Annotated in this window: 44 protein-coding genes and 1 pseudogene; 20 read left to right on the top strand and 25 right to left on the bottom strand. The window is 45.9% G+C overall.

The features are described 5' to 3' along the window. Together ACEW9O_RS08965 and ACEW9O_RS08960 are read left to right on the top strand one after the other, a co-directional pair. On the top strand, positions 1-1,036 hold a 1,036-nt coding region (locus tag ACEW9O_RS08965), incomplete at its 5' end, for a M16 family metallopeptidase (RefSeq protein ID WP_373549812.1). A gap of 32 nt (positions 1,037-1,068) precedes the next feature. Continuing rightward, entirely contained in the window at positions 1,069-1,440 is a 372-nt protein-coding gene (locus ACEW9O_RS08960) for a hypothetical protein (protein WP_373549811.1), read from the top strand. Between the two features lie 25 nt (positions 1,441-1,465). Here ACEW9O_RS08960 and ACEW9O_RS08955 read toward each other — a convergent pair whose 3' ends face one another. The 7 genes from ACEW9O_RS08955 to ACEW9O_RS08925 form a co-directional block, all read right to left on the bottom strand. Then, entirely contained in the window at positions 1,466-2,446 is a 981-nt protein-coding gene (locus tag ACEW9O_RS08955; protein ID WP_373549810.1) for a nucleoside hydrolase, read from the bottom strand. A 188-nt stretch (positions 2,447-2,634) separates the two neighbouring features. Further along, the gene (locus tag ACEW9O_RS08950) at positions 2,635-3,618 is read right to left on the bottom strand and encodes a phosphotransferase (protein ID WP_373549809.1); all 984 of its coding nucleotides are present in this window, start codon (positions 3,616-3,618) and stop codon (positions 2,635-2,637) included. Positions 3,619-3,756: 138 nt separating this feature from the next. Then, on the bottom strand, positions 3,757-6,753 hold the full coding sequence (locus tag ACEW9O_RS08945; protein ID WP_373549808.1) for a TonB-dependent receptor plug domain-containing protein: 2,997 nt from the start codon (positions 6,751-6,753) through the stop codon (positions 3,757-3,759). A gap of 330 nt (positions 6,754-7,083) precedes the next feature. Then, complete coding sequence (locus tag ACEW9O_RS08940; RefSeq protein WP_373549807.1) at positions 7,084-8,679, bottom strand: amidohydrolase family protein; 1,596 nt, start codon at positions 8,677-8,679, stop codon at positions 7,084-7,086. Positions 8,680-8,913: 234 nt separating this feature from the next. After that, complete coding sequence (locus tag ACEW9O_RS08935) at positions 8,914-10,218, bottom strand: amidohydrolase (protein ID WP_373549806.1); 1,305 nt, start codon at positions 10,216-10,218, stop codon at positions 8,914-8,916. Positions 10,219-10,404: 186 nt separating this feature from the next. Further along, positions 10,405-11,790, bottom strand: coding sequence for a dipeptidase (locus ACEW9O_RS08930; RefSeq protein ID WP_373549805.1), 1,386 nt, complete (start codon positions 11,788-11,790; stop codon positions 10,405-10,407). A gap of 63 nt (positions 11,791-11,853) precedes the next feature. Next, positions 11,854-12,381 carry a GNAT family N-acetyltransferase gene (locus ACEW9O_RS08925; protein ID WP_373549804.1) on the bottom strand — a complete coding sequence of 176 codons (528 nt, stop codon included), beginning with the start codon at positions 12,379-12,381 and terminating at the stop codon, positions 11,854-11,856. A 46-nt stretch (positions 12,382-12,427) separates the two neighbouring features. Here ACEW9O_RS08925 and ACEW9O_RS08920 point away from each other — a divergent pair. Next, positions 12,428-12,600 (top strand): annotated as a pseudogene (locus ACEW9O_RS08920) (tyrosine-type recombinase/integrase); the annotation flags it as partial. A gap of 240 nt (positions 12,601-12,840) precedes the next feature. Beyond that, on the top strand, positions 12,841-14,088 hold the full coding sequence (locus ACEW9O_RS08915; protein WP_373549803.1) for a dynamin family protein: 1,248 nt from the start codon (positions 12,841-12,843) through the stop codon (positions 14,086-14,088). Here the strand turns inward: ACEW9O_RS08915 and ACEW9O_RS08910 are convergent. After that, a complete protein-coding gene (locus ACEW9O_RS08910) occupies positions 14,078-15,124 on the bottom strand; it encodes an IS630 family transposase (protein WP_373549802.1) in 1,047 nt (348 codons plus the stop codon). The two genes, ACEW9O_RS08915 and ACEW9O_RS08910, sit on opposite strands and share 11 nt — an antisense overlap. Before the next feature lie 248 nt (positions 15,125-15,372). Here ACEW9O_RS08910 and ACEW9O_RS08905 point away from each other — a divergent pair, with 248 nt between their 5' ends. After that, positions 15,373-16,089 (top strand): FkbM family methyltransferase, encoded by a 717-nt coding sequence (locus ACEW9O_RS08905; protein WP_373549801.1) that lies wholly within the window; start codon positions 15,373-15,375, stop codon positions 16,087-16,089. A 63-nt stretch (positions 16,090-16,152) separates the two neighbouring features. On the opposite strand, the gene ACEW9O_RS08900 is transcribed toward ACEW9O_RS08905, so the two are convergent. The 14 genes from ACEW9O_RS08900 to ACEW9O_RS08835 form a co-directional block, all read right to left on the bottom strand. Then, a complete protein-coding gene (locus tag ACEW9O_RS08900) occupies positions 16,153-19,191 on the bottom strand; it encodes a nitrous oxide reductase family maturation protein NosD (RefSeq protein WP_373549800.1) in 3,039 nt (1,012 codons plus the stop codon). A gap of 147 nt (positions 19,192-19,338) precedes the next feature. Then, positions 19,339-20,079, bottom strand: coding sequence for a WecB/TagA/CpsF family glycosyltransferase (locus tag ACEW9O_RS08895; RefSeq protein ID WP_373549799.1), 741 nt, complete (start codon positions 20,077-20,079; stop codon positions 19,339-19,341). Continuing rightward, positions 20,076-21,284, bottom strand: coding sequence for a glycosyltransferase family 4 protein (locus ACEW9O_RS08890; RefSeq protein WP_373549798.1), 1,209 nt, complete (start codon positions 21,282-21,284; stop codon positions 20,076-20,078). The genes ACEW9O_RS08895 and ACEW9O_RS08890 overlap by 4 nt, the downstream gene beginning before the upstream one ends. A 24-nt stretch (positions 21,285-21,308) precedes the next feature. Further along, positions 21,309-22,445, bottom strand: a complete 1,137-nt coding sequence (locus ACEW9O_RS08885; protein ID WP_373549797.1) for a glycosyltransferase family 4 protein — start codon at positions 22,443-22,445, stop codon at positions 21,309-21,311. Positions 22,446-22,447: 2 nt separating this feature from the next. Then, a complete protein-coding gene (gene asnB / locus ACEW9O_RS08880; protein ID WP_373549796.1) occupies positions 22,448-24,346 on the bottom strand; it encodes an asparagine synthase (glutamine-hydrolyzing) in 1,899 nt (632 codons plus the stop codon). Position 24,347: 1 nt separating this feature from the next. Next, positions 24,348-25,268, bottom strand: a complete 921-nt coding sequence (locus ACEW9O_RS08875; protein ID WP_373549795.1) for a glycosyltransferase family 2 protein — start codon at positions 25,266-25,268, stop codon at positions 24,348-24,350. Between the two features lie 28 nt (positions 25,269-25,296). Then, positions 25,297-26,625, bottom strand: a complete 1,329-nt coding sequence (locus tag ACEW9O_RS08870; RefSeq protein ID WP_373549794.1) for a glycosyltransferase — start codon at positions 26,623-26,625, stop codon at positions 25,297-25,299. Continuing rightward, a complete protein-coding gene (locus tag ACEW9O_RS08865) occupies positions 26,622-27,917 on the bottom strand; it encodes a hypothetical protein (RefSeq protein ID WP_373549793.1) in 1,296 nt (431 codons plus the stop codon). The genes ACEW9O_RS08870 and ACEW9O_RS08865 overlap by 4 nt, the downstream gene beginning before the upstream one ends. Before the next feature lies 1 nt (position 27,918). Beyond that, positions 27,919-29,148 carry a glycosyltransferase gene (locus ACEW9O_RS08860; RefSeq protein ID WP_373549792.1) on the bottom strand — a complete coding sequence of 410 codons (1,230 nt, stop codon included), beginning with the start codon at positions 29,146-29,148 and terminating at the stop codon, positions 27,919-27,921. Positions 29,149-29,155: 7 nt separating this feature from the next. Next, positions 29,156-30,514: an MATE family efflux transporter gene (locus tag ACEW9O_RS08855; protein WP_373549791.1), complete on the bottom strand. Its 1,359-nt coding sequence runs from the start codon at positions 30,512-30,514 to the stop codon at positions 29,156-29,158. Continuing rightward, a complete protein-coding gene (locus tag ACEW9O_RS08850; protein WP_373549790.1) occupies positions 30,504-31,886 on the bottom strand; it encodes an exopolysaccharide biosynthesis polyprenyl glycosylphosphotransferase in 1,383 nt (460 codons plus the stop codon). The genes ACEW9O_RS08855 and ACEW9O_RS08850 overlap by 11 nt, the downstream gene beginning before the upstream one ends. Before the next feature lie 126 nt (positions 31,887-32,012). Next, the gene (locus ACEW9O_RS08845) at positions 32,013-34,358 is read right to left on the bottom strand and encodes a polysaccharide biosynthesis tyrosine autokinase (protein ID WP_373549789.1); all 2,346 of its coding nucleotides are present in this window, start codon (positions 34,356-34,358) and stop codon (positions 32,013-32,015) included. Between the two features lie 18 nt (positions 34,359-34,376). Further along, positions 34,377-35,126: a polysaccharide biosynthesis/export family protein gene (locus tag ACEW9O_RS08840; RefSeq protein ID WP_373549788.1), complete on the bottom strand. Its 750-nt coding sequence runs from the start codon at positions 35,124-35,126 to the stop codon at positions 34,377-34,379. A gap of 452 nt (positions 35,127-35,578) precedes the next feature. Then, a complete protein-coding gene (locus ACEW9O_RS08835; RefSeq protein WP_373549787.1) occupies positions 35,579-36,808 on the bottom strand; it encodes a CotH kinase family protein in 1,230 nt (409 codons plus the stop codon). Between the two features lie 69 nt (positions 36,809-36,877). Here ACEW9O_RS08835 and ACEW9O_RS08830 point away from each other — a divergent pair, with 69 nt between their 5' ends. From ACEW9O_RS08830 to ACEW9O_RS08785, 10 genes are all read left to right on the top strand, one after another. Next, positions 36,878-37,576: a helix-turn-helix transcriptional regulator gene (locus ACEW9O_RS08830; RefSeq protein WP_373549786.1), complete on the top strand. Its 699-nt coding sequence runs from the start codon at positions 36,878-36,880 to the stop codon at positions 37,574-37,576. Between the two features lie 72 nt (positions 37,577-37,648). Then, positions 37,649-38,071, top strand: a complete 423-nt coding sequence (locus tag ACEW9O_RS08825) for a VOC family protein (protein WP_373549785.1) — start codon at positions 37,649-37,651, stop codon at positions 38,069-38,071. Between the two features lie 262 nt (positions 38,072-38,333). Further along, positions 38,334-38,501 (top strand): SRPBCC domain-containing protein, encoded by a 168-nt coding sequence (locus ACEW9O_RS08820; RefSeq protein ID WP_373549784.1) that lies wholly within the window; start codon positions 38,334-38,336, stop codon positions 38,499-38,501. After that, complete coding sequence (locus tag ACEW9O_RS08815; RefSeq protein ID WP_373549783.1) at positions 38,498-38,764, top strand: hypothetical protein; 267 nt, start codon at positions 38,498-38,500, stop codon at positions 38,762-38,764. Before ACEW9O_RS08820 ends, ACEW9O_RS08815 begins: the two co-directional genes overlap by 4 nt. A gap of 466 nt (positions 38,765-39,230) precedes the next feature. Then, positions 39,231-39,695 carry a MarR family winged helix-turn-helix transcriptional regulator gene (locus tag ACEW9O_RS08810; RefSeq protein ID WP_373549782.1) on the top strand — a complete coding sequence of 155 codons (465 nt, stop codon included), beginning with the start codon at positions 39,231-39,233 and terminating at the stop codon, positions 39,693-39,695. A 10-nt stretch (positions 39,696-39,705) separates the two neighbouring features. Beyond that, positions 39,706-40,203 (top strand): transposase, encoded by a 498-nt coding sequence (locus ACEW9O_RS08805; RefSeq protein ID WP_373549781.1) that lies wholly within the window; start codon positions 39,706-39,708, stop codon positions 40,201-40,203. 119 nt (positions 40,204-40,322) lie between these two features. After that, positions 40,323-40,940, top strand: coding sequence for a cupin domain-containing protein (locus tag ACEW9O_RS08800; protein WP_373549780.1), 618 nt, complete (start codon positions 40,323-40,325; stop codon positions 40,938-40,940). A 251-nt stretch (positions 40,941-41,191) separates the two neighbouring features. Further along, a complete protein-coding gene (locus ACEW9O_RS08795) occupies positions 41,192-41,614 on the top strand; it encodes a RidA family protein (protein WP_373549779.1) in 423 nt (140 codons plus the stop codon). 101 nt (positions 41,615-41,715) lie between these two features. Further along, complete coding sequence (locus ACEW9O_RS08790; protein WP_373549778.1) at positions 41,716-41,901, top strand: hypothetical protein; 186 nt, start codon at positions 41,716-41,718, stop codon at positions 41,899-41,901. Between the two features lie 328 nt (positions 41,902-42,229). Beyond that, positions 42,230-43,669: a PQQ-dependent sugar dehydrogenase gene (locus tag ACEW9O_RS08785; protein WP_373549777.1), complete on the top strand. Its 1,440-nt coding sequence runs from the start codon at positions 42,230-42,232 to the stop codon at positions 43,667-43,669. Between the two features lie 362 nt (positions 43,670-44,031). Here ACEW9O_RS08785 and cdaA read toward each other — a convergent pair whose 3' ends face one another. Continuing rightward, positions 44,032-44,832: a diadenylate cyclase CdaA gene (gene cdaA / locus ACEW9O_RS08780; protein WP_373549776.1), complete on the bottom strand. Its 801-nt coding sequence runs from the start codon at positions 44,830-44,832 to the stop codon at positions 44,032-44,034. Positions 44,833-44,952: 120 nt separating this feature from the next. Here cdaA and ACEW9O_RS08775 point away from each other — a divergent pair, with 120 nt between their 5' ends. The 4 genes from ACEW9O_RS08775 (at position 44,953) to ACEW9O_RS08760 (ending at position 51,843) form a co-directional block, all read left to right on the top strand. Continuing rightward, complete coding sequence (locus tag ACEW9O_RS08775) at positions 44,953-46,104, top strand: hypothetical protein (protein WP_373549775.1); 1,152 nt, start codon at positions 44,953-44,955, stop codon at positions 46,102-46,104. 6 nt (positions 46,105-46,110) lie between these two features. Further along, a complete protein-coding gene (pncA, locus tag ACEW9O_RS08770; protein ID WP_373549774.1) occupies positions 46,111-46,725 on the top strand; it encodes a bifunctional nicotinamidase/pyrazinamidase in 615 nt (204 codons plus the stop codon). A gap of 238 nt (positions 46,726-46,963) precedes the next feature. Then, positions 46,964-50,107: a tetratricopeptide repeat protein gene (locus tag ACEW9O_RS08765; RefSeq protein WP_373549773.1), complete on the top strand. Its 3,144-nt coding sequence runs from the start codon at positions 46,964-46,966 to the stop codon at positions 50,105-50,107. 104 nt (positions 50,108-50,211) lie between these two features. Then, positions 50,212-51,843, top strand: a complete 1,632-nt coding sequence (locus ACEW9O_RS08760) for a hypothetical protein (protein WP_373549772.1) — start codon at positions 50,212-50,214, stop codon at positions 51,841-51,843. 88 nt (positions 51,844-51,931) lie between these two features. Here the strand turns inward: ACEW9O_RS08760 and ACEW9O_RS08755 are convergent, their stop codons facing one another. Beyond that, a complete protein-coding gene (locus tag ACEW9O_RS08755; protein ID WP_373549771.1) occupies positions 51,932-52,834 on the bottom strand; it encodes a DUF1684 domain-containing protein in 903 nt (300 codons plus the stop codon). A gap of 69 nt (positions 52,835-52,903) precedes the next feature. Between ACEW9O_RS08755 and ACEW9O_RS08750 the strand changes: the two genes are divergently transcribed. Beyond that, positions 52,904-54,175 carry an aminotransferase class V-fold PLP-dependent enzyme gene (locus ACEW9O_RS08750; protein WP_373549770.1) on the top strand — a complete coding sequence of 424 codons (1,272 nt, stop codon included), beginning with the start codon at positions 52,904-52,906 and terminating at the stop codon, positions 54,173-54,175. A gap of 2 nt (positions 54,176-54,177) precedes the next feature. On the opposite strand, the gene ACEW9O_RS08745 is transcribed toward ACEW9O_RS08750, so the two are convergent. Beyond that, the gene (locus tag ACEW9O_RS08745) at positions 54,178-55,566 is read right to left on the bottom strand and encodes an MATE family efflux transporter (RefSeq protein ID WP_373549769.1); all 1,389 of its coding nucleotides are present in this window, start codon (positions 55,564-55,566) and stop codon (positions 54,178-54,180) included. Positions 55,567-55,642 lie beyond the last annotated feature (76 nt).

Here is a 55,642-nt window from a genome sequence, read left to right as displayed (position 1 = left end):
CAGTCTGGTGCCTTATTTGGGTGAGTTGGAGGAAGGCTTTAGTGGTTCTTGTCGCAGCACGGAATTGGAAGACCTGTTGTCACTCGTTTATTTGTACGCCGTGCACCCACGTTTTGATACCAATAGTGTGGCCTCTTTCCGCAAGCGGCAGGAAAATGTGCTGAAGAACATGCTCAGCACGCCGTATTACCAGTTTGCCGACCTGAAACAAAGGGTGAAATATGGCACTACTCCCCGCCGAGGGCTCAACCGCCTGGAGGATTTGCCCAAACTCAGTAGCCAGAGTCTCAAACAAATTCACCAGGAGCGTTTTGGCGACCTCAGTGATTTGTTGCTGGTATTTGTCGGCGATTTTGAGCTGGATCAACTGAAAAGCCTGGCCCAACGTTACCTCGGCAACCTTCCCGCCGCAGGGCGACAAGAGAGTTGGAAAGACTTGAAACTGGATCTCAAACCCGGTCACATCGACAGCATTTCACGCGGCGGTCTGGCACCCAAAACCCTGGTCGAATACACCTGGCACGGTACTTTTGACAACACAGCCCAGGAGCGTTATCGTTTCAGTAGCATGGTCAGCGCCTTACAAATTCGCCTGCGTGAAGTGCTGCGTGAACAAGAAAGTGGCATTTACAGCCTCAGCTTCAATGGCAATGTGGAATACCACCCACGCCCAGTGTACCGGATCACCCTGGGCTTTAATACCGAACCCGAGCGCGATGAGGAATTGATGCAAAAAGCGATTGCCGCGATTGATGATTTTTGCAAAAATGGCCCGGATGAGCTACTTTTGCAAAAAATAAAAACCACCCAGCGCGAAAACCGCCAGAAAAGTGAGCAGGAAAACAGTTTTTGGCTGGCCCAACTGCACCAACGTTACAAGGAAGGCATCGCACTGGACGGCTTAAAAACGGAGAAATACCTGGAACTGGTCGAGGGCCTCAGCGCCAGCGCAATACAAACCGCAGCGCAACGTTACTTCGACAATAAAAATCGTATTAAATTGGTTTTGAAACCACAAGGGGCGATAAAAAAATAAGTACTTATTTTTGCCCCATTACCAATGTTATCATGAGAAACTTACTTCCACTTTGCTTCGTACTCGGCCTGGCTTTTGGCTACTTGCAAACGGGTTTTGCCCAACAAGCCGACACCACCACCCTCGAATTCCGTACCAACCGCTGGTCGGAACAATTGGCGAAAGACCTCAGTCTGACTGCTGACAAACTCAAGGATTTTAAAACCATCCACCTGGACTACGCCCAACAAATCCAGCAAATGCGCAAAAATGAAGCGATCAACATAGAAGAAAAGCGCAACAAGTTCCGGGGTTTGCTGCTTGCTCAACGCACCGAAATTGAGCAATTGTTGAGCGATGAGCAGTACGAGTTGTACGTGACCAAGGCGGGGAATTGGTACCGGAAGGTGAGTGTGGGGGAATAGGATGGGCTTGATTAATTGATGCCCGCTACTCCGGGCATTTCATCAATTCAATCACCAACTCCTCAAATCCCGGCAGCGTTCTATACGCATAATCCACCTTCCACTTGCTTTTGAACTTGTAATTCACCTCCATAAAAGGCTTGGTCGGCGGGATCACCCGCCCGATCGTTGCATCGTTCTTACGCGTTTCAATCCGTACTGGAATATTGCGGTAGTACTGGAAATACTCAGGATGGGTAAAATACCCCAGCGGAGTCACATCGTAAGGAATGAAGCCCTCCACACCAAAAAGCTGCTTCGCCCTTTGCTGCCAGGGCTCCAACATGGAGTACAACCAGCGATCGGCCTCATTGCCAGCCTTCAAAAATTGAACATCAGGTTTGCCAATCAGCAGATAAGCGCTGCACTCAAAACCTGAAAAAACCACTTTTACCCCCGCATCCAAAATCACTTTGAAGGACGCCACGTCTTTTTCAAAATTGTAATCGGATACCGTGCTTTTTTGCAGACCGGGTTTGAAAGCAAAGCCTTCCGTACGCCCCGCACAAAAGACAATCTCCTTCATCTGTTTGGCCAATTCGGGGTGGTTTTTGATCACCGTAGCAATATTGGTAGCTGGGCCCAAGGCCAGAATGTCAAGTTTTTCTTTGCGCAAAGCCTCAGCTAGGGCTAGGGTCGCCTCATTTTCAACTCCCAAGTCAGCTGCTTCGGGTGAGCCTTTGTAGACCGGAATGTTGCGCTTGGGCGCATACCAGTTGAGGATTTTTTTGGTGACGTCGTAGCCATAATCCACATAAGTAATGGTGCTGATGCCCACAATTTCAATGGAGGGCAGGGCCAGGGCCATGATCAGGGTTACGCCGTCGTCAACCTCGCGAGGGGCACGTTCGGGCAAGCCGATCATGATGTCGGTGTCGAACCAGATGCGGCGGGGGGTAGTTTGTGCAAAGTTGATTTGGCTAAAAAACAACAAGGCAATGGTGGTAAAAAGATAAGCTGATTTCATAACTAAAAACTTAGAATGGTTGGGTGATAATGGGTGAATGCCGACTGAGGTGTCCCTTAAGTGTCTTTGGTTTCTAAGGTGGTGAAAAAAATAAGACTTTCTTTTCACCACCTTAGAAACCTGAGGTACTATAGGGCCACCTAAGAGATACATGCGTAATGTTTGAGAATATTGAGGTTGAATTTTTTTTAGGACACCAGCTGCCGAATTGCCAATAAAGTCAGCGCTTCTTTTTCAACGATGCTCATACTCAGTGGCAGTTGCCCCACACCATAAATCCGCCGCAGGATTTCCACTGCTGCAAAATCCTGACATAAAGCCACATCAAACACACCATACTGTTCCTGCAAAATGCCTGCGGCCGCTGCCCATTCCATTCCACAAAAGCACAAATGCGCCAAGCACACACCCAAATCAAACTCGGCATCGCCCTGGAAACAAAACTCTGGATCGATGACAAAAACACCCCGCTCGGTGCGCAACCAACTCCCTGGGAAAAAATCCCCGTGCAATAAAGTATCACCATCGGCCAGGTAGCGCAGTCCCAAGGCCATGGTTTTTTCGTGCAAGCCAGCTTGCTGAAAAATGGTATGCTGCGCCAATGCCTGTAAACCCTCCTGAATGCCATCCAGATTTAACCCATTGTCCGACTGAAACGGGAAATCAAAAATGTGGAAATGGTTCAGCTCCCGCATGGCACGGTTTTGGAACTTGTCCTTGGGTGGGGTTTCTCGGCTTTGTTGGTGCAATGCCCGTAAAAACTGGAGCAAGCTGGCCAATTCTTCCGCTGGAATGGGGCCTTTCTGCTGGTAAAAAGTGGTGAAATCAGCCCCAGCTCCCAGGTCTTCGATCATTTGCAAGTGATCATCCGGGGCGAAATACAACAAACGGGGTAGCATTTCCTCTACTCCTTCCCACTGGGCCGCAGCTTTAAAAAATGCTGCTTCCATCGCTGCCCGTTCTACCGGGGCGGCAATGCTGGGGTATTTTTCCACGTATGGCCGTGCCTGCTTGAGGATGAAACTCCGCAGGTTGCTTTTGATGCGCAGGGTGTAGTTCATATTGCCTTCCCCCGCTTTTTCAGCAGACAAAATTGCTTCTTCCGGGTCTAAAAGGCTGCGCTGCTGGAGCCAGGAGTTGATGGTGTTGAGTTGGTGTTGGTCTAAGTGCATGGATCAGAAGTTAAAAGAGGTTGAGGGAGGTTGAGAAGGTTGAGGAAGGTTTAGGCTACCGCGAGCGTTTTTGACATTGCCACTGTCTAAGTCGCTCGCGGTAGCCTCAACTCCTCAACCTCCCTCAACCTTCCTCAACTAAAAAATATACCGTACCCCAAACTGGAACTGCCGCGGTGGCGAAGCCGAATACAAACGATAAGTATTCGAGGACTTAGGTCCAATCTGGCTCAGGTTGCTCACGGTGCGGGTGGTGTTGTAACCCGACCAGTTTTGTGCGTTCAAAATATTAAAAATGTCTGAACTGAACTCTATCCGATGGGTGCCGTGTAGCTGCAATTGGTAGCGAACGGACAAATCGAAGGTGGTCGCCCAGGGCAAACGGTCGTTGCTTTTGGCTTCGCCGGGCCAGCGGTCGGCGGGAAGGCCAAAACTTTCGCCATCTCCATTCAAATCGGTGGTGCCAAAGACTGTCGCATCCGCTACGCGGGTGACCGGTTGCCCACTTTGGATCAAAGCCGTGGGTGAAATCAACAAACCCTTAAGCGGTTGGTACAAAATCACCGCGCTCATCAGGTGGCGACGGTCATTCTCATCCCAGGCGTATTCGGCCTCAAAGTTGTTGGAATCCTGCGCCCGGGTATTGATGCTGCTGGTGTTGCTTTTGGTCCAGGACAAGGTGTACAAAAAGCGGTAACCAATTTTATCGTCACCAATTGATTTTTGGAGCATGAAGTTCAAGGCGGAGTAACGCGCGATCCCGGCAGTTTCGGTGACAAAGACGTTGCGGGCAATGCCGCGCAAGGTATCATTGCCAGGAGCTACAGTGTAAAACCCTGCTGCATCGCGGGAAATGGGAACGGGGCGGCTCAGGTCGGCGGCAGTAGTGGTTCGCACTTTGAAATCAGCGGGATTTTCAAACACCCAGGGTGAAGCTGCATTCAAATTGCGGATGATGTACAAGTTATTGGTGCGGGTATGCACGGCATCGATCAAAAACAAATGCTCATCAGTCAATTTCTGTTGGAAGCCCAGGGCGTATTGGTGGGAGTAGGGATTCTGAAAACCATTGGGGTTCATGATCCGCAGGTTGTTGCTGAACTGTTGCTCCCGCCGCGCCTGCAATTCATCAAAACTAGGGCCCTGCAAAAAAGCCACATTGGGTGAAGTCGCCCGGATATTGCCCGCAAAAGTGACCCGATCGAGCTCGGCATCCGCAGACAATATGCCCGCTTGTTGGAGCATGGCCAGTTGCTTTTTGAAGTCCTCAGAGTCGCTGCTGAACTGCAGGTTATCGCTGTATACTGAATATTTGATCTTGTCGTAATAAATGCCGTAACCGCCGCGGATGACGCTGCGTGGGCTGAGTTTGTAATTGAAACTGGTACGTGGACCGAGGTTGTTGAAGTCCCCTTTGGTGCCTCCTGCCTTGGATAAGTTGTCATAATCCCAACGCAGGCCCAGCGAGAGGTTCAAACGGCGATTGACCGACCACTGGTCTTCCAGATAGGCACTGTAGACCTGTTGTACCGTGCCGAAAGAAGTTGGGCGCAATTCCACATCGTAGGTACGCACGTTGACATTGGTCGGTAAGTCCTCCACATTGAGGTTGGCACCTTTACCTTTGCTGCGCAAATCGGCCAATTGTTGATCGGTCAAACGTACGGTATAGGTGCCATAAGGGTTGCCACCGCCCAACAATTGAAAGTCAGAACCGATCCATTCCACCCCAGCTTTGAACAAGTGTTTGCCATGGCGGTATACCCACTTGTTTTGAATTTGGTGGGTGTATTCAAAATCGTCAAAAATAGCTCCTGATTGCCCAACGATGGCAATGGCGGTACCTTGTGGGTTTTGCACCGTAACCGAAGGAGTTGTTTCATTCACCGGCTGGCGGTAGTTCCAGCGGAAAAAACTGTGCTGATAGTTCAACTCACCGCTGATTTTGCTGCCAACTTTGAACTGATTTTTGAGGGCAAAAAGATAGGTCTCGTTGTCCTGGGCAGAGCTGGCTGAAGGGAACAAAATCCCACCTTCCAGGCCACCACCCTGGCGCTGGTTGAAAAAACGGCCTACTTGACCCCGGAACGAAGTGCGCCAATTGGGCGACCATACGTGGTCAATTTTGGCGGAGCCGTAAGTAAAATTGTTGCGCCCTTGTACAATCTCATTGACTCCCAATTGGCTTACATTGAGCAGGTTGTCTTTGAAATCGTAAGTTTGCTCCAGGTTGAAATAAAAGAAGGTTTTGTCTTTTTTGATGGGGCCACCGATGGCGGCACCGATTTGGTGGCGTTGGAAGCCGTCCTTGACCGGGTTGCCGTACAAATCCAGGGTTGCAAAAGAAGAAGGGGCATCTACAATGGAACCCGGGCGGGTCAGGTAAAAGGCTTCGCCGGTCCAGTCGTTGGTACCCGAACGCGAGAGTACATTCACGATGCCATTGCTGGTATTGCCCCACTCGGCGGAGTAATTGTTGGTCAACACGGTGATGTTTTCCACAAAACCCACCGGCGTATTGAATTTCATGTTGCCCAAAAAGCGCTCATTGTTGTCCATGCCATCAATGAGGTAATTGGTAAAAATTCCGTTCAGGCCATTGATGCTGATGTTTGGCCCTTCGGCGTAACCCAGGACGGACACGGTGACGTTGGGCAAACGAAACAAAGAACGGGTGACATCCCGACCTTCGATGGGCAGGCGTTGCAGCTCGTCTTTTTTTATTTGACCTGAAACAGCAGCATTTTCAGTGTTCATGCGCACCAGAGAAGTGCTAGAGATCAAAATTTCTCCAATCGAGGCGGTTCTTTGATTGGGCAAGTTGAAATTAACCGTGAGTAGGCCCTCTTTGGCTTTGATGTCGCCGAGAATGGCGGCCTGGTAAATTTTATCGTCGAAGGAGTAGATGAAGTAAGTTTTGCCGACACTCAGGTTTTCGAAGAGTATCATGCCTTTGGCATCGGTTTGAGCGGAGTCGACCAATTGTTGACTTGCATCGGTGCTGAGGTAAATCCATTTTTCGGTGATGGGGATGTCTTCTAAAAGTGAACTGACTTTGACTTGAAGACTACTTTGCGCCCAAAGGCTGCTACAAAACAGACTAAAGAGGAGCAAAAAAGGTATAGGCTTTTTCATAAACGTCTCTGTGTTTTAATGGCACAATTAGGTGAAGGGCACTTGCGTAGGATTTTTATAATATTGCAAGTTGCCTAAATGGCGTACGTACTTCCTTGAGAAATTGGATTGCTGAAAGAAACAATGGTAGCGCAGGAAAGTTTGGGGATTTGGCTTATAACCGCTTGTTTCGGAGCGAAGTGATGTAGTAATTCATTCAATGGCAAAATATTATCATCGTGTTCAAAGGTAGGTATTTAAGGGGAGCAGATATTATTTTTATTTAGCTACAAAATAACAAAGCCGCTAAGAAGAAATGCTTGGCGGCTTTGTTATTTGTTGCAATTCACTCTAAGGCTTGATCTTAGTCCCTGGCTGTTCAATTTCAAAATCTTCCTTCTTTTTGGAATCAGCCACCATCTTGCGCACATCCGCCAGCAATTGTTTGGCATCGTACACAATTCCATCTTTCACCGTGTATTTCACGCCACCAACCCGTACAACCTTGTTGTCATCAGCCAGTTTGATGGCTCCCGTTCCGTACAGGACTTGCAGGTTTTGCAGGGGATTTTCTTCCAAGATCACCATATCGGCCAGTTTTCCGACCTGGATGGTGCCCACCTTATCCGCAATGCCTAGCGCCTCCGCTCCATTGAGCGTTGCACTTTTGATCACTTCCAGGGGGTGAAAACCCGCTTCGCGCAACATTTCCAATTCACGGATGAAGGCAAAACCATATAGCTGGTAAATGAAACCCGAGTCAGAACCAGCGGTTACCCGGCCACCGCGGTTCTTGTATTCGTTGACGAAGGTCATCCACAGCCGATAGTTTTCTTTCCAACTGATCTCTTGTTCGGTACCCCAGGACTGCCAGTAAGAACCATGCGAAATCCGACTCGGCATGTAAAAACGCCAAAGCGAAGGCAGGGTGTATTCCTCATGCCATTCGGCCCGACGGGCGCGCATCAGATCGCGGTTGGCGTCGTAGATGTTGAAAGTGGGATCGAGGGTGAAATCCAGCGCCAGCAATTCATCCATGACTTTTTTCCAATGCTCGGAATAGGGTGCTGCGGCCTGCTTCCACAGTTTGCCCGCCTGCTCAAAACGGTCTTGCTCGTTTTGGTAGTTGTAATCCAGGGGGTAGTTTTGCACCGTTTGGTTGGTAAACAAGGCTTCCGGCAAACCGTACCAATGCTCCATCGTAGTGAGGCCGGCGCGGGCAGAATTGAGCACGTTCCAACGGGCCACATCCATTTGTGCGTGGTGGCAGGCCGAGCGCAACCCAAGCTTTTTGTTTTCGTCCAAAGCTGCCGTCATGATTTCTGGTGGCGCGCCAAAAAACTTGATGCCATCGGAGCCTTTTTGAGCGTTTTGCCGCACCCATTCACGCGCCTGTTCGGGCGTGCTGATGGGCTCTTTGGCACCTTGTCCGAAGAAAGAAAAGGCCAGTAGGCGAGGAGCGGTGATTTCATTTTTTTCACTGCGGCGCTTGTGCTCCAATACCCAATCGAGGCCATTGCCAGCACCAGGGTCACGCACGGTGGTGATGCCGTGGCCCATCCAGAGTTTGAAAACGTACTCGGCATCGGCACCCTGGGCTTGCCCGCCGATGTGCCCGTGCATGTCGATCAGGCCGGGCAGCATGTACATGCCTTCGCAATTGTATTCTTTGCCGCCGGGCTTGAGTTGTGGGCGACTTTTGGGATCAATGGGCACCCCAGGATAACCCACGTTTTTGACCTCCTTGATGATGTTGTTTTCCACCACCACGTCGACTGGACCAGTTGGGGGTGCCCCGTTGCCGTTGATGAGGGTAACGCCGCGGATGATGAGTTGGGCGTAAGGGCCGTCACCTTCTTTGCGGTCGGGGGATTTTTTGACCTGCGCGAAGGCAGCGCTGCACAGGGTAAGGAATAGGAAAAAGAAAAAGTATCTGGTTTTATGCATGGCTTCAGGTTTTAAAATGATGTTTGCCAAAGCGACATTTTTATTATCACAAAGGGAAAAAAGAGTACACAGAGGACACAAAGTTAGACGTTGACAAGAGTAAATGGTAAACGAAAGCTCCGTCGACGTCTAACTTTGTGTCCTCTGTGCCCCTTTGTGCTTTCTTTGTGAAAAAAAATGTCGCTTTGGTTATGTCGCACATTCTGTAGTGTTGACTCAACTAGTGTTGTTCAATCATTTCAACTTGGTGGTATAGTCGACCACGAGATTACAAAACAGCCTCACCCCCAATTGCATCCCCGCTTCATCCACATAAAAATCGGGAGTGTGGTGCGGCGGTGCAGTTTTGGGATCCTGGCCTTTGGGCATGCCGCCTACGAAGTAAAACATAGAAGGCACTTCATTGGCAAAAAAAGCGAAGTCTTCGGCACCAGTCACAGCGCGGGAAATCACCACATTGTCTTCGCCACAAACCCGTTTTAAAGTTGGGCCCATTTTTGTGAACAACTCGGGGTTGTTGAAGGTGATCGGCACGTGTTTGATAATTTCCACTTCAGCAACAGCGCCCGATGCCTCGGCGATGTTGGTGGCAGTGCGGCGAATGCGTTCGTGGAGGTCAGTTTGCATGTCTACATCCAGGGTACGGATGGTGCCTTCCAGTTCTACCTCTTCGGGGATGATGTTGTTGCGCACCCCGCCGCTGATTTTGCCTACACTGATGACTACCGCTTCGCGAGTCAGCTCCATTTGGCGGCTGACGATGGTTTGTAGGCCCAGCACAATTTGAGCGGCTACCGTAACCGGGTCCACTCCCGCCCAAGGCTGCGAGCCGTGGGTTTGTTTGCCTTTCACTTTGATGACATAACGATCCGCTGCCGCCATCAGGCCACCGGGGCGGATGTTGATGTTGCCTACCTCGATGATGGAACTGATGTGTTGGCCAAAAACGATGTTCATTTTGAGGTCTTTCAGTAGGCCTTCTTCGACCATCAATTTGGCACCGCCGCTTTCACCCGGAGGTGGACCTTCTTCGGCAGGTTGGAAGATGAAGACCACTGTGCCTGCCAATTGGCTTTTAATGCCGGTCAGGATGCTGGCTGCACCCATCAGCATGGCGACGTGGGTATCATGGCCGCAGGCGTGCATCACGCCTACTTCTTCGCCCCGATAATCGCCTTTGACTTTGGAGGCGAAGGGGATTTTTACCCGCTCAACGACGGGCAAGCCGTCCATATCCGCGCGTAGGCCAACTACTGGGCCAGGTTTGCCAGTTCGCAGGATGCCGATGACTCCGGTTTTGGCTACACCCGTCCGTACTTCCAGTCCCAGACTGCGCAGATGGGTTGCTACCTTTTCGGCAGTTTTAAATTCCCGGTTGCTGAGTTCGGGATTTTGGTGAAAGTCGCGCCGCCATTCGATGACTTTGGCGTCCATGGCGACGGCTTGTTTGTCGATTTGGTCGTACACGGTTTGGGCCTGTAACACGGTTTGAGCGAACCCAAACATGAGGCACCACAATAGAAATTGTGTTTTTTTCATTCTAATCCATTTATAAGATAAAAACAGGAAATCCGAATTTTGATTGTTTTTTTAGAGTCGAATCACGGCACAGCTTTAACATATCTTCTTAGGTGTCTATGGTTTCTTAGGTGGTGAAATATCTTGCCGTAGGCTTTTTTTTACCACCTAAGAAACCATAGACACCTAAGAAACACCTAAGGGTAGCTACTTCAATTCCGCATAATACTGATAAAAATACGGAATGGTTTCAATGCCTTTGTAAAAATTGAACAAGCCATAATGCTCGTTGGGCGAGTGGATGTTGTCGCTGTCCAGCCCAAAACCCATGAGCACTGATTTTACGCCCAAAATGGACTCAAACAAAGCCACAATGGGGATACTGCCGCCGCCGCGTTGGGGGATGGGCGCTTTGCCAAAGGTCTGTTCCATCGCCTTGGCCGCAGCCTGGTATTCGGGCGTGTCGGTAGGCGTCACTACGGGCAAGCCGCCCTGGTGGGCGCGTACTTCCACTTGCACCGAAGGTGGCGCAATGGCTTTGAAATGCCGGGCGAACAAGTCGGTGATCTTGTCGGGATCCTGATTGGGCACCAGGCGCATGCTGATTTTGGCAAAAGCCTTGGAAGGCAATACCGTTTTGGCACCTTCGCCGATGTAGCCGCCCCATACACCGTTCACATCCAGGGTGGGGCGAATGGAAGTGCGCTCCAGCGTAGTGTAGCCCGCTTCCCCGTGCACCGACCCAATGCCCAAATCGGACATGTAGTGCTTTTCGTTGAAGGGCGCTTCGTTCATGGCTTTGCGCTCTTTGCTGGGCACGGTCAACACATCCTCGTAAAAGCCGGGAATGGTGATGTGGTTGTTTTCATCCTGCATGGAGGCAATCATTTTGCTCAGGATGTTGATTGGGTTGGCTACTGCGCCGCCGTAAACGCCGGAGTGCAAGTCGCGGTTGGCCCCGGTGACTTCTACTTCCACATAACTCAAGCCGCGCAAACCTACGTTGATGGAAGGGGTTTGGTTGTCGATGATGGAGGTATCCGAAATCAGGATCACATCACAGGCTAGCTTTGTGCGGTTTTGTTCCAGGAAGGCACCGAGGTGGACGGAACCAACCTCTTCTTCCCCCTCAATCATAAACTTCACATTGCAAGGCAATTCACCCGCTGCCAGCATGGCTTCAAAAGCTTTGATGTGCATGTACACCTGACCTTTGTCGTCGCAGGAGCCGCGGGCATAGATGGCACCGTCGGGATGCAAATCGGTTTTTTTAATCACCGGATCAAATGGCCCGGAAGTCCAGAGTTCGAGTGGATCGGCGGGTTGTACGTCGTAGTGGCCGTAGACCAATACGGTAGGCTTACTGGGATCGATCAGTTTTTCGCCATACACGATGGGGTGCCCGGCGGTGGGGACCACTTCGACACTATCTGCTCCGGCGGCGCGGAGTTTTTCGGCTACAAATTCGGCCGTACGCGCTACATCATCCTTGTAGGCAGGATCCGCACTGATCGAAGCGATCCGCAACATGTCCAGGAGTTCTTCGAGGAAACGATTTTGGTGTTGCTGGATGTACGTTTGTGTCTTTTGCATGTGAAAAAGATTATCTGGTCACTTCGGCTTCGCTCAGTGACCGGGTGCTCAATACTTGAGTTTTCAAAATATGTGTCCTAACAAATCCAGCTGCCCCTCGCGCCAGCCCTTATCCCCCAGCATTTTCACCATCAATCCTCCGACCTTGCGGTTCAATACGCCGAGGGTTTGGTCGCCTTGCAGGAACAGCCATTTGCAGTCATTCTCCACTGCAAGAAAATCATTTTTCAGGTAAAATTCAGGCTCGGGGGCGATTAAAAGTAGGGCCTCGATTTGGGCTTCGCGGGCGACGGTTTCCAGGAAGTTCAATAGCTTGGTACCCAATCCTTTATTTTGGTAGTCGGGGTGGATGCAGACGTCGGCCAGGCCAAAGATGCGCAGGACCTGCCCGGCGTTGTGAATCATTCGGTGCTCTACGGCGATGTGGCCGAGGAGGGTGCCTTGGGAGTCGTGGGCGAGGATGCGGAAATGGGGGATTTGGCGGAAGTGGGAGCGGGGTGGGTATTGGGGGAAGGAGATTTGGAGCAAATCGGCAATGCGGGCACGTTGAAGGGAAGGGAGGAGGTAGTCGGGGGTGTGGGTGATGGTCATGACTTTTTTTTATCTAGTCAAAGATATGATCAATCCTGATGCTTTGGTGCATAGCCTGCAGCATTCTTTCGCAACGCATCTGCTGGAAAAAGGAGTGGACTTGAGTTATATTCAGGAACTGTTGGGCAGGAGAGTAGCAAAACGACTGAAATCTACACGCACATTACCCACAAAGGCTGGAATAGAATCAAAAGCCCAATTGATGATTTGAAAATTTAATGGATGATTGTTTGTTGGGTAAATAATCGTTTGCTATATTCGTTGGTGAGACTGTTCCTCTACTGCGTAGATAAACCGCGTAGACAAAAGAAAATGAGATGCAGACTAAGCAATTATACACGCAAGTAACGACTAAGTAAAAGACGCAATGCGGGTTTTGGTTAGTCGTTACTTGTGGTAGTACTTAAGTTGTAGGCAAAAAAACTATAAATAACATTCAAAAACTTTAAATTTGTTGTGATGAAATCAAAAATTCAAGCTGTTATTTCAAATAGAGGTGCATCAATTGATGCTATCAAGCAAACTTTGGAATACATAAACAGTGCGTTAATAAATCTTAGTGATTTAAAGAGGTTTGAGGACTGGTTAATCGAACAGGAAATAGTAGATGATATTACTAAAAAGGAGTTGCAAAACAATGATATTGAGAAATTTGTGGAACGTTTGTCCTTCGAAAAAAAATATTGGGAGAATATTCAAATAAGATTTGCAAGGCAGACGCTAAATATTGGAGTAGTGGGGCGAATGGGGCAAGGGAAAAGCACTTTTTTACAAAGCATTTCTGCCTTGACAGATGAACATATCCCGGCTAAGTCTGGCCAAGCCTGTACAAGTACCCAAAGTGTAATATATCACACAGAATCAAAAGAATTTGCAAAAGTCTATTACTACAATGAAAAAGACTTTATTAATGAGGTTTTATATCCGTACTATAGTAATCTCGACAATATTAAAGGTTTAGGAAAATCCAATTTGCCATCTTCGCTAAGTGAATTCGAGAAAACATCCTTTAAACCATTAGGTGATATACAAGGCTTAAGTAGCAAAAAGGAAGGCTGGTATAATAATTTATTAAAATTGCACTCAAATATTGCAGATTATAAAAACCTAATTTCTAGTGATTTTGAAGAAATTAATATTAGTAAAATCAAAGAATTCGTTCAATATACATATAATGAGAAAAACGATGATATAGCTTCATATAGATATGTGGCAGTAAAAAAAATTGAAATATTTACTAAATTCCCTGATAACAATGTATTCCAATTAGGACTTATTGATATCCCTGGGTTAGGTGATACTAGACTTGGGGATGAAGAAAGAATGATTCGTGCATTAGGTGAAGATGTCGACATAATTTTATTCATCAGAAAGCCAGATAAAGATCGGAATCAATGGCAGGATGTTGATACGAATTTATATGACATTGCAAGCAGTGTTTTGAGGGAAAAATTATCGTTAGACACTTGGTCGTTCATGCTTATTAACAATAGACATGGCAGTATAGAGGACTGCAATTTATTAAAAAAAACGATTTCTCTAAAAGGAAGAATTAAAACTATTGACTGCTTAATTGCAAACTGTAAATCTCCCGAAGAATCTAAACAAGCACTAGAAACTATAATTACCTACTTGGTTACTTCAATTTCAGAACTAGATGCGGTATTTATAAAAAACTGTAGAAAATTACTATACCTCACGGAGTGAGGATTTGTGCAAATGACTGAAAGTTTAATGTTAAAAGAGATTTGAGCTCATCTTTACGAACCGGACAATGATTAATGTCGAACATAGCTTGGACGATAGCTTGATGAAAGATTTTAGCTGATTCAAAATAGTGATTACTGATAATTTCCTTTTTGATGTACTTCCAAAGTCGTTCAATGAGGTTGAGATTCGGGGAGTAAGCTGGCAAAAAGACGAGCTCTATGCCCAGCGCGGTAGCCCAAGTCTTGACAAAAGCGCAGTGTTGGTAGCGAGCATTATCCAAGATGATATAAATGGGGATACCTTTTTTGCACTTTGCACTCAATAATTTGAGGAGTTCTACCACCGTATCGGCGTTTACATAAGTGGTGTTGATCACGGAATACACTTGTAAAGAGATGGCATCCAGTGCCCCCAAGACATTAATCCGATCACGCCCTGGGGCAGCTTTGATAAAGATTCTAGTAACAGACCAAACCATTTGGACCAAAGGCAGCAAAGTAAAATGAGCCCCATCCATAAAGAAAAGATAACAGCGCCCATTTTGAGCTTTGTGGATGAGTTTGTTGATTTTATTTTGCACAAAAAGCTGCTGTTGCTCGGGGTCGGCTTTGGCTGGAATATGCCCGGCTTTTCTGGGTTTCATCCCCAACTTGTGCATAAAATCGCGTACTGCATCTATGCCTAAAGTCTCTCCGGTTAAGTTCTTAATAGCGGCTTTAGCTTGCTTGGCAGTACGGGGAGGATGTACATTGAAATATTCCTCCAGCGTCATTTGATGTCCGCTAAGTCGTGACTCGGGCCCTTTATACCGAAAGCTCAGTAGCTGATTCAACCCACCTTCATGATAGCGTTTGATATACGTGACTATACTATTGCGGTGAACACCGCTGATGTCACTGACTTTTGTGCGACTATTTCCCTGGCTTGTCCAGTACAATACATCCATTCGTTTGCGAACTGATGCTAGAGGATTATGAAGTCTTTCGTATTTTGCACGTTCAATGTCGGCTTTGCTGATGTTGAGGGTAAGCATCTGGTTTGATTCTTGGTCGACTCAAATCTAACTTTGCTTACCCTTTTTTTATACCTTTTTGCACAAATCCTCACTCCGTGAGGTATACACAAAATTTTGAATTTAAGCGTGTTTGTTGGGCTTCTTTGAATATTTTTCAAAAAAACCGCTAAAAAAACCTTATATTTATCATTAGGCTTTGTGGGTAAAGAGGCACTAATGGGTGCCTCGCCAAGCTTAGTAATGTTATGCTTAAATTTACAGTCCACATGAAAAAATTGATCCAAAAAATACTCAGGAAAAACGGCTTTCAAATCAGCAAATTCCCTGACGAAGATTCAACAATACGCATGAAAATGATGGAGCATTTTAATATAGATACCTTGTTTGATGTAGGCGCTAATATTGGACAATACGCTTTTAAGATGAGGACGATAGGATACCAGAAAAAAATCATCTCGTTTGAACCTGTAAAAAGTGCTTTTGAGGGTTTGAAAAAGGCTGCTTTAAATGACCACAATTGGCTGGTAAACAATTACGCTTTGGGCGACGAAGACACCACGAGCACGATCAATATTGCCAACAATTCTTATAGTAGCTCGATTTTAAATATGTTGCCCGTGCACCTCAGCAGCGCTCCAGAATCTAAATATGTAGCAACAGAGGAAATAGAAATTAAAAAAATTGACTCGATCTTCAGTACTTTTTGTGCCAAAGAAGAAAGTGTGATGATGAAAATTGATACGCAGGGATATGAAAAAAATGTATTGGAAGGTGCAACTGAATCTTTGCATAAAATTAAAATCATTCAACTGGAAATGTCCATTGCTCCACTGTATGAAAATGAAATGACCTACCTTGAAATGATTAAATACCTCGATAACAAGGGTTATCAGTTGTTCAATTTGGAGAATGGGTTTACAGATTCAACGACCGGTCAATTGCGGCAAGTGGATGGAATATTTGTCCAAAAACATATTTTATAACCTCCACATCCATAAAATTGGGGCTCTTATGACTGCAAATGCCCAATCATAAGAGCCCGAAATTTAATAGCTAGTGGTGATCACCATAAAGGGCAGAACCTTTTTTCGTTGACTGTCCGCATGAACAAGGTAATAATTTCCAGAGGCCACATCTGCTGGAAGTTCCCAATTTAGCTTATTCCAACCAGAAACGGTTTGTTCCACAATCGTTTTAATGACCCGACCCAATTGATCAACGATGGTAAAAGTGGCCGTGGGTTGATCCGTGTAAATTTTGATGGTCAGGGTGCTTTGTCCTTTGCTCAAAACCGTAGGATAAATCATCCAGGAATCATCCGAATCGCAGGCAACTCGTTCTTGAAGCACTTCGCTGTAGGTGAATTTTTTATCCAGATTTACCGTTTTTAAACGGTAGTAATTGGTCGCTACCAGTGGGCTATCGATGTACTCAAAAGTTTGGAAGCCGTAATATTCTTCCTTGTTGACAATTGCGAATAGCTCAAAGTTGGTTCCATCCTCACTTTTTTCCAATTCAAAATGGCTTAAGTTTTCATCTACAACTGAGCCCCAATTCAGCGCAATTTTGCATTCATTCACCTGGGTCCGAAAATTGCTGTTTACGGTCGATGCTCTCGATTCTACCCTCGAAAGAGACTGAGGGTCTTTTAACAAAACAATGGATTCAAAAGGCCTCAACACCAGTTGACCAGAATGCTCTCTTTTTTCAAGATCAAGATAGTTTGCCCCCAATTGTATGGTTTTATTGACCGTGGATGGATTGTATTCAAATCGGATATAATCATCCGGATTGGTCATACTGACGCTGGTTTCCAACAACTGTACATTGTCCAGCCAATAGGAAAAATTCTCACTGGCTGCTTGAAACATGATGCATGCCGCAGTTTCTGAAGCTGGAAAGGAAAAAAGCACTTCATATTCTGACCTTGTAGGGGTAATTCTGATGGTTCTGATCGTTGACAAGGTTTTCCAGGGGGAGTTAATTTGTCGCAAAGAGACCTCGATATGGGTTTCTACTTGTCCGATTGCGCTGAAGCGGAGGAGGTACTGTTTGGTTTTTGTAATTGCACCGAATTCAAGTGAGAGCAGGCCTGAACTTGCGCCAGAAATTTTCATTGCTTTTTGATCCAGCGCGCTGGTGGAAGTCCAGTCAGTACGGCATGCCCCATCAGCAGACCAACAGTATACATTGGTCGGGCTAGATTCAAAGTTACCATTGGGGTATTTATTTAAACTTTCGTCCAATGATAGCACGGTGAAAGGGTTTATTTTTAGCGGACTCCCGCCCGCTTCCTGGTTTTGGCCCGTTACCATTTGTGGGCTTTTTACGTCGTAGAATTTTTTCTTCCGGTTGCCTTGGTAGTTGTCATATTCGGAAATGATGGTCAAATCATCATCAAACGGACGAGCATAATAATTTCCTGAAAAATTGCCAAGGTTCGCGAAGTCATTGTCCAAAGACTTATAAGAAGCAGCGACTTGTTCCTGTTTTTTGGAAAAAAACTGGTTGTCGGTAACCGTTAAATCCGAAACTGGGCCAGCCAAATGGTCGTGAACGGACAAAAGCTGAATGCCATTGTTGAATAGCAAATTGTTTTGAATTTGGATGCTTCTGGAATTGTGAATGAATATTCCATTGTTCTTACAATTGGCAACCGTGTTGTCAAAAATTTCTACATTGGTCGTATTGTCATCCAGGTAGATCCCTTCGGCTGGAAAAAAGTTGAGCTCGTTGGTACCTTCTGGGGCAGCTAAACCATTGATAACGATATTGCCGACAATGCTTCGTTTGAAAAAAGGAATGTCTTTGCCCCCAGTCCAGGTATAAATTCCAGCGCCATCGTCCAGGATGGTACAAAATGTATCGATGAAATTGTTTTTGATGAGGTTGGAGTCACCAAAAAAACGTATTCCTACATACCCGGTATTGATGATGGTATTGTTCTGCGCCACCATACCTTTGGCATAGTTGACGATGCCATAAGATTGACCAACAATCATCCCGGGATGAATTCCAGAATTGCGGATGGTGTTGTTTTTTACAATGGCATGCGGGTTATTGTAATTCAGGTTAACCGCTTTGCTATTCGAGAAGTTGATGGTGCAATTTTCCAGTACAAAATTGGAACGTCCGGACAATTGAATGGCGTCGATTCCAGAATACAAAATCTGGGAGTTTACAATTTTTAAGTTTTGCAGGTTTGACCAATCACAAAATACGCCATATTGGTTGGCGCCTTTGATGGTTAAATTGTCAATCACCAGGTTGCTAGCTCTGGGTTCAATCAAGACATCAATCGTTCCGACTTGTACCTTAAAACTGGACACCTTGCTGTTGCCCAAAAAAACATAGAGCTTTTTGGTGGAAGAATTGTAATACCACTCTCCGAACTTATCCAAGGTTTTTAAGTGATTTTGTATAAAATAACCATACCCATCCATCAAACCATTGGGAATCTCTGTCCCAAAGTTGATTTGTTTTTGGGAGTGGGAACTTATTTTCACCTTGTCGATCGTGTACCTGGTGCTTCGAACGACCAATTCTGCGTTGTCCCAATTGGTGGCAGAAGTAAGCTGTTCATCCACAATATAGTTAGCTCCATGAGATTCAAAATTCAGGTAGCCTTTATTGCCTGCATTTGCATTGGGGTATCGGCCCATTGCATGATTGATCCCGTTGATGACGACCAAATTTACAGCTGACTGATTGATTAAAAAAGGACTTTCGTAAATTCCTCCTCCAACGGATTTCCAGTTCGACACGGTGGTAAATCCACTGATCACTGGCCGTTCGCCCTTGCCATAAGCCCCTAATACAATGGGCGACAGGGGAGATCCTGACTTGGATGCCTGAATGGATCCAAAAAACACTTCTCCACGCTTGAACAGAATTGAATCTCCGGGTTGAAGCTCTCCAAAAAAGGCATTTAATTTAGCGGTGGTTTGCCAGGGCGTTTTTGAATTCTGGGCCAACAAAGGGCTTCTCGAATCGTTGCCTTGGGCAGTAGAAAAATAATAAGTAGTTGCTAGACACTGCCATGAACACCACAGCAGTAGCAAAAAAGAAAGGGTGAACTGTCTCATAAATCGGCTTGCTTGTTTTTGTTACTCGTGACAGAAACGAGTAAGGCCGACCTTTAGTATCTAGCTCATTTTATTAACTCTTAGAAAATCAGTGATTTATGTATGTTTAACTCCGGTTAAACTAACTATTCAATTTTTTTCAACTATCTAAAATGGTGTTTTAACCCCCTTCATTTTTTCTTTTAGCATGTAGCCAATGAAGACCGGGCCGTAAAATAAGTACCGTTTCCACAATCGTTTGGGCTCACTAATTAGGCGTCCTAACCATTCTAATCCCAGATTGATCCATACCTGGCCAGGGCGATTGACAGTGCCCGCATAAAAGTCAAAAACCGCGCCAATACAGCAGGTCAGCCTTGTTTCCAAGACGGAATGAAACTCGTGCGCCCATTTTTCTTGCTTAGGTGCCGTCATTCCGATGAACAAAACTTCGGGTTGAAAAGCATTCACCATTTTTACCATCATTTCGTTGTCTGCTGCTGAAAACGAAGCTTTAAATGGGGGTGAAAAAAAACCAGCTTCGATGGAAGGATATTCTTTGGTTAGGCGACTTTGAATTTTTTTTAAAATTTCTGCAGATGAACCCAAATAGAAGCATTTTCCTCCTTTTTGGTTCAGGTAATCCAAGAGGTATTGGTGCACATCCGCACCCGCAATCTTCCGGATGTGTTTGCCCGTCAGAAACTGCGTGGAGGCCGTGATGGCTACCCCGTCCGGAAGCAGGATTTCGGCATCCAATAAGGCGCGTTTAAACCCTGCATCTTTTTCAGCGATGCAGTAAGAATATTGATTGATCGTATCGATCAGTAGTTTTTCGCTCGAGTCTAGCTCTTGAAGGGCCCCTGAAAAGAGCTTGTATCCCAGGAAAGGGGTGAGGGTATAGGTCATGACTCCTTTTTTTTAAGTACCAGATCACCATCGATCAATGGCGATGGGGTAATTACCGCCGAATAAATGGATTCAAGTGTTTTTAAATTGACTGCGGGCGTGTAATACTTTTCATAGGTTGCTCTTGCCCTTAGTGCGTATTGCGTTTGTTCTCTTTCAGACAATGCCTTCCAGCCCTTTAGTTTTTGAGCCAAATCGACACTGTTCCCCGCTTCAAAATGTAAGCCATTGTAATGGTCTTCAACCATGGTTGACATGGCGCCTAAATTGCTGGCGATAACCGGAGTACCCGTTGAAAATGCCTCGAGAATGGTCAGGGGCATTCCTTCAAAACAGGTGGATGGAAAGACCAAAGCGGTACAACGCCTCAATTCCTCCGACACCCTATCCGGGCTTAAAGGGCCTTTAAATTGTATGTTTGGGTAAATATCTGCATGCGCTTGGACCAATTGTTCCATCGGCCCATAGCCATAAATCAGTAGCTCGTGGCCCGTTTCCGCAAAGGCCTTTAACAGGACATCGAGGCCTTTTTCAGCGGACAATCGGCCGATAAAAACAAAATGATTTTTTCTTTTGATTCGGTCATCAAAGAGGAGATCAGCGATTGAATTCCCCTTGATGACAAATTTGTCTTCGGGAATCCCTAAAGTAGACTGTAAAAACATGTTCTTCATAAATCCGGAAAAAACCAGGTAGCGATCGACCTTTTGCCAGGTCCTTAATTTTTTGTGCAGGAAAACAGTAAAAGCCAGGTAGAAAGATTGGAGGACTGAGTTTCTATAAACCCCTTTGCTCACCGCTTTCCAAGGAAATTGCTGCTTCAAACTATCTAAATGAATGTTTCCACGATAAAAAAGCGTCGCGGAAGGGCAAATGAGCCGGAAGTTGTGCAAGGAGATTACGATGGGGACTTTTACAAATTGGCAAGCAACTACTACAGCTGGAGAAGCGGCAAAATGCCAATTGTGCAGGTGCACTACATCCGGTTGGAAGCTGCGTATTTTATGGATTGTTTTGATGAAAGAAAAAACATTGAATGGCGAAAGTAGTAAAGTCAAAAACGCGCTCAGAGGCTGGTGCGGATTTTGAAAACTCAATAGTTCAACCTCCAGTCCAGCCTCCTTTAATAAGGCCATTTCCGCAACAATCACAGCATCTTCGCCGCCCTTGTCTCGGTAAAAGGTATGGATAATCAGAATTTTCATCGCTAGGGGTTATTTACACAAAATTCAACGAATGGCTTGTAGAATCCCGGTTTTAAAGTTTTCAACCATGTTTTCAACGGTATATTTTTCTGCACTGTGCTTGCAATATTCCCACATTAGTTTGTACCGTTCACTCCGCAATAAGTCTACGACTGCATGGGTATACTCAGCTACGGTATTGTCAACCATCAACCCATTTTTGCCCTGCTCCAGGTATTCGATTTCCGGGCTGTGAAATTTATATTGGGTAGTGACCATGGGGGTTTCCAGCGCAAAGGAATCCAGTACGCCCAATCCAACCAGGCCAGGCATCAAAAACAGGGCGGAAATTTTGAAGTATTTAACCCGATCCTTCCCAAATTTTGGGCCTAAGTAGTGGATCCACTCGAATTGCTCCGCTGCAGCAATGACTTTGGGGGCATCAATACCCGAGCCAATAAAAATCATGTGAAAACCGGGGATTTCCTCCTTAATTTTCATACAACAAGCCAATAAAAATTCGATGCGTTTTTCCGGGTACATGCCGCCACAAAATATCCCGACCTGATTGCCTACGATGCCGAGTTCGGCTTTTAGTTCGGCTGCTTCAGCAGCGCTGATTTGGGCGTATTGTTCCACCAGCAAATTCGTATTGATTGCGTTTTGAACCGCGGTAATTTGCTGCTCGGGATAACCTAAATCAGCCAGGCTGTTTTTCACCCCTGCGGTATAGGCAAACCACCAATCACAATGCTTGACCAACAAGTATTTCAATCTGTTGCCCCAGCTCTTGGGCGCATCCTGCATGTTGCGGCCATGCCCCCAAAACCCTAATTTAAAGGTTGAAAAACGCCTGTTGATCACCAAAAGGTGATTCAAAATCAATCGATTGGCCGACTCTACGATCACCAAATCTTGGTGTTTTAATGCGTGGATACAGGGTTGCCAAAGGAGATTGATGTGGCCTAATTTGATCGTTTTATTGGGGATATACTTGCTCCATTCCAAGTCAATTTCATCATTTTTAAGCCCCTCATCATTTTTAAGTCCTTCCTCGTTTTTTTGTTTGCCATAAATTAAATTCAGTTCTACATCTTCTTCCTCTAAGGCTTTTCTAAGCAGCTCAAAAAACTCCTGTCGGTATTGTACCAATGACTTCTGAATGATTAAAACTTTTTTCATGCTTATAAGTTTGAGATGTTGTACACCTTTGACCAGGTTTCCAGGTTGATTACCCTCCAAAAAGGAAAATTGGGGCTTTCCATAGGTTTTTTAAATACCTCCCGAATTTTATCGGCTTTCCAGATTTTTTTTGTAGAAAAATGGGTAGAATGGATCAGATCAGAAACATAGCTTTTATAGGCAGGGTCACTGGAAATGTAATCCAGAAAGGGGGTCTTGAAGCCAATTTTTTTGCGGTTTTGGGTGATCGAATCCGGTAGCATGGTTCCGAAGGTTTCCCTTTGGATCCGTTTGGTTACCCCATTTTTGAATTTCAACTCATTCGGGATGGAAAAGGCAAACTCCATCATGCGGTAATCCATAAAGGGAGAGCGTATTTCAATGGACTGCGACATGGAAGAAACATCTTCATAGTGCAGGATTTGATTGAGCCCCTCATGATTGATCTGCTTCAAGAGGTAATTGCTGAAATTATTCCCCTGTAATGAAAATTGGTAAGCCGGTTGATAATGGTGATAATGGTCTTTCGTAAAATCATTGTTCAAATAAGCCAGGGATTTTTCCTGAAACCTGGCTCTCAGGTAGGCAGAAAAAGATTGATTGATCACCGACTTAAACATTTGACCCAGCAGGAATTTTTTTGAATAGTGGTTAAAGGTGTTTAAAGCCGAAAATTCTTTCAAAAAATTTCCACTCCGCGACAAAAGTTGGTCCACCAGGTGTACCCCGGAAATGTAACGATCGTATCCCGCATACGCTTCATCACTTCCCTGCCCATTCAGTACAACTTTGATGCCTCTCTCCATGCAGGCCTTCATGATGTTGTGGTGCGCAACGGCATTAAAAGAAAAGACGGGGTGGTCTAAAGCGTAAATGGTTTTTTCAAAATCGTCAATGGTTTTTTGGGTGTCGATCACCATTTCATGCAAACGAATGTGCTGGCAAGTTTTGATGAACTCCCGCGCAACGGGGGTTTCGTCATCCTCATAATTTGGAAAAGAGGCAATGAATGCATGGATCTCATTTTGATTCAATTCACCTCTTTGGATCAAATTGTCGGTCACCTTGGCAATGGAGGAAGAATCGAGGCCGCCACTTAACAATAAAGCCACCGGAACATCACTCCGGTACCTCAATTTTACTGCACTTTCAAACAAGGCGACGTATTCTTCATAAAAACTTGCGGTGGGATCATGTTGAAATAAATTTTCTTTTAACACCCAATATTTGTGGTGTGAAACAATACCCTGTTCAACGATGAGGTTGTTGCCAGGCAGCAATTCAAAACAGTCTTCAAAAAAAGTCTCCCCATCATTGTTTCGATAGCCATAAGCCAAATACTCGTATACTTTGCTGAGGTTGGCATTTTCAAACTTATGCACTGCGTGTAGTCCTTTCAGTTCGCTGGAAAAGTACAAGACCTGATCCACGATGCAATAATAAAAAGGTTTGACCCCCATTCGATCGCGGGAACAAAACAGCCTTTTTTTGCGAAAATCATAAATGGCAAAAGCCCACATCCCATTGAAGTGGTTGACACAGTCGTCACCATATTCCAGGTAACTGTTCAGAATGACTTCGGTATCCGAATCGGTTCTGAACGTGTATCCTTTGGCAATCAAGGTTTGTTTTACCTCAATGTAATTGTAAATTTCTCCATTAAAGACCAGTACAACATCTTCGTTTTCACTCAACATGGGCTGATTGGCCGAGGTGCTGAGATCGATGATGCTTAGTCTCCGAAATCCCAAGCCTACTGCATTTTTGACGAATATTCCTTCCGAGTCGGGCCCCCGATGCGCAATGGTATTGTTCATTAACCGAAGGGTCGTTTGAAATGAGCCATTGTGAAGAAACTCATCCTTATTCTTCAATGAAAGCATTCCGTTTATTCCGCACATGTTATCGTCCAGTTGAATATTCGTGAAATTTGATGTTCAATAAACCAGCAAATCCGCCAAAACTCTCGGCGATTTTTAACACGCCGAAGTATCGATATTTAAAACCAATGGGTGTCAATACCATGGCTAAAGCGCCAACAATGAGGTATGCGACATTCACCAGGATTTTTTTGAGCACTCTGGCATAGCGTTTTTCCAGCAGCATGATGTAGGTGTAGGTATTTGCCACGCGAAACCTGCGTTTGATCAGCCATTGCAGGGTGGCTCTTTTGGCAGGAATGGTTTCATACACGGTTGCTTTTGCTGCCCAAAAAATGTTTGCTCCTTTTTTCAAAGCACTGATCCCGAAATAAGTGTCTTCGGCGCCCAGGGAATTGAAGCGGGTATCAAACCTAAGGTGGTGATCTCTGATAAACTGGGCGCGCATCACCAAATTTGCAGTTTCCAAATAGCTCAGCTTTTTTTGATCCTCAATTTTTTGGTGCCAGAACCATTGAGCAATGGCTGGTGAAACAAAGGTTTCAAAGATTGGAATCACTGGTCCAAGCGCAAAATCTCCTCGGTTGTTTACAATTGAGGAGATCAATTCATTTAACCAATTGGATGTTACATACTGATCGTCATCTACGCTCACCATGTAGTCTGGATCTAAGCGCAATGCTTGGTCAATGATTTCATTTCTGACATTGGATAGCCCTTTGGTTGGGCAGTTAAAATAGTGCACGCAAAAAGGGGCGGTGGCATTTTTGCTCCACTTAGCCGTGATTGGCTCTCCCGTTTTTTCAACATCATTGTCAACGATGATGAGGTCAACCTGTTTGACCAATGCGGGATCCAAGTGACAGGCAAAAATGCTTTTCAACAGTTTGTCCAGCATAACTGGTCTTTTGTAGGTCGGAATACCAATGGTTATTTTGTACATGTTTTTTGGATAATTGAAAGTCAGTAACTCAGCTTTGAAACTGTTCTTTTACTTCCATGGCCGAACAAATCGTTTCTTTAAATTCCCTGGAGACCCTGTTCACATCGTGGCGCATTGCTGCAATTTTTTGAGCGTTTTGAGCCAGGTTTTTTCTGGCACTTTCATCCAGGATCAGTTGTTTGATGGCCTTGGATAAATCCTCTTCTTTATTTTCAGTCACCACGACTGCCCACCCATATTCCTCGGCGTATTTTACTGCCGCCGTATCCTTAGGTGCAAAAAGTACAATCGGTGTCCCACTAATCATGTATTCCGAAGCTTTGGTTGGCATGGAATATTTGATGTATTGGGTAGCTATGGTAGAAAAATCATAAGGCAGGATCAACAGATCAGCTTCTGAAAATACCCTGGGCAGCTCTTTGTAGGGAACAAATTTCCGGTGTTGTACACAGGAATAAGCCGCAGTCCAATCTGGAATTTCTGCGGTTTGTAAAACGAATTTGATGGAAAGCTGGAGTTCCTCATTCAAGGCTTGAATGGTCTTTGCAATGGTTTTGAGCGAGTTTTGAATCCCCAATCCGGTTCTGCCCGCATACAGTAGGGTAGGGGGGGTATTCAGCGCATAGTCTGCACGCTGGTATTGTTTCCAAAAATCGGCATCAATCGGATTGTGAAAGGCCGTAAATGTTTTGCCATACCTTTGCTGATATTCCTCCGACATGTAGTCGGAAATGCTCAAGAACACGGTGCAACTTTCCAGGAGCGCCCTGAATTCATGGTCAATTTTCCGTTTCCAGTAGTGTTTGAACAAGCCCTCGCTGCTGATGATGGTCGGCCAATCGTCCATCATGTGGAAGACCATGTTTTTTTGGAGGTAAGCTTGCACCGCAATACAAAAGGCGATGGAACCTCTATCCGAGCATTGGGCATAAATGACATCCGGCTTGAATTCATCTAGCCAGGCACAAAAATCTTTTGACAATTCTAAGCTTGAAGCCGCATGAAACAATCCTAAATATTGCAGAAAAGGATAAAACACTTTTGTGATGAGCTGCACCCGTAGCTTGGAAACAGGCTGGGTTAAATTTTGAATGGGTTTTTCATCAAAGGTGACCAGTCCAGAATGGTATTTCCGTTTTAGGAGGTTAAAAGGAAAAACCCATTTGTGCTCTTTTTCTCCCAACTGATAATAAGTAGAACAAATGCTGGTGTCGATGTTGTCCTGGAGCAAATAGCCACTGCAAGCAACCGCCAATTTACGGCTGTCCCAACCGGTGAATAAATTGGACAAAGTGATTCCTCCCCCGGTATCGGTGTTAAAGGGCTGATTGAGAATGAGTACTTTGGGTGTAGTCATGAGGGTGATGGGTTAAAATACAGTTTCAATACTTCATCAGGAAGCATTCGGATGGCTTTGGAATAACCTATTCCTACCGCAATCCAAACCAGCAGATAATTCAGGGTAAAGGTGTTCACCGTGGATGGATACATGTTGATCAGGGCAAAAACAATCCAGAACCCAGCCGCTTTTGCAAAAAGATTTTTGGAAGCAAAAATACCCAGAAAGGCTGCCGGAAGAGCAATCAATAGCAATAGGCCAAAACTAATCAGGCCTCCTTTTAAGATGATTTGCAAATAATCGGTCTCGATGACGTTTCGAAAACCCGTACGGTTGTCCGGATCAATCCCCGGGCAATAATATTCCCCCAATAGTCCTTTTCCAATCAACCAGTCTTGGGTGGTCATGTCCCGGTAAAAACACAGTTCTACATTGCTTCTGGTGTCTTCAAGTCCTCGGTCTTTGAGATAAGTGAACAAAGTACCTTCTTGAGCAATGCTCCATCCATATACAAACAATGCCCCGCAGCAGACCAAAGAAAAACCAATCACCAAAACCCTGGCTTTGCTTTGATACAGGTAAACAAAATAAGCCAACACTAAAGGCACACTCGCCATAAAAAGTAGGCCGCGCCGGGCTTTTAGAATGGCCAAAAGGATGATTGTCAACACAATGATTAAAGCAAGAATTTTCCGTTTGTTGGAATGGTAGATAAAAGTCAGCAAAATAAAAGTGGTAGGCATGGCAAGTGTCCTGGTGAAAATTTCCACGATGGTTCTGCTGATCAAATTGTCACGATCCGCAAAGATGATCTCTCTGGCAAAAATGGCACTCAAGCCTAAAAAAACCAGCCCCAAGAGCAAAATGACGTCAAAGAGTCTTTTGTAAAAAAATAGATTTTTGGGAAACAACAAAAGCAACGGGGTGAAATACAGGAAAACGCCAAACCAGGCGTCAAAAAGCATCCCTTTAATCAGATCGTAGTCAAAAGTGATCCCCCGGGCAATTACCCCCATCAACCAAACAAAATAGAGGACAAAAAGAACCCTGAGGTAAAAGTTGTCAAATGCAAACCGCAGTTGAGGAAAAAGCCCCGCCCAGAACAGCGCCAAGCCCAGGCTCTGGAAAGCCTGGCAAACGATCCAGTTCACATAGGTTGTTTGAGCAACGGCATACCCGATTGTATACAGCATAAACCCCAGCCAAAACAGATCGAGCAGCAGCTGGTCTTTTCGCGGAAGGCTGAGGTGCTTGAAGTAAGCAGCATCGCCAATCAACAAGAGTGTCGGGTTGTTTTTGCCAACGTCCATGTTAAAGTGTGGTTTTTACCGCATCTAATAACTCCAGGTGTTTATTTATGCTTAGCCAATTGTCCATTTCAATCGGTGGACGTGCTTCCAAATCATGGGTTAAACAATAATGAATCCCTCTACTGAGGTCTTCCGCATCCTTGTAAGTAGCCAGGTAGCCATTGATCCCATGCTGAATCAAATCAGGGATTCCGCCGGTGTTAAAAGCAACCACTGGGGTCCCACAAGCCAGCGATTCAAAAATGGTATAAGGCAGGTTGTCGGCCAGCGAAGGCGCGATGAATACATCCGCTGCGTTGTACAATAGTGCCAGAGTATATTCGTCCTTCAGTTGTCCCATGAATCGGGTTGGAAATGGAATGGCTTCCGAAATTTTGGGATCATCACCCGAACCAAATATCAGGACTGAGGTTTTTTCAGTCTGCCCTCGTTGGTGAAATAGGTTTAAAGCCGCTTGTAAATATTCCCAGCCTTTGTAAGGGCTTTGCACATGAGCCGCTCCAAATAAAATAACTTGCTCTTCCGGGTCAATATTCAGGATTTCCCTGGCCAGTTTTTTGCTAAAAGGCTTAAATACTTTTCGATCAAGTACATTCGGGATATGAAACAAGGGTTTGTCGCGGGTCAAAGCCGATTGGCTGGCACAGTCGTAAAGCCACTTGCTGGGGGAAACGAAGAATAAATTGTCGTATTTGGAATAGAGTTTTAATTTTTTTTCGAACCCTCTGGTCGAAAGATCCCTTTCTGTTGAATCAGGAAAACATTGGCAATTGTGGCACTTTGTTTTATACTTTTCACAATCAAAGCTATAATGACAACCTCCAGTAAGGTAGCACATGTCGTGCAGGATGACAATGATCGGCTTTCCCAATTTTGCCAATTGTTCAATGTTGATGAGGCTCAAAAAACCATGATGTACCCAATGAAGGTAAATGGCATCGGCTTGTTTGACCTGTTCCAACTGGGTAACATTTGACCCGAATGAGGAATAAGAAAACAAGCCAAAATCTTTATTGGTCTTGCGCGCCAAATGTTCATTCAATTTGTAACTCAAGGCCGAAACCAATGCTTGTTTTTTACCCAATTTGACCTGGGTACTGCTATCCGGTACTTCAGAAAACAGCGATACGATGCTGGAGCTTATCCCTGCCTTAATGAATTCATCGTGAAGTCTTCTGCCAAAATCCCCTGAAGAGGAGGAACGGTACTGAAATTGTACAATTTTTTTCATGCATTGATTATTTAGCCCAAATGCCTCGTTTATTTTTTTCGATGATTTGAAAATACTGGATGGGTGCCAAAATAAAGCCGTTGAAATTTGCTACAATGGCAGCAATAAATACTGCATGAACACCAATGTGAAAGTGTTTTATCAATACCAGGCATGAAATGATGTACACAAAAGGGCTGATTAAACTGGCAAAAAACTGCAACCTCAGGGCACTAATGCCGTTTAAAAAAGCCACGTAGATGTTGCTAAAAATAACCACATTAAAAAACAAGAATCCCCAAAGCGACAACTGAAAATCAATGTGTACCGTACCCTTCCCCAGCCATAATTCATAAATGGTACTGGCCATAAGCAGCATGACAATGCTCAATCCCGCCAACAGCAGATTCAGTACATTGTAATTTTTCACACTGCTTTTTATCCAGGAAATTTCCCCCTTAAAAAATGCTTCGGTTGAAGCAGACCAGAATGGAGCAACAAAAATGACCGTGATCATTTCCAATATCCCAAAATATTTGTACACAACATTATAGGAAACCACATCTGCAGTACTAAAATTTTGGGCAATAATGATGTTCGCCGTCTGGAATTGGATGATAAAAGCAATTTGAATCACAAAGAAAAAAAGCCCCAGATTGAGCAGGTCTTTGGAGTATGATAATTTTACTTTACTCCACCTAGGGCGGTATCTGTGATAGGCACCTCGGAAGAAAAAAACATTCGCCACCGTCAATACCAATATTGGGGAAAGACATAGCGCGAGGCCAAGTCGGGTCAAAGAACCTTCCGAGGTTTTCGTCAGCAGAAAGATGAACAGCATGGACAACACCTGCCCTGAAAAGTCAATTAAGGCTACTTTTGAGGGATTTTGATTCGCAGTTAAAATAGTAGTGATGATCCTCAACACGAACTGTATGCAGAAGTAGGTAAATACAATCAGCGCCAGGATAGATACTTCAGCACGCATCTCAATGGAAATCCCCAGCATTTTTGCCCAGTTCAGGAATGGATTGATGGCCAAAAAAAGCAACCAAACCACTAAAAAAGCAAACCCCAGCAAGGCATAGGCGGTGCTGACATAGACCTGGGCCTTGTCATCGTCCCCTTCGGCTTTGGCTCCGGCAAACTTATTGCGCAATCCTTGGGTCAGTCCAATGTCAAAAAAACTAACCCAGGCCACCATCGAACTAATGGTCAGCCAAATACCATACCTCGACGGATTGATGTAGTCAATCGTCAATGGAACCATAATCAAGCTGACCATCACACTGCCTCCTTTGATCAGGATGCTTTCAACAATATTTTTTTTGATTTTGACACTCCTTTGGTGCCCTTTATTGATGATGTTGAGGATCTTAGAATGCATTGTCTTCTCCTTTTACCATATTCTTTACGGTGAGAAAAATACATTTGCAATCGAACCAAAAACTCCAGTTTTCAATGTAATTCACATCGTGTTCTACTCTTTTGTCCATCTGGTACAACTCTTTGGTTGGACCTCTCCAGCCACTGACTTGCGCCCAACCGGTTATACCCGGCTTTACCTCATGCCGAATCATGTACTTGTCGATCAGTTTGGAGTAGTCTTCCGTGTGTTGAAGCATATGTGGCCGTGGACCGACTACGGACATATCACCTTTGAGTACATTAAAAAACTGAGGCAATTCATCAATATTGGTTTTTCTGAAAATTGCGCCCATTTGGGTAATCCGGGAATCTCTTCTAGTAGCCTGGCGGCGATCACTTTTTTCATTGACCTCCATCGTTCTGAATTTGATGCAGTAAAAGGGCTTATTCCAATAACCTGTCCTTTTTTGCAGGAAAAAGATGGGGCCTTTTGACTCCATCTTGATCATAAGTATGACCAGGGGAAAAAGCCAGGGGAAAATCAACACAATCACCAACAAACTAAAAACAATGTCGAAAACACGTTTGAGGATCTTGTTTGGGAGCAAACACAGGGGTTCTCTTTTCCTACTAAAAATCGGCAAATGGGCAAATTGTTCCAACTGAATGCCTCGATCAAAAAGATCGACCTCAAGGGGTACAATTTCAAAATCGATGTAGCGGTTTCGACAAAGCTGAATAATGCGTTTTATAGTTTGTTTGGATAAATCACTGTAGAAATACAATAGCTTACTGATGTTGCTGTTTTTGTTTAAATAAGCTTCGATGTCGTCAACTCCCCCTAAATTGGTCACCTCTGGTATGGCTTCATGCCCGAAGCGCCCCACGCACAAGACGTGATCTCCATATACCGAAGAAAGCACCAATTGGAGGTGTTGGAGATTGGAACCTCCACCTCCCACCACTGCATAAGTCAATCCAACAGTTCTGTTTCTAATGTAATTGCGGATTGCAAAATGCGAAATACTGGCAAGGAGCAAAAAGGAAAAAAAGGCGGGTATCAAAAAGTGGGTCTGGAAAACGGTGAAAAAAAACTGGTAATAAACCAAGCTGATCAATCCAAGATAGATCAAAACACCCCAAAATAAGTCCTTGATTTTCAGATTTAACTTAACCCCTTCAAAAACCTGGTAGACATTCGTAAATGTAGCTGTCAGCAGCCAGATGATATTGATACACAATACCAAATAGGGTAGGGCATTCATGACAAGCGGCTCAAATCCCTGGTTGTATGAAATTTGTACCAATAAAAACCCAAATAAGCACAAGTTTAACCAAACCGCGTCCAATGCGATCGCCAGGTATAAGTAGCGATCGGTATTTCTTTCCATTCTGGTTTTATCGGAAATTGCTATTTCTCGATGAACAAATGGTTTTTTTAATCCAGGCAATTGTGTTAAAGTTTGATTCATGGCAAAAATTTAAGCAGGTTGTTTACTCAAATGCTGGTGATTTTACTATGATGAATAGCTGTATTGTTTGTAGTTATAACCGTAGCCATAACTGTCATTTTGCTTTTTCACCCCATTAAAAATGATCGAGGGGTTGACCAATTTATTCTGTTCGAATATTTCCTTGGCTTTCTCCACCATGGTTTTTTTGGTGAAACCCGAACGCACTACAAACAAGGTATTGTCGATATAGTCATTTAGCATAATGCCATCAGAAATAATCCCGATAGGAGAAGTATCAATGATGATGATCTCGTATCGCTCTTTTACATACAAAAAGAGGGCTGCCAGATGTTGTTCTGTAATGAATTCCACCAGGTTTGGAGTAATGGGTCCTGCTAAAATGAAATGCAGATTAGACAGATCCGCTGAAACTTGGATGACCTCGGCTATGCCCAATTCTTCTGTAAAAAAATTGCTTAGTCCAATTGCTTCATTCCCCTTGAAATACTTGGCGATAGAGGGTTTTCTCAAATCAAAATCGATGACTATCGTCTTCTTTTTGGCTAGCGCAAAACTCATGGCCAGGTTCGAGGCGACAAAAGTTTTGCCTTCATTAACCGTACTGGAAGTAACCAAAATACATTTTGTTTTTTCCCGGTTGTAAAATTGGAGGTTTGTCCTCAAGCTGCGGAAACGCTCGGTCATCAAGTTTTGCGGCTGCCCCAACAGCGACGGTTGGTTTTTTCCGTGTTGATGATTAATCACCCCAAGAATGGTCTTTTGGGTTAAAATTTGTTTGATGTCTTTTTCCGTTTTGATCAATCCCGCAAAGAGCCCAAAAATTAAAACGAGGAAAAAAGCAAGGGCCTGGCTACCGAAAGCAGCAGCCACAAAGATTTTAGCCTTACTGGGCGCAATAGGTGAAATGGTACTGTAAGGTGGGTCGATCAGCATGGCATTGGTGTAGTTGCTCACCAAGGCCAATGCCGTTTCCTCCCGCTTTTGCAATAAATAAACGTAGAGGTTTTCCTTGATCGATTGGATGCGCAACCTGTCGGAGAGGCCTCTTTCTTTCTGCGGCACACTGCGCAAACGACTGAAGGATTTGTTGTGTTGATCCTTGACCTTGCTCAACCTCGTACTAAGGTCCTCTTGCATGTGGTCAACACCAGTTGTAATGGATGAGCGTAAATTGCTCAATTTTTGATTGTTCGCTTGAATAACTGGATTGGAAATTTGACCTTTCAGCAAAAGCCTTTCTCTAACCATAACCAGCTCATTGTAAGGTTGAATCAGGTCTTGTATTTTGCCATCGTATAGCGAAGGATTAATGGGAATCAAATTGAATTGACCAGAGGTATCCCGCAGGTCAGATCTCATGGCCTGCAGCATTTTCATTTGGAGTTCAATGTTTCGTTGCTCAGTGACCAGATAACTAACATCCTCCATGGTGATATTCAAATCGGTGGTGGTTTCTGAAATGATGTCGTTGTTCACTTTATACGACTCCACCGTGCCTTCTGCAGCGACCAAATCGGCACTGATATCGGCCAGCCGTCCATCCAGCAGATCCAGCGTTTTTAGGGTAATTTCTGTATTTGCCTGACTTTTTAAAAGGTCGAATTTTTCAACTAAAATCGACAAGACAGCGATTCCGCGCTCGGGCACAGCATCCTGCAAGCTCAATACCAAAACCGAAGATTTGTTTTTCTCGTCCGACAATCCCACTTTTAAGCCCTCGAGGTAGTTCTGGGCAATAATTTTTGGATTCAAAAAAGCCACCTCCAATGTTGTATCGGAGCCTGAAGAAAAAGTGAAGTATTTCGTTTTGCTGATGCGAAATTTCCCATATTGATTGGAGAAAAATTCACCAAATTTATGGACTTCGCCATTCGAACCTTGTGCAAATCGAAACGACTGGTCATTGAGCGGGGTGATTTCAAACGTTGTATTTTTGATTGGTTTCAATTCAAACGTATCAACAACAATTGGGAACCCTCGATAAGCTTCGTATGTGGAGAATTTGTGCTTGCGAGAATAACGCTTCTCCAAGCCCAATTCCTCCACCACTGAAGTCATCAATGACAAGGAAGTCAATATTTCTATTTCATTGGAAGCCTTTTCTGAGGTACCAGAAAAACTGATGTTGCGTTGGAGAAAATCCTCCGACGGGCCGTAATTCTGGTCGCGCTCCCGAATCAATAGTTTAGCGATGATCCCATAAACTGGTTGCTGCTTTTTGTAAAAATAATAGGCCAATCCAATGCCAATCACGCCGAAAATGAAATAGACGTACCATTTACTGAGTACATATTTATTAAAAAGCCCCCGATAATCGATTTGATGATCGGATGTATCTTCTAGTTTGCTGTTTAACAAGATGGCTTTGGGATATTGAAATTCGCTCATGGTAAATTTTTTATCCAATTACTTGACGCTAAACAAAGCAATCAACACCGCAGCTATGGTAGCCACCGCCGTTACAATTGGCACTGTTTTAGAGGTCTGATCCTGTACCGCGCCGGCTTTGGCCTTGATGGGCTTCACGTAAATCAGGTCGTTTTGTTTCAGGTAATAATGCTCCGATTGAAAAAAATTGGCCGACTGTAGATTGATTTTATTCAATGACTGTATGCCGCCGTTTTCTCGCACCAGCAATACATCTCCTCGATCGGCATAGTCGGTCAGATCTCCAGCCAGGGCTAGTGCGTCCAACAATGAAATGCGCTCGTTGAGGATGTTGAAAGCTCCCGGCTTCCGAACTTCACCCGACACAGTCACCCTGAAATTCAATAACCTTAAGTTGACCACGGGATCTTTAAAGTGTTGTTTCAGTTTTGTCAACAATGACTCCTTTGCCTCAGAAATACTCAATCCTTGCCATTTCAGGGTACCCAAAACAGGAAAGTCAATCTCCCCTTTCTGGTTGACTAAATAACCATTGAGCTGGATGGCCTCAATACTGATCAAATTTGAATTGAGTTGGTCCGAGTTCAGGTTAAAAGGAGCCGCCAGTTCTGTTTCGTAGCTAAATACCTTTATCCCCAATACATCATTGGGCTGTATCCGGATGTCTGGTTTATTGACTACATCCATTTGGGTTTTAGCTGGAAAATTTTCCTGATAGTTCACCAATTGTTTGTAGGAAACACAGCTTGTAACGGCATTAAGCAGCATGAAAACCCAAATTATGGTAGAAAAAATTCGCATTTTCTGAAGAATTAAAAATATGTTTCAATACAATTAATGATGTGAGGACAGGGCTTCGCCCTAGATGAGTCGCATTTTTAGGGCCTGCTAGCTTTTCGGTTTAAAGGAAACTAGTTAACAGGTACTTAGCATGCAAATCACGCCCAGGCCTTGGGGCACTTGCCTCAAAGCAATTTAAAGATCATCTTATTGATACACTGACATTGAGTCGGTAAGGGGGTCACCAAATTATAAATAGGGAGGGATTTGGTGATGTTGCAAAGGTAGGCCAGCTGTATCTCAGTAGCGTTACAGAACTTAAAGAAAACCTTACATAATTCACTGATTTATTTTCAGCTGATCGAAAAGAAGTACCCAATCACAATGAATTGTGTTCTAGATCTTAGGTCTTGAACGAAAGGATACATCATAGAGCTTGTTCATAAGCCCTTAATGAACCCATCCATGTACCCCGCTCTATTTTGCAGCCACAACTTCAGCGTGACCACATCATTTTTGAAATCGAGGTTACCCCGTTTCCATTTTTGGTAATCACGCCCTCTGGCATCTTCAATCATAGAAGCATATTGATCAACGTAAGCCAGCAATTCCGGTAATTTTTGGGTTTTAAAATCGGCCCATTTTTGTTTCATCGCGGTTTTAACGGCTGGGGCGGCCATCAATTGGGAGAAAAAACGCGTACCATCGGAAGCAGGCGACCAAAGCATGGGTTGGTCAAAATTGCTAAAATGCCGCTGGGTCTTTTCATAGCCGTAGGCCCAGTCAAAATCCCAGATCGGGCCCATGGTCCATTTGCCCGTTTTGGTTTTGTACAGGAAGATACTTTTGGGGTGATTGAGTTCCCGGTTGTCGCATAGCATGTTCACTAAAAAATAGTTGGCCACCGATTCAGCATCGATAAAGTCCAAAAAATTATTGTTCGGAAAATCAGCGCGGGCGACCAAGGCTTCCATTTGTTCAAATTGCGTTTTGATGGGCTCCAGGTCTGCCGCGTTGGTCAATTCGGGGTGCATGACCATCACTGGCAGGCGATACGCCGTGGATCTAAATTTCCAATCTTCATCAAAGTATTGCTCCAATTGCACCAAAACCCCATCGTCGCCAACATTGACGCGGTTTTTCTTTACTTCAATTTGCTCGGTCAGCATGTATAAACCCTGGTATTGTCCATTCAGGTAGACTTCTACAGGCTCGACATGATTGGTAAAAGGCATGTTCAACAATTGGCCCGTTTTCATGGCCACCGCATTCAACATATGGGTTCCGTCCAAATAATTGGCCAGCAAGACCCAATCTTTTTCGGAAGCCATCCCCAACAGGCCCTCTTTTTGATCCAGTTTGAATTTGTAGGGCTTTTTGGGGAGGTTCCAGGTGGAGTTGCCCCGGCCTCTGATTTGGGCACTGCCCTTGTAATTGTCAAAAACACCCAAACCATCCAGGGAAATAGTAGCCATCACATAAGTATCCGTTGAGTTGATCGGCGCATTGGCAGTGGTGGCGATGTCCAGTCTGGGCAAGAAGGCTTTATCCTTGGGAATATCGGGCGTTACAACAACCTCATCGGCCTTCTTTTTGCATCCTGAAAAGGAGATCAGAAAAACGAGAGCATACAGTAAAAACATCCACCGAGGCGCAACGGAATAGGTCATATTTGTTTAATTTTGGCAAATATAAGTACCAGATCATTAATTGTGAGCTGGTACTTAAAGAAATAATCCATGCTTGAAAACGATACCAAACGCCTTTCCCGACTGACTGCAATCCTGACCCAATTGCAGACCAAACGCCTCGTCACAGCGACAACTTTGGCCGAAAAATTCAAGGTCAGCGTCCGGACGATTTATCGGGACATTCGAGCTTTAGAACAGTCGGGTGTGCCCATACTCACCGAAGAAGGAAAGGGTTACTCCCTGATGGAAGGTTATCGTTTACCCCCCGTCTCTTTTTCCGAAACTGAGGCCAATGCCTTGATCACCGCCGAGCAGTTTGTATTAAAAAACAAGGATGCCTCCTTCGTCAAAGAATACAGTGCCGCCATTGACAAAATCAAGTCGGTATTGCGCTACCACACCAAGGAAAATGTAGACCTGTTATCGAGCCGCATGGCCATTGGCCAAAACTACAATCTTGACCGCACCAGCAATCACCTGTCCAGCTTGCAGTTGGCGCTGACCAATTTTGAAGTAGCCAAAATAGTGTATCAGAAACCCGATAGCGCCGAAACGAGCACCCGGACAGTTGAACCCTTTGCGCTATTCAACACCCATGAGAATTGGTTGCTGGTGGCCTATTGTCGTTTGCGCCAGAATTTCAGGGTGTTCAGATTGGACCGGATCAAAAAACTGGAGATTTTGGAGGAAAAATTTGAGCCGCATAAAATGACCTTGCAGGAATATTTTGAGCTTTGTCAAAGATAAAATTTACCCCTGACATAGGGCTGTCATTTCGCCTTTTTACTTTTGTTGCGACAACTAAAACAACAAAAGAAAATGGCAAATTCATCATCCTTCCGTGGCCTGGCCACCATCACTTATTTCGCAGCTGACCACGAGGCAGCAAAAAACTGGTACAGCGAATTTTTGGGCATTGCTCCCTACCTCAACTTTCCCGGTTATTCCGAATTTCGGATCGGCGATTACCAACACGAATTGGGCATCATCGACCGTCGGTTTGCGCCAGGTGCTGCCAGCACCCAGCCCGCCGGGGCGATTGCCTACTGGCATGTGGATGATGTTCAAGCCACTTTTGAGCAACTGATCGCCATGGGTGCCACGGAATATGAACCCATTACGGTGCGGGGCGATGGAACCAAAGGTTTCGTCACCGCATCAGTCGTTGATCCCTTTGGGAACATCCTGGGCGTTATGCGGAACCCTCATTATCTGGAGATTTTGCAGCATAAAGACGAATAACCCCTACCGAATACAACATCACCCAGATTTTGATATTTTTGTAAAACAACCCAATAACTACGCACTCGAAGGCATAAATAGTTCGTCATCCCCAATTGTTCAAAGCATTACCAAAGCGACATTTTTTCAACACAAAGGAAATGTCGCTTTGGTGATTTTGTAAAAAATTTATGAAATAGAAACCCTAGAGATCAAAAATGGTGCGCACGATACCATATATTTAGAGCGTATGCACTAAATTTTACCTTACATCCACCAATCCATGACTCCTTCCCAAATTCCCGACGCCATCCACAAAACGATCACCATCAAGGCACCTGCTGCGTTAGTCTGGCACCACCTCACCACCCCCGACTTGATGAAACAATGGATGTTGGATCAAGACATGGAAATCCTCAGCGATTGGAAAGCAGAAAGCCCATTGTCATGAAAGGCAAACTGCATAAGGTGAAGTTTGAAAACCTAGGAACCATCTTGCAGTTCAAACCCGAAAAGGTTTTTGAATACACCCATCTCAGTTCCATTTCCAAGCTCCCGGATCAGCCTGAAAATTATTGTACGCTTAATTTCAGTTTGAGCTCAAGTGACGCTGATGAAACCACTCTAAACTTGAGCATCGCCAATTTCCCAACCTATTCAATTTACAAACACATGGATTTTTACTGGAGATCGGCCCTTGTGGTACTGAAATGACAGGTAGAAAACATTTAAAAACCCCGGACCTCTTGAAGCAAGGGGCTATTAATTCTACTTTTTCACGCAACGGAAGCCCCGCTAGGGGCGCGATATGGGTAGAAAGCAACAGCCCCGAAATTTCCCCGAGTCCCGTAGGGACGCGATGTGGGTATCTGGAGGGGTATAATACCCATATTTCGTCCCTACGGGACTTTGGAAACATCGGAAATCACCGTTTGCTACCCATATTTCGCCCCTAGCGGGGCTTCCGTTGCGCAAAATAGAATCAATCGACCCTGACTTCCATGGGGTGTGGGGTGAAGATTTCACACAATGTTGCACTGCTTCCGCCATTTTTATTCGTTTACCGAGTCGCTCTCTTCCCAATCCTAGTCAACCCCAAATTGCTCAAACAAGATTTGGTGGTTTAAAAAAAGCAATTTATCTTTGTTGCTAAGATATTTAGCTTCTAAAATATTGTTGAATGAGCAAAACCACCATCGACTCTAAAACCCAACAATTCAGGAGCCTCAGTCGAGCCTACTCCGATGCCTCTATCCTCATGCATGAGGCCATAGCCCGCAAAGCCGGACTCAGTGGCACCGACCACAAGTACCTGGGCTTAATCCTCCAAAAAAAAGAGCTGACCGCAGGCGACCTGGCCCAACTCACGGGCCTGACTACCGGGGCTGTGACTGGCCTCATTGATCGATTGGAGCAAAAAGAACTGGTCAAACGCCAATTTACCAAAGACGATCGGCGCAAGGTGTTGATCGTTCCGCAGGAGCAAAAGGCGATGGAACTGCTGGAGCCGCTGTTTGCAGATCTCCAGGCCAAAACGCTGGCACTCATTGCTTCCTTTTCTGAAACTGAACTCCAGGTCATCGAAAAGTATTTTACGGAGGCCACCCAAATCATGCAAGACACCGCTCAATCCTTGAACCAATAAATCCAAAAAAATGGACAGCATCAATCAACTGGCAAAGCCCGAGTTCTGGCTTTGCCTCACTACGCTTATTTATTTCCTCATGAACGGCGCGCAGATTTTTGAAACCCTCGTCTTCGTGCCCAAATGGACTGCGTCGCCACCTGACAATTTTAAACTACTGCTGGACGGACCCGGAACCAGCCTGAAATCCTTTTGGATCATTTTCCACTCCATCCACGAAGTCACTTTCATCTTGGCGATCATTTCTTGCTGGAACATGATCCCGATCAGAAATTACTTGCTGCTGCTTTTTGTGATTCATTTCGCAGTGAGGATTTGGACCGTATTTTACTTTGCAGCCAAGATCATTACCTTCCAAAAAATTGCGCAAACTGCTGATTATGTGAGCAATTTATCGAGCAAAACCGCAACTTGGCAGCGGCTGAATTACCTTAGAGTGGCCATTTTTATAGCCATTTCCCTCGGGTTGATTCCGCTTTGTATTGAATTGCTTAAACAGGGAAATTAAACAGGTTTCAATTAAGCCTTACGGAACGCGACCTACACTCCATTTTTTCTGTCCTACCCGCTGAAAACCAATTTTTAGCAGGTAATAATGCTTACATAAAACACCTAAAGTACACCATCATGCTTTTCATCTTTATTTTGTTGATCAGCTACATTTTGGTCACTGGAATCCTCTTCAACCACATCTTCAAACCCGTGCAACCGGACTTCTCCCACTATTTCAGTCCAAATCAAAAATTTGTCAGCCAAATGGAAGGGCTGTGCCTGATCGTCAAAAAAGTAGAAAAGGACTGGGCCTATTGCCGCGCTGAACTAAATGCATTTGCCCCCGGCCCTCCCGAACACATCCACGAACATTTTGATGAAAGTTTCACCGTAGCAAAAGGGACCGCTTCTTTTTTGGTCAATGGCAAAAAAATAACCGTTCAAGCGGGTGAAACCATCGTCATCCCCAAAGGAGTCCCCCACAAACCTTTTAATGAAACCGCTGAGCTGCTCATTATGGACGATCTGACCAATCAGCACCCCTCCATGACCGCCAGTTTTGCCTATGGATTGGCCAATATTTATTCAGCCATGGATAAGATCGGGAATCCCCGTTCAATCTTGAACCTGCTAGCTTTGGCTGCCCAAGGGAACGATTTTGATACCTGGGACAGCAAAATTTCACTGGGTGTACAAAAAGCTTTGCGCTGGATTTTGGGGCCAACGGCCCGTTTGTTGGGGTACGGGAAATGACACACTGCTGGACATTTTGCTCGGAGGATTTGAATAGCCCCTGGCTTTAGCCTGGGGTCATGGAAACGCCCTCTTGATGGGGCTTTAGCCCAAACCTTAATTCCAAAGGAGGGCTAAAGCCCAGATCGGAGAGTATTATGCCAACCCCAGGCTAAAGCCAGGGGCTATTCAAGTCCTCCGAGCCTGAAAAACAAAAAATGTCCAGTAGTGTGGGGAAATGATTGTATAAATTGGGTCAAAAAGAAATACCTATGAAACATGAATACCACAACCCACAAACCTTACCAGATTGGAGCGGCATGTTCTCGCAAGTGGTCGTAACGGAGAAGAACGGGTTGAAATTCATCCACATTTCAGGCCAAGTAGGGGTAGATCAAACCAAAAAACTGGTCGGAGATGGCAGTTTTAGCGCCCAAACTCGACAAGCCTTGGTAAATCTGCGACTGGCCTTAGACAGCGTGGGTGTAAGCGTTCAGGATGTAGTCAAGCTCATTGTTTATGTGGTGGATTACGAGTACGAGCAAGCTGGAATCATCCGGGAGGAGCTGAGGGCGGTTTTTCCTTTAGAACAATTACCCGCCTTATCTTTATTGGGCGTAGCGGCGCTTGCCGAGAAGCATTTTTTGATTGAAATTGATGCTGAAGTCATTGCAGAAAGCAGCTTTATAGGATGATAGTACTGCCAAAAATCACCCACCACCCCCACCAAAAATCATTGCCCACGCCGCCCCAACCACCGACCTTTGGAGTACTAAAAAACAAAAATAGTACAACCATGAGTTTCGAACCAAATCTCACTATTGGCGAATGTGTCGTAAGTTATTTCCTGATGATGGCCGTAATTCTTGCTGGCGGGTTTATTGGCCAGTGGTGGATTGCAGGTTTTGGACTGCTGTTCTTCTTGCGGGGAGTTACCGGTTTTTGTGCCGTTAAGGCGATGTTGTCGGCCCAAAAAGCTTGACCTGTCCCGGTTTCTTTGATACCACCAAAGCGACATATTTTATAAACACAAAGGGAAAAAAGAGGGCACAAAGGACCCAAAGCGAAGCGTTGTCAACGTCTAACTTTGTGTCCTTTGTGCCCTCTTTTTTTTCCTTTGTGGCAATAAAAATGTCGCTTTGAGTTTATTTTGAGAATGTAGGATGACGCATTGGGTTGTGACACAGATCAGCAAAACGCCATTAGGCGACAGTATTAGTTCGCTCTTTTAACAACAGAGCTGCTAAAATGGTTATTTTACTAGGGTGACCTCAATGAAAAATTCAAACACACCCAAATAACCATTAAACATGAAAAAGAATCTACACTTAGCTTCTCTCGGCTACCATTTGTCAAAAAACTTTTGGTTCATCCTTTTTTGCACCATCAGTACCAGCACTTTTGCCCAACCTAACATCGCGTTAAGCCCGGTACTGACCACAGGGCTTAGCGCCCCCATGCAACTGGTCAACGCCGGAGACGGCAGCAAGCGAATTTTTATTGTGCAAAAAGCAGGCTCCATCCGAGTCTACGATTCAGCATTTCAATTCCTGGCCACCTTGGTGACCGTACCCAATATCACTAGCAGTGGCGAAAGGGGTTTGTTGAGTATGGCCTTTCATCCAAGCTACAAGAACAATGGCTTTTTTTACGTGTATTACACCAACGCGTCGGGCGACCTGGAGGTATCTCGCTATCGGATAAGCGCCAACGACGCCAACGTTGCTGATCCCAATTCAAAGGTTGTCCTCATCACCATTCCACACCCGAATTTCAGCAACCACAATGGCGGGGAGTTGCATTTTGGCAACGATGGCTTCCTCTATTTGTCTACTGGCGATGGGGGCAGCGGCGGCGATCCCAATGGCAACGCCCAGCGGACGACATCCTTACTCGGTAAAATTTTGCGCTTCAATGTAAACACCTCCTTGACGACGCCTTACTACACCGTTCCGGCAGGAAACCCTTTTGGCAACGAAGTATTCGCCCTGGGTTTGCGCAATCCCTACCGCTGGAGTTTTGATCGCCAAACTGGCGACATGTGGATCGGTGATGTAGGTCAGGATTCCTTTGAAGAAATCAATTTCCGCGCGGCCAATGCCCTCACTGGCACCAATTATGGCTGGCGCTGTTACGAAGGAGATGCTATGTACAACACCAATGGTTGCGCTGCAAAATCCAGCTATGTGTTCCCGGCGCATGCATATGTTTCACAAAACCCTGCTGCTAGCATTACGGGTGGCGTAGTGTACAGGGGTACGGATTATCCAGCCTTACAAGGATGTTATGTAGCCGCTGATTTTTATTCTGGCATTTTTTACAAAATCGTCCCCAATGGTGCGAGCGCTTGGACAGTGAGCACTCAAACCTTTTCACTCACTGGAGTAGTGGATTTTGGAGAAACCGAAGATGGCGAGGTATTTGTGGTTTCCAATACCCGCAACAGTGTTTCTCGCCTGACTTCAGTAGGGACTACTTCCAGCAAGAACCCTCAGGAAGGCAAGGCTCTGGCCAGTATTTACCCTTCCTTGGTTAGTGATGGTTTTGTAAAAGTTGAAATGTACGCTCCGACCTTTTATCAATATTTTGAATTGGTGGACATGAATGGGCGACGGCTTTTAAAAACGGACCTTTCCAAACAAATTGGCACTCGTACAATCCCGCTAAACCCGAATTTGGCTACGGGGATGTATGTGGCTAAAGTAAGCAGCAACCTGGGTGTGACGGTGCAGAAAATATACATTCAATAGATTGAAGGCCCATCCCTCCTGATGTGTTTCTAAGGTGCCTAAGATCTGTCAATTACCCACAAAACCATAGATTAAATTTTTGACGCAGCTCCGCTGCTTGATTTTAACACGACGACACAACGCAACGACGACACGACGTCCTCAGCGCTGCGCGCTGAGTGTCCCCAACGCTTGGCGTTGGGTGGTAGCGGGAGCTAATCGTCGTGTCGTCGTTGCGTTGTGTCGTCGTGTTAAAAAGATTTGGCGAAGCCGAATCCAATTAATGTGTGCGGATTTGTGGGTAATTGACAGATCTTAGGCACCTTAGAAACACCTCAGGAATAATATATCTATAATACTTTGGTGGTGGGTAGCGCAACGAACTACATATGCTGCACCAACAGCGCCTCCAATTCCTCTTCTCCCAAATCCTGCGTCAACACCCCATCATAAGCCCAACTGATCTGCCCAGTTTCTTCCGAAACCACAATCGCAGCTACGTTCAACTGCTCGCTCGCACCCACCGCTGCCCGGTGGCGCAAACCCACTTTGGGCGGAAGATTGGAACTTTCGGAGAGTGGTAGCACCCCACCTGCCGACAGGATTTTTCCTTTGCGCAGCATCACTGCTCCATCGTGCAAAGGGCTGGTTTTATTGAAAATACTCTCTAGTAGTTGTTCACTGATGTTGGCATTGATGGGAATACCTGGATAAGCCAGGCTGTTCATGTTGGTGTCTTTGGCCAGGATGATCAGTGCCCCGGTTTGTTGGGCGCTCAGGTGTAAAAGGGCGGTTTTGACGGCTTTCAACTCTTTGGACATGTCCTTCTGCGGTTCAGTGTCGCTGCGCCCCAGTAGGATTTTTACCAAAAAATTGGAGCGTTGCTGCAAGGTGTTTTTGCCCAACAACAACAAAAAATTGCGTACTTCTTGCTGGAAAATGATCACGATCACGATCACACCTACACTCACAAACTTGTCGAGCACCGCCGAAAGCAATTGCATTTCCAGTTGGCGTACCAACCAGTAAAATACGTACAAAGTGAGCACTCCAATGAAAATATTGAAAGCGATATTGCCACGCAAGAGGCGATAAATGAGGTAGATCAAATACCCTACGATCAAGATATCCAACAAGTCCCAAATGCGGATTGGTAAAAAGCCTATTTTAAAAAGTAAGAGCATATTTTTTGTTGACCATGCAAAAATGATACAAATAGCGCAAGTTGTCCACTTTTTACGGGTGAATTATCGTTATTTTTGTGCTTGATCATCGTCCCAATTAGGAAGCCATCCACATACAGCATGAAAACACGTTTATTACTAGTCATCTCAGTCTGTTCTGCCTGTACCTATTTGTCGGCACAAGTCATTCGTCAAAATGCACATGGCGAAAAGATTATTGTTTACCCCGACGGTACCTGGAAATATTTCAACGAGAAAAAAAGTGGCGGAGGCAGCGACTATCCCGTATACGAAGCCTCAGTAACCCCTTTTGACAACCCCGTGCTCATCACCGAACAGGATGCCCTCAAAATCGCCACTCGTCGGGCGCAGTTGGCGCGGGAAGCCGCCGATATTGCCCACGATAGAGCCAGCAAAGCGACCGAACAGCGCATGAAGTTGGAGCAGGACTTCAACACCGCTTCCACTCGAGAAGCCGCCGAAAGTGAAAACCTGCGCCGCCTCAATATCCGCCTCAGCGCGGCCCGAAAAACGGAAGTAGAATCCAAAAGCGAAGCCTTGATTGCCCAACAGGAATTGTCCAAAGCCGATGAGCTGACCAAAAAAGGCAACATCCTGGAAGTATTTAAAGCCGCTGAAACGACGCGCAGAAACCAAATTTACTACCCCAAAGCCGACGCATTGTCTGCCGATTTTTTCTCCTCCATCAATCCCACTACGCCCTATTACCAGGATTTTGTCAAGACCAACCCTTATTACGGTTTGGAAAAACAGGTGCAGTGCAAATTCAAATTCAACGGCAAAGATCCCAGCAATGGGCGCATCCGCAAAGAATTGGATGCCCAGCACCTCTTCAGTTTTACGGACGAAAAATTGCGCATCTTCCTCAAAGACAAAGAATACCTGAGCTGTAAAGGTTTTCTGAGCAGCCTGGATGGAGGTTATCGTTTTTTGACCCTGGAATTCACTTTTTCCACCCCCAATGCCAAAGAAGCGTATGGTTTTATCGAAAAAGGGAGCATCCTGACCATTCGCCTGATCAATGGCGACTTCATCAACCTAAAATCAGGCACTATGGATCGGGGTAGTTATGACACCCGGGAAAACCTGCTGACCTACCGCGTGCATTATGGCATTGCTTCGGATCAGTTGGGCTTTTTGGAAAAAAGTGAAGTGGATAAAATTCGGGTCTTTTGGAGCAGTGGCTATGAGGAATACGAAGTATATCAACTGGATTTTTTCATGAAACAACTGGCTTGTTTAGACAAATAACTCGTAATGAAAACCCTTCTACTGATTGATTTACAAAACGACTTTTGCCCCGGCGGTGCCTTAGCCGTTGATGAAGGCAACTTGCTGATTCCGATTGCCAATGAACTGATGCCCAAATTTGAACTGGTACTAGCAACCCAAGACTGGCACCCCGCTACCCACGGTAGCTTTGCTGCCAACCACCCTTGGCGCAGGCCCGGACAAATGATCGACCTCAACGGTCTCTCCCAGGTACTTTGGCCGATTCACTGCGTACAGGAAAGTTTTGGTGCCGAATTTGTCAAAGACCTGAATACCGCAGGCATTCACAAAGTGTTTGTCAAAGGCACCGATCCTGAAATTGATAGCTACAGCGGTTTTTTTGACAATGGCCACCGCAAAGCGACAGGTCTTGGAGATTACCTCAAAGCACAAGGAGTGACGGAATTGTGGGTCATGGGCATCGCCACCGATTATTGTGTGAAATTCACTGTGCTGGACGCCTTGGAATTGGGCTTTACCGTCAATTTGATCGAAGACGCCTGCCGCGGCGTGAACCTCCAGGCAGGTGATGTAGCCCAAGCGCTCAGTGATATGCAAAGCAAAGGAGCAAACTTAATACAGTCGAGTGAAACAAGTTGAAGCGTTGAAAGGTTGAAGTTAGACAAGGTCTTCGTCAAAAACGTTGCGATAGCCTCAACACTTCCACTCTTGAACTTCCTCGTTATGTTAAAATTTTATAAATTTCTCCCTTTATTGGGTTAAATCTGTAGGGTAAAACGTTGGATCATGCATCCAATTATTTGGTCTACAAGACATAAGTGCCAGTTTTTTTATCATGAATTGGTACTTGAATCCCTAAATGGATAATCAAACAAAGATGATGACCAAAAAGGTTCTTTTGTTGCCTTTACTGCTGTTTTGCTTCCTCTCCCTTCAAGCGCAGCAAACAGCGGTGTACACCGAAGCCAACCGAGCTTTCAAACGCGGCGTAACGCTGTACGAACAAGGCGTTTTGGCCAAAGCCAAACGTGAATTTCAAAAAGCCATCGACCTGAGCCTGCCCGTCAACGAAACCGTTGCGGAAGGCTTTCGGACCCGTGCAGCTTTATACATGGCCAAATGTGCCGTAGAATTGCGCCAAAAGGAAGGTGAAATCATGACCATGGATTTCATCCGCTCTTATCGTCCCGATCCTGAATACCAGGAAGCCTTGATGGACATGGGCAACTATTACTTCAACGTGTCGGATTATGCCAAGGCGCTGGAGTTTTACAATGAAGTCCCCACCTTGGGAATGTCCAAAAGCACCCTGACCCAGATGCGCTTCCGCCAGGGGTATGCCAATTTTGCCTCAAAGGAATTCAACCTTGCCAAATCTTTCTTCCGCGATGTAATTGCAGAAGCGGACGGGGATTATTATGCACCAGCCAATTATTACATGGGTCTGAGCTCTTTTTTTGAAGGCGATTATGCCCAGGCGGCAACCTCCTTGCAAATTGTGGAGAACAACCCAACTTACCGGCCTTATATTCCTTTTTATTTGACCCAAATTCTGTTTGCGCAGAAAAAATACCAGGATGTAATTGCCTACGCTGAGCCCAAGGCCAACGACAAAGGTATTCGCGACTTGAAGGAAATTCAGCAACTGGTGGGTCAATCCTATTTCGAATTGGGCAACTACCAACGGGCACTGCCTTATTTGGAGTATTACCAAGAGAACTCCAAGAAACTACGCGAAGAAGAATTGTACCAAATTGGTTATACCCAATACCAAACGGGCAATTTCCAAAAGGCAATTCAGACCTTGAAGCCTTTATCTGGCGCCGAGTCACCCATTGGCCAAAACGCCATGTTCTATCTGGCCGACTGTTACCTGAAAGTCAACCAAAAGAACAACGCTTTGAATGCCCTGGCAGCAGCCAAACGTTTAAATTTTGACCCGCTCATCAAAGAAGAAGCGACCTTCAACTACGCCAAGTTGGCCTATGAGTTGAACCAGCCCCGTGAAGCAGTAGCCAACCTTACCGATTTCGCGCCTAATTCGCGCTACTACCAGGATGCGCAACGCCTCCTGGCCGATGTATTGCTCAACTACCGCGATTACCAACAAGCACTGGAAATCATCAACGACATCCGTCGCCGCAATGGAGGTGGTTTGCAACCTCAAATGCAGGCAACTTACCAAAAAGTAGCCGTAAACCGCGGTTTGCAGTTGTTGCAAAACAATGAAAACCAGGCTGCCCGGGAGATTTTGCAAAAATCACTGGAGAACCCGCTAGACATGAGCGTTCAAGCCGTTGCCCTGTTTTGGCTGGGTGACGTGGCCCACCGCGAGAAGAACTACCAGGAAAGTGCCCAATTCATGGATCGTTTCCTCGGCTTGTCCCGTAGCATCAGCAATTTGCCTGAAGAATCTTCAGTAGCAACTGCCAACTATATCCAGGGTTACAACCTGATTAAACAAGACAACTATGAGCGTGCGCGTGGCTTTTTCCAGGCTACGGTGGATGGCATCAACCGCAACCGCAGCCAGTACCGCAACGACAAAGTGGCCAATAACGTCCTGGGTGACGCTACCCTGCGCCTGGGGGACTCGTACTTCAAGTTCAATCAGTACGACAACGCCTTGCGCTATTACAACGAAGCCATCGACCGCAAATACGGCGGTTTTGATTATGCCATTTACCAAAAGGCGATCATTGAAGGTTTGCGTGGCCGCAGAACGGAAGAAATTGCTGCGCTGGAGCGCCTAACGCGAGATTTCCCGGGTTCTGAATTTGCCGACGATGCCCTCTTGCGCATTGGACAAACCTACCAAGAAATTGGCCGCGCCAACGACGCCATCCCTCACCTGCAAAACCTGGTCACCAAGTACCGGGGCAAATCGCCGCTGGTCAATCAAGGCTTCCTGGCCCTGGGCTTGATCAACTACAATGCGGGCAACTACGATGGGGCGATCAATTACTACAAACAGGTATTTAAAAATAGCCCCGAAGCCAATGAAGCCAATCTGGCTCGTGCTTCGCTGGAAGAAATTTACGTCAAAGACCTGGGCAAGCCCGGCGAATATTTTGCATTCCTGGAAACCATTCCTGGCTACAAAGTGGACAACCTCAAACGCGACTCGATCAACTTTCGCGCTGCCGAAATCAAGTACGAAAACGCGGATTATCCACGCGCCATCGAAGGGTTCACTAGTTACATCCGTTCTTTTTCCCAGGGTTTGTATTTGCCAATGGCTTATTTCCACCGGGGTGATTCTTATGTGGCCACCCAGCAATACAGCCTGGCGTTGAAAGATTACGATTGGATCATCCAGCAAGGTGCGGGTAAATTCTACGTAAAAGGTTTGGAAAAAGGTGCGGTAATCGCTTACAACCACGAGTTGGATTTTAACAAGGCTTTCAAGTATTATTCTGATTTGGAAAAGGCCAGCACGGATGAAAACATCATCTTTGAAGCCCAACTCGGTGCCATGCGCAGTGCATACCGGGCCGGCAACAAATCAGCAGTGGCTGCCCTGGCCCAAAAAGTAGCCAGCAACCCACGTGCCAATGCATCCCAAATCGCCACCGCTAATTTCTACATTGGTAAGCAGGCTTTTGACAACAATGACTTTACCAATGCCTTGCCAGCCTTGCAAAAAGTAGTGCAAACCAGCGACAACGAACAAACTGCGGAAGCCCGCTACCTCATCGCGTTTATCAACTACAAGCAACGCAATTTGGACCGCGCGCAACAATTGTGTTTGGAAGCCAATCAAAAAAGCTCCGCTTACCCATTTTGGGTGGCAAAGAGTGTACTCCTGTTGGCGGATGTATTTGCAGACAAAGGGGACTTGTACAACGCCAAAGCAGCTTTGGAAGCATTGCTGGAAAACTTTGACGATGACAAAGATTTGGTGAATACCGCTAAAACCCGTTTGGCCCAAATCAACAAACAAATTGAAGCCAGTTCACCGCTGAACAAAACTCCGGAAAGTAATGTGTTGGAGTTCCAGAAGAGTGGCGGCGGCAATTAAAGTTGAGCAATTAAAAACGGCACTTCGACTTCGCTCAGTGACCGTTTCAATGCTTCAACTTTCTTAACCTCCCTCAACCTTCTCAACCATTAAAGTAAACAATCATGTACAAACAATATATCTTCCTGGCCGCCTTATTCTTTTGCTTCGGCAGCGCCAGCATGGCTCAAAAAACCTTGCCTACCGAATCGGTCGACGTCATCAAGCAGTTCAATGCCCGTTTGATCGACGCGGAGCGTTTTGTGGTGCCACCTGTGTTGCCCGCAATTGATACCGCCAATCGTCGGCAGTTCTACAACATCTTGGCCAAACCTTTGAACGTCAACTATCCCGCCCCCAAAATCCGGCCGCTGGAATGGCGTACCGATCCTACGGCGGATGTGTACAAAACCTATTTACAAGGTGGGATGGGTTTCCCTCGGGCTTTCTACTTTGACGGTTCGCACGACTTTGTCGCTACGGATAACCTGACTGTGGGCATCGACCTCAATCACTACTCCGCAGATAACAGCAAAAAAGTTGAAAACCAGCGATTTAGTACTTCTGAAGTCAATGGTAGTGCTACGTATAAAACCGACAAAGGTTTCTCGTTGATGGGGGATCTGGGATTCAAAACCAATACCTTGTATTTTTATGGCTACAACGACCTCGACGATGATTTTCCTACCCAGTTGACCTACGATGCCAAAGATGTAAAGCAGCGGTTCAATACCTTCTATGCCAAGGCTAAAGTGTACAACAGTGAACCAACTGTAGCGGATTTCAACTACAGCGCCAGTGTGAATTTGTATGCCATGGAAGACAACTATGCGGCGCGGGAAACGGGCTTCGATCTGGCTTTGACGGGCACCAAATGGTTTGACAAAAAACATCCGCTGAGTGTCACCCTGCAAACGGACTTTACGGGTTATGAGGATACGACCAGCCAAAGTTTGAACAACTTTTTCCTCAAACCCAATTTTGGTTTCCATTCTGATCGGTTCCGTTTCAAAGTGGGGGCCAATATCGCTTCTCACGCCGATGAGTACTACATCTATCCTGATGTGGAAGCATCGGTCAATGTAGTGGACAACCTGATCACTGCTTTTGCGGGGATTGAAGGGGGGCTGCAAAAGAACAACTTCCGCAATCTGACCGATTACAATCCATTTTTGTCTTCCCGGGTAGACATCCGCAACTCCTTTTACTACAACTTCTTCGGGGGGATCAAAGGGGAGTATAAGGGCGTCAAATACCGTGGGCAAGTTGGCTATAAAACTGTGGATAACCTGGCTTTGTACGTGACCAATGGGGATTCCATTCCTCGCTTCAATGTGTTGTACGACACCGCCAATATCGTCACCATCAGTGGCGAAATTTCGACCCAGTTGTTCGACAACCTGGGCTTGATTGCGGCCTTCAGCCAAAATGTATTTGATCTGCAAAGAGAGGAGAAACCTTGGCACCTGCCTGCTTTGACTTTAAATGTAGGGGCAGTGATGAGGTTGTTGGATGAAAAATTGAAAGTACGGGCAGATTTATTTCTGCAAAACGGAGTACCCGCCCGCACCACCAACAACGAATCCCGTAGCTTGACTCCGCTATACGACGTGAGTGCTGGTGCCGAATACCAACTGACCGATAATATTGGACTTTTTGCCCGCCTCAATAACCTGCTGGACAACCGCCGCCAACGCTGGCAGCATTACCCAGTGCTGGGCATGAATGGCCTGGTGGGTTTGACGGCAAGGTTTTAGGTTAATACGCACGGCCGTGGTGTAGAGACGCACGGCCGTGCGTCTCTATGCTAGTGCTGGATGCAAAAAGACGCACAGCCGTGTGTCTCTACGGGTGCCCCTCCCCATACCTTTTCTCTCCCGCCTGTACCGCCACATTCAATACATTCTGCGCCGGAGGAAGCGGACAAGTCGCGAATTCCGTAAAAGCACAAGGTGGATTGTACGCCTTGTTAAAATCCAAAATCACCGTATTGCTACCCGCCGCAGGCTTTTGGGCGTATAAAAAACGCCCAGATTGGTAGGTATGCTTTGCATTGGTTTTATCGCCAAACAAAATAAAAAATTGATCCCCTTCGTCAATGGGATCCAAACGGTAAGTTTTTCCTTTGAGCGTAAAAACCAAAGCTCCGGAGGAGGGCTGCATGCTCGTTTGTCCCAAGACATCGGTAATCGCAATCTTTTTCTCTTCCGGGAATTTTTCCAATTTGGCTTCCACTTTCCATTTGGCATCAATAGGGTAGGACTCAATGCCCGTAAAATGACTCAGGTTGGGGTGCTCCAGGTCGCGCAGGCGGATGCCGTATTTTTCACCCCGCTTGATCACAAACCAACGCAAGGAGCCGTGACGCAAAACCAATGGTGCATTTCCTGGGCTGAAGATTTTCAACTTTTCCACCCGGTTTTCTCCCTGCCATACTTCGGCCTCGGTCTTACTTTCCACCCAAACTTCGCCATTTTCTAAAATCAAACGCCCCAGTTGAGCTGCACTTTTACCCTTGGGAAAGACGAGCTGGTTCCCAGCATCGGCACCAAAGGTATTGCTACCCGGCCTCAACCAATACAAGCCCGCCAAATTCAGCCAGCCATCCTCTTTTTTCAAAGATTCGACACGCTCTTTTTGCCAGTTTTTGATTTCTTCTATATATTTTGGGTCGGTGCCATAGCTGAAGCTCAGCAAAGCAACAGCAATAACCCAAAGCCCCGTTTTATAAATATTGGATTGAAGCATATCATTGGTCTTTGAGGGTAAAGATAAAAAATCCATCGATTAAGTAGTGTTTCAACAAAATTGCCACTCATGAAGTTGTTCAACAAACGCCAATTTTTACAAACCATCGCCACGCTCAGCGGGGGAGCCATACTTCCAAGCAAATCTATGGAATCATTTTTTCAGGAAATTGAACACATTCAGCCACAGGAACTGGCAAAGGATGATGCTTTTTGGCAAAAAATCCGCGCCGCTTATGGTGTCACCAAGGATTTTATCCACCTCGAAAACGGCTATTATTCCCTCGCGGCAAAAGAGGTGTTGGACAACTACATCGGGCACATTCAGCGCGTCAACGCCGTTTCGTCCTACTACATGCGCACCCGGCAAGGGGAGGATAAACTGGCTTCCCGACAAGCCCTGGCGCGTTTGTTGGGCTGTGCCACCGAAGAACTCATCATCACCCGCAATACCACCGAATCACTGGATACCATCATCGCGGGCATTGATTGGAAACCTGGGGACGAGGCCCTGATGTCGGAACAGGATTACGGTGCCATGTTGGACATGTTCAAACTACAGGCGCGGCGCTACGGCATCGTCAACAAGATGGTATCGGTGCCACTCCATCCCGCCTCAGACGAAGAAATTGTGACGCTTTACGAAAAAGCCATCACGCCAAAGACCCGCTTGTTGATGATCTGCCACCTAATCAACATCACTGGACACATTTTGCCTGTGAAAAAAATCGTGGACATGGCCCATCGGCATGGGGTGGAGGTAATGGTGGATGGGGCACACGCCTTTGCCCATTTGGACTTTAAAATCAGTGACCTGGGTTGTGATTATTACGGCAGTAGTTTGCACAAGTGGCTGGGCAACCCACTGGGAGCAGGCATCTTATATGTGCGCAAGGAGAAAATCGCCAAAATCTGGCAACTCTTCGGCGACATGGGTTTTGCCGACGACGACATCCGCAAACTCAACCACACCGGCACCCACCCCGTAGCCACCGACCTAGCCATTTTGGATGCCATCCGCTTCCATGAAATGATCGGCATCCAACGCAAGGAAGCCCGCTTGCGTTACCTGCAACACTACTGGACGGACCAGGTGCGCAATCACCCCAAAATTATGCTCAATACTCCCGCCGATCCCCAGCGTTCCTGTGGCATTGCCAACGTGGGCATCCAGGGCATTAAACCGGCTGATCTGGCGAAAACCTTGATGGAAAAATACAAAATTTTCACCGTGGCGATCGATTATGCGAATGTACATGGAGTCCGGGTGACGCCGCATTTGTACGTGAGCACGAGGGAGTTGGATGTGTTTGTGGGGGCTTTGAAGGAGTTGGCTGGGTGATTTCACACCGCAATCTCCTTCCATTTCCCCTTCCGAAAAATCACAATCAAAACCACCGCCAACAAACTTTCACTGGCAGGTACGGCAATACAAATGCCCAGCACTTCCAAATCCATCGTTATGGCAAGAAAATAGGCCAGTGGAATTTCAATCAGCCAAAAACAGATGAAATTCACGATCATCGGCGTACGGGTGTCCCCAGCACCGTTGAATGCCTGGCTGATCACCATCCCGAAGGAGTACATGACGTTGCCAATACTGAGGATGCGCAGGGTCATTATGCCGATCTTGGTCACCTGCGGCAGGTCGGTGAAAAAGGTCATAAAAAAGGGTGCAAAAACAATACAGACCACCGACACCCCCAGCAAAAATATGGTATTGAAGTACCCGGCCCGCCATGCCGATGTTTCCGCCCGATCGGGTTGTTTGGCCCCCAGATTTTGGCCTACCAGCGTAGCTGCAGCGTTCGCCAGACCCCAGGAAGGCAACAACGCAAAAATGATCACCCGGATGCCAATGGTATAACCTGCCACCGACTCGCTGCCGAAACGAGAAATGATGCGCATCAAAAAAATCCAACTCGCCGAAGCAATGATGAACTGAATCGCCCCCGAAATGGATACCTCCAGCAAACGTTTGATGATGCCCAAATCAATTTTCATCATCTTGCGCTTAATCTGAATGGCCCCCTTGCCCCAAAACAGGTTGTACAATTGGTAAAGCACCCCAATGCTGCGGCCCATAGTGGTGGCAATGGCCGCACCCGTCACACCCATTGCTGGAATAGGGCCTAGGCCAAAAATAAATATCGGGTCCAAAATGATGTTCAGTCCATTTGCGATCAGCAGCGTACGCATGGCAATTGCCGGATCACCCGAGCCCCTGAATACCCCATTGAGCAAAAACAGCAGCAAGATCACCACGTTGGAGCCAAACATGATGCGCACAAAGTTAAGCCCTGTTTTTAATACCTCCGGGCTAGCCCCCATAAAGCGCAGGATGTCTTCGGCGAAAATGAACCCAAGAATACCCGTTACAATCCCAAAAATTACCCCGACCATCAATGCTTGGAAAGCTGTAAAAGAAGCCGCCTCGGGATTTTTTTCACCAATGCGCCGCGCGACCAAGGCCGTAGCGCCAGAACTACAACCAATCGCAACCGAATAAATGAGGGTGAGGATCGCTTCGGTGAGCCCAATGGTGGTTACGGCATCCACACCCACCTGGGAGACAAAAAAGATGTCGACCAGCGCAAACAAGGATTCCATAAACATCTCAATGACCATGGGAATGGCCAGAATGAAGAGGGCTTGATTTAAATTTCCAGTAGTGTAATCGCGCTCTTTGCCTTTAATGGCGTCGAGGATAACAGTCAGAGTTGAATCTTGCATAGCTGAAAAAGGTGGTTAGGGTTCCGGGGTTGGATCATTCAATCTCATCGGCACTTCGGCTTCGCTCAGTGACCGT

Source organism: Haliscomenobacter sp., from assembly GCF_041740695.1.
Lineage (GTDB): Bacteria > Bacteroidota > Bacteroidia > Chitinophagales > Saprospiraceae > Haliscomenobacter.
This window is presented reverse-complemented; position numbering and strand designations above follow the sequence as displayed.

What these genes read in the sequence shown, in the direction of transcription:
- ACEW9O_RS08960 (WP_373549811.1), top strand. Translation starts at nt 1,069, where the DNA reads ATGAGAAACTTACTTCCACTTTGCTTCGTACTCGGCCTGGCTTTTGGC.
- ACEW9O_RS08955 (WP_373549810.1), bottom strand. Translation starts at nt 2,446, where the DNA reads ATGAAATCAGCTTATCTTTTTACCACCATTGCCTTGTTGTTTTTTAGC.
- ACEW9O_RS08950 (WP_373549809.1), bottom strand. Translation starts at nt 3,618, where the DNA reads ATGCACTTAGACCAACACCAACTCAACACCATCAACTCCTGGCTCCAG.
- ACEW9O_RS08945 (WP_373549808.1), bottom strand. Translation starts at nt 6,753, where the DNA reads ATGAAAAAGCCTATACCTTTTTTGCTCCTCTTTAGTCTGTTTTGTAGC.
- ACEW9O_RS08940 (WP_373549807.1), bottom strand. Translation starts at nt 8,679, where the DNA reads ATGCATAAAACCAGATACTTTTTCTTTTTCCTATTCCTTACCCTGTGC.
- ACEW9O_RS08935 (WP_373549806.1), bottom strand. Translation starts at nt 10,218, where the DNA reads ATGAAAAAAACACAATTTCTATTGTGGTGCCTCATGTTTGGGTTCGCT.
- ACEW9O_RS08930 (WP_373549805.1), bottom strand. Translation starts at nt 11,790, where the DNA reads ATGCAAAAGACACAAACGTACATCCAGCAACACCAAAATCGTTTCCTC.
- ACEW9O_RS08925 (WP_373549804.1), bottom strand. Translation starts at nt 12,381, where the DNA reads ATGACCATCACCCACACCCCCGACTACCTCCTCCCTTCCCTTCAACGT.
- ACEW9O_RS08915 (WP_373549803.1), top strand. Translation starts at nt 12,841, where the DNA reads ATGAAATCAAAAATTCAAGCTGTTATTTCAAATAGAGGTGCATCAATT.
- ACEW9O_RS08910 (WP_373549802.1), bottom strand. Translation starts at nt 15,124, where the DNA reads ATGCTTACCCTCAACATCAGCAAAGCCGACATTGAACGTGCAAAATAC.
- ACEW9O_RS08905 (WP_373549801.1), top strand. Translation starts at nt 15,373, where the DNA reads ATGAAAAAATTGATCCAAAAAATACTCAGGAAAAACGGCTTTCAAATC.
- ACEW9O_RS08900 (WP_373549800.1), bottom strand. Translation starts at nt 19,191, where the DNA reads ATGAGACAGTTCACCCTTTCTTTTTTGCTACTGCTGTGGTGTTCATGG.
- ACEW9O_RS08895 (WP_373549799.1), bottom strand. Translation starts at nt 20,079, where the DNA reads ATGACCTATACCCTCACCCCTTTCCTGGGATACAAGCTCTTTTCAGGG.
- ACEW9O_RS08890 (WP_373549798.1), bottom strand. Translation starts at nt 21,284, where the DNA reads ATGAAAATTCTGATTATCCATACCTTTTACCGAGACAAGGGCGGCGAA.
- ACEW9O_RS08885 (WP_373549797.1), bottom strand. Translation starts at nt 22,445, where the DNA reads ATGAAAAAAGTTTTAATCATTCAGAAGTCATTGGTACAATACCGACAG.
- asnB (WP_373549796.1), bottom strand. Translation starts at nt 24,346, where the DNA reads ATGTGCGGAATAAACGGAATGCTTTCATTGAAGAATAAGGATGAGTTT.
- ACEW9O_RS08875 (WP_373549795.1), bottom strand. Translation starts at nt 25,268, where the DNA reads ATGTACAAAATAACCATTGGTATTCCGACCTACAAAAGACCAGTTATG.
- ACEW9O_RS08870 (WP_373549794.1), bottom strand. Translation starts at nt 26,625, where the DNA reads ATGACTACACCCAAAGTACTCATTCTCAATCAGCCCTTTAACACCGAT.
- ACEW9O_RS08865 (WP_373549793.1), bottom strand. Translation starts at nt 27,917, where the DNA reads ATGGACGTTGGCAAAAACAACCCGACACTCTTGTTGATTGGCGATGCT.
- ACEW9O_RS08860 (WP_373549792.1), bottom strand. Translation starts at nt 29,148, where the DNA reads ATGAAAAAAATTGTACAATTTCAGTACCGTTCCTCCTCTTCAGGGGAT.
- ACEW9O_RS08855 (WP_373549791.1), bottom strand. Translation starts at nt 30,514, where the DNA reads ATGCATTCTAAGATCCTCAACATCATCAATAAAGGGCACCAAAGGAGT.
- ACEW9O_RS08850 (WP_373549790.1), bottom strand. Translation starts at nt 31,886, where the DNA reads ATGGAAAGAAATACCGATCGCTACTTATACCTGGCGATCGCATTGGAC.
- ACEW9O_RS08845 (WP_373549789.1), bottom strand. Translation starts at nt 34,358, where the DNA reads ATGAGCGAATTTCAATATCCCAAAGCCATCTTGTTAAACAGCAAACTA.
- ACEW9O_RS08840 (WP_373549788.1), bottom strand. Translation starts at nt 35,126, where the DNA reads ATGCTGCTTAATGCCGTTACAAGCTGTGTTTCCTACAAACAATTGGTG.
- ACEW9O_RS08835 (WP_373549787.1), bottom strand. Translation starts at nt 36,808, where the DNA reads ATGACCTATTCCGTTGCGCCTCGGTGGATGTTTTTACTGTATGCTCTC.
- ACEW9O_RS08830 (WP_373549786.1), top strand. Translation starts at nt 36,878, where the DNA reads ATGCTTGAAAACGATACCAAACGCCTTTCCCGACTGACTGCAATCCTG.
- ACEW9O_RS08825 (WP_373549785.1), top strand. Translation starts at nt 37,649, where the DNA reads ATGGCAAATTCATCATCCTTCCGTGGCCTGGCCACCATCACTTATTTC.
- ACEW9O_RS08820 (WP_373549784.1), top strand. Translation starts at nt 38,334, where the DNA reads ATGACTCCTTCCCAAATTCCCGACGCCATCCACAAAACGATCACCATC.
- ACEW9O_RS08815 (WP_373549783.1), top strand. Translation starts at nt 38,498, where the DNA reads ATGAAAGGCAAACTGCATAAGGTGAAGTTTGAAAACCTAGGAACCATC.
- ACEW9O_RS08810 (WP_373549782.1), top strand. Translation starts at nt 39,231, where the DNA reads ATGAGCAAAACCACCATCGACTCTAAAACCCAACAATTCAGGAGCCTC.
- ACEW9O_RS08805 (WP_373549781.1), top strand. Translation starts at nt 39,706, where the DNA reads ATGGACAGCATCAATCAACTGGCAAAGCCCGAGTTCTGGCTTTGCCTC.
- ACEW9O_RS08800 (WP_373549780.1), top strand. Translation starts at nt 40,323, where the DNA reads ATGCTTTTCATCTTTATTTTGTTGATCAGCTACATTTTGGTCACTGGA.
- ACEW9O_RS08795 (WP_373549779.1), top strand. Translation starts at nt 41,192, where the DNA reads ATGAAACATGAATACCACAACCCACAAACCTTACCAGATTGGAGCGGC.
- ACEW9O_RS08790 (WP_373549778.1), top strand. Translation starts at nt 41,716, where the DNA reads ATGAGTTTCGAACCAAATCTCACTATTGGCGAATGTGTCGTAAGTTAT.
- ACEW9O_RS08785 (WP_373549777.1), top strand. Translation starts at nt 42,230, where the DNA reads ATGAAAAAGAATCTACACTTAGCTTCTCTCGGCTACCATTTGTCAAAA.
- cdaA (WP_373549776.1), bottom strand. Translation starts at nt 44,832, where the DNA reads ATGCTCTTACTTTTTAAAATAGGCTTTTTACCAATCCGCATTTGGGAC.
- ACEW9O_RS08775 (WP_373549775.1), top strand. Translation starts at nt 44,953, where the DNA reads ATGAAAACACGTTTATTACTAGTCATCTCAGTCTGTTCTGCCTGTACC.
- pncA (WP_373549774.1), top strand. Translation starts at nt 46,111, where the DNA reads ATGAAAACCCTTCTACTGATTGATTTACAAAACGACTTTTGCCCCGGC.
- ACEW9O_RS08765 (WP_373549773.1), top strand. Translation starts at nt 46,964, where the DNA reads ATGATGACCAAAAAGGTTCTTTTGTTGCCTTTACTGCTGTTTTGCTTC.
- ACEW9O_RS08760 (WP_373549772.1), top strand. Translation starts at nt 50,212, where the DNA reads ATGTACAAACAATATATCTTCCTGGCCGCCTTATTCTTTTGCTTCGGC.
- ACEW9O_RS08755 (WP_373549771.1), bottom strand. Translation starts at nt 52,834, where the DNA reads ATGCTTCAATCCAATATTTATAAAACGGGGCTTTGGGTTATTGCTGTT.
- ACEW9O_RS08750 (WP_373549770.1), top strand. Translation starts at nt 52,904, where the DNA reads ATGAAGTTGTTCAACAAACGCCAATTTTTACAAACCATCGCCACGCTC.
- ACEW9O_RS08745 (WP_373549769.1), bottom strand. Translation starts at nt 55,566, where the DNA reads ATGCAAGATTCAACTCTGACTGTTATCCTCGACGCCATTAAAGGCAAA.